The sequence below is a fragment of the Caballeronia zhejiangensis genome (assembly GCF_022879815.1).
Lineage (GTDB): Bacteria > Pseudomonadota > Gammaproteobacteria > Burkholderiales > Burkholderiaceae > Caballeronia > Caballeronia zhejiangensis.
On sequence record NZ_CP084288.1, the window covers coordinates 283,933 to 340,184 of the forward strand.

The following is a 56,252-nucleotide window of genomic DNA, read 5'->3' on the forward strand; positions in this document are numbered from 1 at the left end:
GATCACCAACATGGACAGCGACCTGTGGCGGCGCACGCAGCTCACCCGCTACTTCGAGCATGTGACGACGGCCGAGATGGCGCAGGCGTACAAGCCGTCCGAGGCGATCTTCAGGCTGGCGCTCGACCGCCTCGCGCTGCCGGCGCATGACGTGTTGCACTGCTCGCTCGCGAGCTGGGCCGACATCGACGGCGCGAAGCCGCTCGGCATGGCGGTCGCATGGATCAATCGCGGCGCGGACACGCTCGGCGCGTGGCAGCCGCGCCCGGATTTCGAGTTCGACACCTTGTCGCCGGTACGGGACCTTCTTGAGAATCTGACACTCACTGCGACGGGAGAATCACGATGAAACCGATGAAGACGGCAATCACGTTCATTGCATGCGCGGCGATGCTATGCGGCGCGGCGCATGCGCAGGAAGTCGTGAAGATCGGCGTGGCCGGCCCGCTGACCGGCAGTGCGGCGTCGAGCGGCAAGGACGACGAGCGGGGCGTGCGACTCGCCATCGACGAATTGAACGCGAAGGGCTTCGCGATCGCCGGCAAGCCGGTGAAATTCGAGCTGATTTCGATGGACGATCAGGGCGATCCGAAGGTCGGCGTGAACGTCGCTCAGAAGCTCGTCGACGATGGCGTGTCGGCGGTCATCGGCCATTACAACTCGGGCGTTAGCATTCCGGCGGCGCGCATTTACAACGACGCCAAAGTCGTGATGATGACGGGCGCCTCGTCGAACCCGGATCTCACGCATCTCGGCTATCCGTACGTGTTCCGCCTCGCCACCAACGACAACGTGATGGGCGGGCGCATGGCGGTCTATGCGTCGAAGGTGCTGGGCGCGCAACGCGCCGCCGTCATCGACGACCGCACCGCCTACGGCACGGGCGTCGCGGACGTGTTCATCAAGACCGCGCAGAAGGAAGGCTTGCAGATCGTCGCGCGCGAGTACAGCACCGACAAGGCGACCGACTTCAAGGCCATTCTCACGCAGATCAAATCGCGCAATCCGCAGGTCGTGTTCTACGGCGGCTATTACGCGCAGGCCGCGACGCTCGCGCGGCAAATGAGCGAGCTCGGCCTGAGCGCGACGCTCGTCGGCGGCGACGGCATCTGTTCGCCCGAATTCGACAAGCTCTCGGCGGGCGTCGCGGACAAGCGCATGTTCTGCGCGCAAGGCGGCGCGCCGCTCGACACGCTGCCCGAGGGCAAGACCTTCCGCGCGAAGTTCAGGAATGCGTTCAGCGCCGATGTCGATACCTACGCGCCCGCGTTCTATGCGGCGACGCTCGTCGTCGCGGATGCGATGCGCAAGGCGGGATCGGCGAAACCGGAGGTCTTCGTGAAGGCGCTGCGCGATCAGTCGTTCGACAGCATTCTGGGCCCCGTCAAGTTCGATTCCAACGGCGACTGGATCGATGCGCCTGTCACGGTGTACCGGCTGAACAGCGGGGCGCTCACGGCGATCGCACAGAAGGACTGAGCGCGCGATGCCGCGATGCGCGGGGCGGCGGGATTTTGTCCTGTTACATTCGAAGCCGTTGACCCACCGCATCGCAGGTAGATATGGCCACCGTCGCGCTCGATCCCAGCATCGCCACACTCGAGAGCGCGCTCGCGTCGCCCAGATGGCGCGATGCGCGCCGCCTGGCCGCGCGCGAGGCCGGCGCGTGCATCTTCACGCTCGATCGCAGTGGCCATGTGCTCGAACCGCTCGCGCACATTGGCGACGCCGCGCTCGATGCCTTCCTCGCGCGCTGTCCTTCGGCGGGGCTCGCCGCGCTCGCCGAAGCCGCCACCGTTTCATCGGACGGCCGCTGCGTGACGCTGGCGCTGCAGGACGCCGATGCATCGATCGCGCAGGCGTTCGCGCTGCGTGTCGATGCGCATGGTCGCCGGGTTTTTCTCGTCGCGTTGCGCTGGCGGAAGGCGGCGGATGAAGCGACGAATGAAGCGACGAATGAAGCGACCCCCGCGCCCTGGATCACGCTGCTCGGCGCGACGCTCGACGTGCTGCTGCAAAGCGCGTTCGACCTGGCCGCCTACGACACGCTCGTCGAGGAACAGCGCGCGATCATCGATCATATCGGCGATGGGCTGATGGTGATCGGACAGGGCCAAGTGTTGCGCCACGTCAATTCGGTCGCGGGACGCATTCTGGGCATCGATCCGCGGACGAGCATCGGCAAGACGCTGAACGAAGTGATCGATTTCGAGCCGATCGTCGGGCCGATCTATCGGACAGGTGTGGGTTACGTCGATCGCGAGCTCATCATCGATTCGCCCGCGCGCCACTTGCACCTGCTCGATACCGCTATCCCGATCAAGAATCGTTGCGGCGAAGTCGTGTCGGTGGTGAACACGTTTCGCGAGATGCGGCGCGTGCGCAAGATGGCGGGGCGCTACGCGGGCAATCACGCGCGCTTTACCTTCGACAACGTGATCGGCTCCAACGCGGGCCTCAAGCGCGCGGTCGATGCAGCGAAGAAGGCGGCGCGCGGCGCGTCGAACGTGTTGTTGTCCGGCGAAAGCGGCGTCGGCAAGGAAGTGTTCGCGCAGGCGATCCACAATGCGAGCGCGCGCGCCGCGCTGCCGTTCATCGCGATCAATTGCGCGGCGCTGCCCCATGCGCTGATCGAAAGCGAGCTCTTCGGCCACGCGCCCGGCAGCTTTACCGGGGCGGCGCGGGAAGGCCGTCCGGGCAAGTTCGAATCGGCGGACGGCGGCACGGTGTTCCTCGACGAAATCTCGGAGTTGCCCATCGACGTGCAGGCGAAACTCTTGCGCGTGCTGCAGGAGCGCGAAGTCACGCGCATCGGCGACACGCGCGGCATTCCCGTCGACGTGCGCATCATCTGCGCGAGCAATCGCGATCTCGCTTCGATGGTGCTCGCGAAGACGTTTCGCGAGGATCTGTACTATCGCTGCAATGTCATCGAGATCATGATCGCGCCGCTGCGCGAGCGTCGCGAGGACATTCGCGCGATGGCCGCGTTCTTCCTCGATCGATATTGCGCGCGCATGCACAAGCCGAGGCCCGAAATCGCGGAGCGGGCACTGCGGCAACTCGAAGCGCATGACTGGCCGGGCAATGTGCGCGAAATCGAGAATCTCGTCGAGAAGATCGTCAACTTCAACGAAGGCGAGCCTGTCGCGGATGTATCGGCGTTTTTGGGCGGCGCATCGGTTTCGCCGGCGCGCGATGGGTCGGCCGAGCATCATGGCGAGCCGGTGTCGCTGAAGGAGGCGGAGCGCCTCGCCATCGAAAGTGCGTTGAAGGCGTGCCACCTCAATGTGACGCATTGCGCCAAGCTCCTGCAGGTGTCGAAGCCCGCGCTCTACGCAAAGATGAAGCGGCACGGCATTCGCGTCGAACGGTCGATTCGTCAACTGGGTTGAGCGAGCGGGCTTTTCACGGCAATCAAATGGTGCGCTGCGATTGCCCCTCTGCCAGATCGGTGGCGAAGTCGCGATAGGCGTGCAGGGGACGGTCCAAAATGCCGACAAGGCGCTCGGCATCGCCGAGTTCGGGCACCATCCCGTCGCTGACGTAACGCTCGGCCATCAGGCGCATCTCGTACGCCATCCACTTTGGCATGAAGCTCGCCAGATTCTGCTCGAAGCCAGTCGGGTCGTCGCCACCGTAGCCAACGGGACGACCGAGCACGTCGGTCCAGATGGCGGCGAGTTGGGGGCCGGTCAGCGTGTCAGGCCCGACAAGGTTGATGACCTCCAGTGGAAGGTGAGCGGCCGCCTCGTCCCGACGGATCAGTTCGAGGGCCGCGACCTCCGCAATGTCGCGGGTGTTCACCATTGCGACGCCCTTCGTTCCGATAGGCATCGGGTAGACGCCGTGCTCGATGACCACGTCCTTGATCATGAGTTCGTTGTCCATGAAGTACGCGGGCCGCAGGATAGTGGCGCTGAAGCCCATCGCCTCGATCATATGCTCCGCACCGGACTTGACGGCGAAATGCGGCACATTGACGAAGCGCTCTGCGTGCATCACCGACAGATATACGACGCGTTCGACGCCGGACTCGCGGGCGATATTCAGCGCGATCAGCGCCTGCGTGAATTCATCGCCCGAGACCGCGTTGAGCAAGAACAATGTGCGCACGCCGGCGAACGCGCGGCGAAGTGAGTCGATGTCGAGCATTTCGCCCTGAACGACACTCACGGCGCTGGGAAAGTCGGCCTTCGACGGATCCCGCACGAGTACGCGCACGTCGGCATTGCGACGCACGAGCTGGTCGACGACCTGGCGGCCGACACGGCCGGTGGCGCCGGTAACGAGAATAGTCATGGTGTTGCTCCTTGAGCGTGGTTGGGATGGCTCAAAGGTACGTGATCCAAATCTGGTCCGGAAGATGCTATAAAGAGACGACGTGTCTCACCAATGGAACGCTGGAATAGCGCGAATGGATCTTCTTGCACTTGCTGATTTCAACCTCGTCGCTCGTTACGGAAGCTTCGGCGAGGCGGCTCGCGCCGCGGGTCGTCCGAAGGCGACGCTTTCGCGAAGGGTGAGCGAACTCGAAAGCGACCTTCAAATCCGGCTTCTCGAACGGGGACCGCGAGGCGTAAAGCTCACGCAGGAAGGACTGGCGCTCTATGAGCGCACCGGTGCGCTTCTCGCCGAGCTCAACGCCAGTGCCGCAGCGATAGCATCGAGCAGCGAGCAGCCTCGCGGCCGCTTGCGAATCAGCGCACCCGCGCTTTTCTCGCAAATCGCCATGGGAAAACTGGTCGCCTCGTTCGCGCTGAAGTGGCCGGAGGTTCGATTGGAAGTCACGACGGAAGATCGCCCGGTCGACATGATCGAAGAAGGTTATGACCTGGTTATACGGGTCAACCCGGCTCCCGACGAGAATCTGGTTGGACGGATCATCCTGCACGACCGGCTCGTCGTCGTGGCGAAGCCCGGACTGGAGCCGCCCGAGGGAAAAGCGCGCGTGCCGGCAGTCATCCGTGGAGCGGCCGATCAAACGTCGTTCTGGGATGTCACCGGCGCCGAGGGGAGAAAGCGCATATTCGTCGAGCCATTCGCCACACTGTCATCGCTCGTCATGGTGCGCGACACGGTCCGGCTTGGCGTTGGGATCGCGTGCCTGCCGCTGTCGCTCGTCAGCCGCGATATCGCCGCCGGTCGACTTTCACAGTGGGGCGAGCTGGACGGGTCCGACATCGCGCTGTGGGCGCTTTACCCTTCAAGGCGCTTTCTGAGCGCGCGCGTGTCCGCTTTCCTGAATCACCTCAAAGCATCGTTTCCCTCCGGCGCTCCGGAGGAATTGGCGGCGTTGATCGACGGGTAGGAGCGTCAGCCGATGCGCTGATACGAGGGTCTCGCCGTTGCGTTCGTCTTCGAGCCGGCCGCAACAAGCTGCGCTGCGGTGAATCGCGCTCGGACGCTTCGCCCTCAAGCCTTTGCCCACGCTGCCGATAACAAACGCATGGTGGCGTCAGCGACGCAAGTGGATGATTATCGGTGCCGGACGACGGCGCGGCAGGATAGGAGTATGTCGGGGTTGCCCAACACATCGCGGGAGATTACGGAAGGCGCAACGATCGGCGTGGCTATCGTGGGCCGCGATGCGCGCGGCGGTCTGATCGTCAGGACCTGCAACGACGCGTTCATGCGCATGACGGACGCCTCGCGAGCGGACACGCCCGCGCTTCCCCTCGCGGTCGATGCCATGATGCCGGCCGAGGCGCATCCGATCCTCATCGAAAAGTTGAAGGCGTGCTTCGACGGCCAGACGCACACGCATCGATTCATCGACGGCGCGCGTTCGTGGCGTCTCACGCTCGAACCGCTCAGGGGGCCGGGCGCGCTTGAAGCCGTGCACGAAGTCATGATTTCGTGCATCGACGATACGCCGAAGAAGCCGCTCACGCGCGAAGTCGAATTCGACGCGTCGCGCTTTCGCGCGGTCGTGGACTCGGCGTACGACGCGATCGTGAGCATCGACGAGCGGCACGAGATCACGCTGTTCAATCGGGCCGCCGAGAATCTGTTCGGCTATACATCGGCAGAAGCGCTCGGGAGGCGCATCGAGATGTTGCTGCCGGAGCGCGCGCGTGCGCATCACGCGGACAACGTGCGGCAGTTCGCGAATTCGCCGATGACGAACCTGCGCGCGATGACCGCGCCGCGCATGGACGAAAGCAACAGCGTTTTCGGGCGGCATCGCGACGGCACCATCATTCCGGTGGAAATCGCCATCTCCAAGATCGACGTGGGCGGCGTGGTCGAGTTCACCGCGGTCATTCGCGACATCACCGAGCGCGCGCGGCTCATGGAACTGCTGAAGCAACAGGCCGTCACCGATGCGCTCACCGGTCTGCCGAACCGACGCGAGTTCATCGACTTCGTCGAAAAGCTGCTCGCGACCGACGAGATCCTGTCCGTCTTCATTCTCGACATCGATTTCTTCAAGGCGATCAACGATAACTACGGCCACGATATCGGCGATGAAGTGCTGCGCGTGCTCGCGAATGTCGGAAAGTCGATCCCGCTCGAATCCATGCTGTTCGCGCGCTGGGGCGGCGAGGAGTTCGTCGCGGCGCTGCCGGGCGCGGACGCGAGTGCCGCGCCGCGGATCGCGGACGCCTTGCGCCAGCGTCTGGAGCGGCAGGATGTCGAGCATGTCTGGCGCGTCAAGGCGATTCCTTTCACCGTGAGCATCGGCGTGGTGACACGCGAGCCCGGCGAGCGCGACGTGGATGCGCTCATGCGGCGCGCGGACCGGGCGTTGTATCACGCGAAGGCGGCGGGGCGTAACCGTGTCGAGGTCAGATGAACGCGGGCAGAAGCCCGGCCTGCACGAAGCGCCGGACCGCGCTCAATCCGTGAACAGCGCCTTGCGGATGATCGCGTGCACGCCCCAGTTGCCATCGACGACTTGCGTGACGCCGAAGTCCACCGCCACCGACATCAGCGAGATGGCTTCGTCTTCGGTGAGTCCCTTGGTGGACATCAGAAACCGCCGCGTCTTGATGAAGGCATCGCGCATGGCCTGATCCAGCGTGGACTTCTGATAGACCTCGCTTTGCGCGCTGGTGCCGAACTCGGCCAGATAGTCGGGATGGCTGAAGCCGTGCAGCACCCATTCATCGGCGGTTTCGACGAGCGGATACGTGAGGTCCGCGAACGACTGCGAGGCAAGCGTGTGCTTCTTGTGCAGGATCAGTTCGAAGTCGCCGGTGAGCGAGCATTCGATGGCCGTGCCGCACAACTCGGAATCGCCCTGCGACGCGTGCGGGTCGCCGATCGACAAGAGCGCCCCGGCCACGCCGACCGGCAGAAACACGCTCGCACCGGGACCGACGCGCCAGTTGTCGAGATTGCCGCCGAAGGCCGAAGGCGGAATCGAATCGATCAGACCGTTCTGCTGCGGCGCCACGCCGATCACGCCGAAGTGCGGTCGCACGGGAATGGTCACGTTCTTCAGCACGTCGTGATTCTCGACGACGCTCGCGTGATCCACCGGCACGCCCGGATAATCGATGATCGGATGCAGCACGCCGAAAGGATCGCGCTGCGGCGTCCAGCGGTAGTTGTAGACGGCGCGCGCATAGGCGCTGTCGTCGCGCGCTTCGTCCGTGTGGATCTCGTAGATGGTCACGACTTCGCGCGGCTTCGGTTCGGTGAGCAGCTCGCGATAATGAAAGCCCCACCACGCCGCGACGTTGCTGCCGAACGCGCGGCCGTGGAACTTCGGGTTCCTGCAGCGGCGCGGATGAATATCGACGATGCGCACTTCCAGGACATCGCCCGGTTCCGCGCCTGTCACCGCAATCGGCCCGGTGCAGATATGCACGCCGAAGCCTTCGCCCGCGCCGCGTCCATAGATGGAGGCGTTCATCGGGCCCGCGCCGCGACGGTCCACGTTCTTGCGTTCGGCTGTCCAGTGGAACACGCTCTCCGCGCCGGGATCGCCCGCGATCATGCGGTCCCAGTCATCCGACGCATGCTGCGTGAGCGCTTCGACCGTCACCGTGTCGCCGCTCGCGACTTCGAGCACGGGCTTGAGATCGTGGCTGAAATAGCCCCAGTGCACCGTGTTCGCCGTTGCGCGCAGCAAATGATGCCGCGGCCTGCCGCCCGTCCGCGCAGGCCGCGCTTGCACGGCATCGCTTTCGTCGCGCACGGCGACGAGCGTGTCGCCCGTCTCTTCGCTGCGCGCCTGCGCGATCAGACTCGCGGCGTTCACCGGCAGCCCGCGCGATAGCGAATGCACGAGATGGCGCGCGAGTTCCAGGTTCGCTTCGTGCCGGAACGTGCGCGGCGATGCGCCATAACGCTCGCGGAATACGCGGCTGAAGTGCGCCGGATCGTTGAAGCCCCAGCGAAAGCAGATGTCGGATATGGAGACTTTCTCCGAGAGCGGATCGGCCAGTTCCGCGCGGCAGCGTTCGAGGCGGCGCGAGCGCACATACGTCGAGAAACTCTGTCCGGCGAGTTCGAACAGCTTCTGCACGTAACGCGGCGACACGCGTTCGTCTTTGGCGAGCGAGGCCACGCTCAGGGTCGAATCGGCGAGATGCGTTTCGATGAAGCGGCACAGTCGCGCGAACAACGCCGACTGCGGCGGCGTCAGCCCGTTGAACGAACCTTTGCGTTCCTGTCCGGCGAGACAGGCCACGAGCATTTCGGCGAGCGCGAGTTCGGTGGGACGCAACTCCTCCGCGCTCAGCGTTTCGAGGCTTTCCACGACCGAACGCAGAAAGCCCGAGAAGATGTGGCCGATGCCCGTCGCGCCCGGCAACAAGGCCACGCGCAGCGAGAGCGGCGAAATGAGACGCGCGTTGATGGCGCTCCTGGGCGCTCGCACGATGAACGCGCGAAAGCGTCCCGCGAAAACCAGCGACGCGCTCTGGCCCGGCGCGGCATAGACGATGTCATGCGGGCTCACGCGCTCGCGCAGACCATCGGCGACGAGCGTGGCGTCGCCATCGATCAGCAGCGCGAGCATGAGACTGTCCGCGTGATCCGCGCTCATCTGCAGCGTCTGCGCGGCCGAGGCGATGGTCGTGAACTCGATCCCGCCCGCCGATACGCGCGATGTCAGCGTGCCGTGCAAACCGCGTTCGCCGCCTTCGATCTTGCCGCGCCATCCGAGACGTGCGAGCGCCGCGTTCCATTCATGCCGGCGCTCGAACTCGGGATACGACTCGGTGGTGAAGCGCGACAGGTTCAACGAAAACTCCACGATAGGCGAAGCAGCAAGCGCTTTTCAAAAGCAACCTTCGCGCCATCGCGATGCTTACGGCGGCGGGTGCATCGCGTATCGAAGACAGTGCATACATGCGCCATCGCGGCGCACGTCTGCACTTGCGCGCATCACCCGACGCGCGGCCTCATGCGTTCTTGGACGAGCGTGCACGCCAATACCAGCAGTTGTGCGCAGCCAGTCAAGTTCGCGGGATTTCGGTCGCCTACGCTCTGGGCATCGCAAGTCAATCGTCATCAGCCGTCAGGAGCGTATCGATGCAAAGGAATCTCGTGGGCCGTTTATCTCGCGCAGGACTTGGCGCGCTGTGCGCGGTGTTGTTCGCCTTCGCGGGACAGGCGCACGCCGCCGCGCCCGCCGAATGCAGCGCGTTGCAGGCGAAGTACCCGCAGTTCAAGGGCAAGACACTCACCAATGCGATCAATCCGCATACGCCGGGCTATGAAGCGCTCGACCCGAACGATCCGAGCAAGTACATCGGCTTCGATATCGATCTGGGCGAGTTGATCGCGCAATGCCTCGGCTTCACGATGGCCTACAAGCCCGTGACCTTCGCCGCGCTGCTCACGACCTTGCAGAGCGGTCAGGCCGATATCGTCATCTCCGATATCTACGCGACCGAGGAGCGCGCCAAGGCCGCCGACTTCATCACGTACTCGAAGGTGTTCGACGGCGTACTCGTCGCCAAGGGCAATCCGAAGAAGATCACCGGCATCAACACGTCGATGTGCGGCACGACAGCCGCCGAAAACACGGGCTATGTGGAAGTGCCGCTGATTCAGGCACTGGCGCCGCAATGCAAGGCGGTCGGCAAGCCCGAAGCCACCGTGCAGCTCTACGACAACAACGCCAACTGCATCCAGGCCATTCTCGCGGGCCGCGCGGATACGTACATCAACGACGTGAACACGGTCGACCAGGCGGTGAAGGCGTATCCGGACAAGCTGGAGAAAGCGACCGCCGTGACCTTGCCGTACTTCGTGGGCATCGGCGTGCCGAAGGACAAGCCCGATTTCCGCGATGCCGTGATGGCCGCGCTCGTCGCCATTCAGAAGAGCGGCGCGCAGTCCGAACTGCTGAAGAAGTGGGGCCTCGGCGTCGAGAATCTCGCGACGCCGCAACTCGTCGTTGCCAAGTAAGCGCGGAAGCATCGGCATATGGACCTGTTCCTTCACTATCTCGGCCTGCCTTATCTGCTCGACGGCATCCGCTTCACGATCACCGTCACCTCGCTCGGACTCGCGGGCGGGCTCGTGCTGGGACTCGTCCTTGCCGCCATGCAACTGAGCCGAATCGGACCGCTCGCGGCCATCGCGCGCGGCTATACGGTGATTTTTCGCGGCACGCCGCTGATTCTGCAACTCGTGTTCGCCTACGACGCCCTGCCGCATATCGGCATCAAGCTGAGCGCCGTCGGCGCGGCGGGCCTCGCGCTCGCCGCGAACGAAGCGCCGTTCATCGCGGAGATATTACGCTCGGGCGTGCTCGGCGTGGATCGCGGACAGACGCTCGCGGGGCAGGCGCTCGGCATGACGCCTTCCGTGCTGATGCGCCGGATCATCGCGCCGCAGGCCCTTCGCTCGATGATTCCCGCGCTCGGCAACGAAACCGTCAGCGCGTTGAAGAACTCTTCGCTGGCTTCGGTCATCTCGGTGGGCGAGCTGACCTTGCGCAGCACGCAGCTTGCTTCGTCGACGTTCGACTTCTTTTCGATCTTCTTTGCGTCGGGTCTCTTGTATTTGTGTCTGACGGGCGCGATCGCCGCCATTCAGCTGATGATCGAACGCGCGCTCGATCTGGACCGCGCCAGCTCGCGCGGCGGCTTCTGGGGACGACGCCGGAGCACGCCCGTATCGACGAAGCCCGCAGGCCCGACCGATCTGCCGCCGGTCTTCGTCCCGGCTCGCGTCACACCCGACGACCGCGCACGCCGCTACGACGCGCTGTCTCGCAACGGCACCGCCGTGCAGATCAATGGCGTACACAAGCGCTACGGCGAGCAGCCGGTGCTCAATGGCTTCGATCTCGACATCCGCTCGGGCGAAGTCGTCGCGTTGCTCGGACCGAGCGGCTCGGGCAAGAGCACGCTGCTTCGCTGCATCAATCATCTGGAACAGTGGGAACAAGGCGAGATACGCGTGGGCGGACGGCGCCTGGGCTTTCGCGATGACGGGCGGCGCATGAATCCGCGCGAGCTTGCGAAGGAGCGCGCGAGTCTCGGCGTCGCCATGGTGTTCCAGCAGTTCAATCTTTTCGGCCATCTGACGGCGCGCGAGAACATTGCATTGCCGCTCGTCTGGGTGCACGGCGCGACGCTCGCCGATGCCAACCGACGCGCGGATGCCCTGCTCGAACGCGTGGGCCTCGCGCATCGCGCCGATGCGTTGCCGCGTCATCTGTCGGGCGGCCAGCAACAACGCGTGGCGATTGCGCGTGCGCTCGCGCCGAATCCGCGCGTGCTGCTGCTCGACGAGCCGACTTCCGCGCTCGATCCGGAACTCGTGGGCGAAGTGCTCGAAGTGATCCGCCGCCTCGCGCTCGACGATGGCCTGACGATGATCATTTCGACGCATCAGTTGCGCTTCGCCGATGAAGTGGCCGACCGCGTCGTGTTCCTGAGCGGCGGCAGCGTCGTGGAGGACGGACCCGCGCATCAGGTCTTGACGCGGCCGCATCATCCGTTGACGGCGCGCTTTCTCAACGTGATGGGCGCGGGCAGCACGCTCGAAACCGTGCACTGAATCGCATCGATAACACACCCACTCGCCGAGGACGAATCAATGAAGCATTACACGCTGCCCGTTTCATCATCCACCGTGCATTGGGGATACTTCAGCAAACGGGTAGAACCGCGCCTCACGCTCAAGTCGGGCGACCGCGCCACCATCGAAACGCTGACGCATCACGCGAACGACGACCACGAGCGCATGATCGCGGGCGATCCGGGCGCGCAGAGCGTGTTCGAATGGACGCGCGAGCACAAGGCCGTTTCGCGGCGCGGCGCGGGTCCGACCGAAGGACCGTTCCGCCTCGGCGCTGGCGAAGGCGTGGGCGTGCATCTGCTCACCGGTCCGGTGGCAATCGAAGGCGCCGAACCCGGGGACGTGCTCGAAGTGCGCATCCTCGACGTCAGGCCGCGGCCGAGTTGCAGCGCGTGTCATGCGGGCAAGTGCTTCGGCTCGAACGTGGCCGCGTCGTGGGGCTTTCAGTATCACGATCTGATCGAGGAGCCGAAGCCGCGCGAAGTGGTGACCATCTTCGAACTCGATACTTCCGGCGAGCCGTATGCGCGCGCGGTCTACAACTATGTGTGGACGCCGCAGACCGACCCGGATGGCATCGTGCACGCGACGATCGATTATCCCGGCGTGCAGGTGGATCACCGGCTCGTGACGAAGCGCGAAAACATCTTGCCGGATATCCGCGTGCCGGCGCGACTGCATTTCGGCACCATGGGCGTCGCGCCCGCCGAAGCGGACTATGTCAGTTCGATTCCGCCGAGCTACACGGGCGGCAACATCGACGACTGGCGCATCGGCCGGGGCGCGACCATGTATTACCCGGTGGCGGTCGAAGGCGCGCTTTTCTCGGTGGGCGACCCGCATGCCGCGCAGGGCGACAGCGAACTGGGCGGCACCGCTATCGAAACATCGTTGACGGGGGACTTCGAATTCATCCTGCACAAGAAAGCGGATCTCGAAGGCACGCTCCTCGAAGGGCTCACGCATCCGCTGCTCGAAACGGATCAGCAATGGTCGGTGTACGGCTTCACGTTCCCCAACTATCTGGCCGAACTCGGGACCAACGCGCAAGTGGAAGTGGCGCAGCATGCGAGCCTCGACAAAGCCATGCGCGATGCCTTTCGCAAGCTGCGCCGCTTGCTGATGACGGTGCACGGTTTGAGCGAAGACGAAGCCATTGCGCTGATGTCGGTAGCGGCGGACTTCGGCGTGACGCAGGTGGTCGACGCGAATTGGGGCGTACACGGTTCGATCCGCAAGGAAGTGTTCAAGAACTACAAGAAGCGTTGATCGACGCGAATCAAGACATCGATCCATAGCCTGTCAATCCGCGCGCACGCGCGCGTCGCTTGCCTGACTGAGGCGAGCGGCCTGTCCATCCATCCATAACGTTCACGAAACCCTCGCCAAGGGAATGCCGGGTCGCGTCCGTTCGTATCGGCGGGCGAGAAGAGGGCATCGCCTGCACTTCGGCGATGCGCGTCGCGCACCAATGTGTTTCGTCGCCTTACGTGCGTTTTTGTCCGTCCGTGTCGCTTCGGAACAGAACGGACATGCGCTCATGCACGCCGCGCCAAGTATCGCCCGATGGCGGCCAAGCGCGGGAAATCGGAACGGAAGCCGCTAAAGGGTAGGCGTTCCTAATCGACGCACGCGAAGGATAACCCTCATGCGACCCGCCAAAGTGCCTGCCACTGTCATTACCGGTTTCCTTGGAGCCGGCAAGACCACGCTTGTGAATCACCTGCTCGAATCCACGCGGCCGATGCAGATCGGCATCGTCGTGAACGAATTCGGCGAAGTCGGTATCGACGGCCAGTTGATCGTCGCCGATGAACGCGCCGTGATCGAGATCAACAACGGCTGCGTCTGCTGCACGGTCCGCACCGATCTCGTCGCCAGCGTGCGCGACATGTTGATGCGCTTCGGCGATCGGCTCGCGCGTCTCATCATCGAAACGTCGGGCCTCGCCGATCCCGCGCCGGTGCTGCAGACCTTTCTCGCCGATCCCGACGTGCGCGAGCGCGTGGAACTGGAATCGGTCGTCGCCGTGGTCGATGCAATGCACGCGCAGTCCCAGCTACATGACGACATCGCGCGGGAGCAAGTGGTGTTCGCGGACCGCATCGTCATCAACAAGACCGATCTCGTTTCGACCGATGCCGTCGATGCGCTCGTCGCCGGGATTCGCCGGCTCAATCCCACTGCACGCATCGAGTACGCGCAGCGTTCGAGGATCGACGCCCATGCGCTTTTCGGCACGCGGAGCTTTTCGGTCGACAACCTGCTCGCCATCGAGCCGAATCTGCTCGACGAAGACGGCCACGATCACGAACACGACGACAGCATCGCATCGTGCGCGATCGTGGTGCCCGGCGGCATCGATGCGACGCGTTTCAACCGCTGGATCAATCAGCTCGTGCAAACGCAAGGCACACAACTTCTGCGCATGAAAGGCGTGCTCAACATGCACGACGAACCGCGACGCCTGCATTTCCATAGCGTGCATATGTTGCTCGACACCACGTTCGGCCGTGCGTGGATGCGCGACGAAACACGAGAGAGCCGTTTCGTGATGATCGGCCGCAACATCGACGCTGCGCGAATGCGCGACGGCCTTCTGAGTTGCATGAACTGAAGCCTTCATTCATTTCTTCTTCAAGGAGCTACGCATGAAAAAGCCAGAGGCATACACGGTGAGCATCGGCGTATTGGCGGTCGTCGATACATGGCTCACCGGCACGATCTTTCCGGTTCCGGTTTGGGTGACGTTCATCGCGTGGGCGTCGTTCTTCGTGCTCGGCGGCGGGCGCGCGGGCTTCGTCAAGAGCGTGGCGTCGAATCTCACGGGACTCGTCATCGCTTCGCTTACCTTGCTCTGCATTGCGACGACGAGCGGCGGCGCGATCGCGGTGGCCGTGCTGGTTGGCATCGGCAGCGCGGCGATGGTTCAGGCGTCGAAGATCAAATTGCTCGATGTGTTGCCCGCGATCGTCTGGGGCTTCGCCTCGACGGTCGGCACGATGGTCGCAACGGGCAAGGCGATCACCACGGCGGGCATCGGCAATCCTGCGCTGGTCGCGGCCGCCGCGCTCGTTACCGGCGCAGTGTTCGGCTTCGTCTCGGAAGTGGTCGGCGAAGCCCTGCAATTCAGACGCGAGCATCGGCTCGGATAAGACCGTTTCCATTCAAGCGGAGCACAACATGAAGCTGCAACATCATCTCGGCGGCATCGAAAATTTGGGGCCGGTCAGCACTGAAAAGCGCGTATTCGTCGAGCCGTGGGAGAAGCGCATCTTCGGCATTCATACGGTGATGATGGCGGAGAGCGCGCATCTGTCGGACACGCCGCATCGCTATCCGGTCGATACGCTGCCCACCGCCTTCAAGAGCAACTGGACCTGGGCCTCGCTGCGCACCGGCGCCGAAGACATGCAGCCGTTCGAGTACTTCAAGTATCGCTACTACGAGAAATGGCTCGGCGGCATTGCGCAGTTTTTCGTCGATCAGGGGTATGTGTCGGCGGAGGAACTCGCTGAGAAAACCGCCCACTACAGCGCGCACCCGGACGCGCCTCTACCCGATCGCCCCAATGCCGAACTCGCGGCGCAGATCGACGCCTATCTGCAGCACGGCGACTCGGGCTATCACGCGCTCGACGGCGCGGCGCGCTTTCGAGCGGGCCATGCCGTGCGTATCGCCGATCCCGAAGCGGTGGACCACACGCGCTTGCCGGGGTATTTGCGCAACAAGACCGGCGTGGTGGATCTCGTCTATCCCGGCGCGTTCTCCTATTTCGTCTCGACGGGCGTGGACGGTATCGGCGCGCCGATGCCTGTGTATCGCGTTGCCTTCGACGCCGCGTCGATCTGGGGCGCCGGCAAAAGCGAGCCGAACACGACCATTTACGCCGACCTGTACGAAGCCTACGTGCAGGCCGCCGATTGAACTCGAACATAAGCCAACCCCGAGCGAATCCATGAGCCAACTCTTCGAATTTTCCGGCGACCGCGAAGCATCGAGCGCCGCCAAAGTGCGTGCGCTGGAAGCCTTGCTGATCGAAAAAGGCGTGATTGCCACCGACTCCGTCGATGTCGTGCTCAAGCACTTCGAGACGATGGCCGGCCCGTTCAACGGCGCGAAGATCGTCGCGCGCGCATGGGTCGATCCGGACTACGCGAGACGTCTCGTCGAAGACACGCCGAAGGCGATCGCCGAACTCTCGCTTCCGCTCGGCATGGCGGGCGCGGAAGGCGAGCATATGGCGGCGGTCGCAAACGACGCGAACGTGCATAACCTCATCATCTGCACGCTGTGTTCGTGTTATCCGTGGCCGGTGCTCGGCCTGCCGCCGTATTGGTACAAGGACCCTGTATTTCGCGCGCGCGGCGTGCGCGAACCGCGCGCCGTCCTGCAGGAATTCGGCGTACAGGTGCCCGCCACGAAGGAGGTGAAGGTGTGGGACAGCAGCGCGCAGATTCGCTGGTTCGTGGTGCCCGAGCGCCCCGCGAACACGGAGCATCTGAGTGAGGAAGAACTCGCCGCGCTCGTTACGCCCGAGTCGATGATGGGCGTCGCACTCGTCGAAGCGCCCGCAGCCTGAGGAGCGTGCCATGTTCACGCGTTTCGAAGAATACGCTGCCGCGTCGATGCTCGGCGCACCAGATTCTCCGCCGCGTCTCGACGGCAAGCTGCTGTTCACCAATCGCTGGGAGCGCGATGTGTTCGGCCTCGCGCTCTCGCTATCGAAGGCGGGATGTTTCGAGTGGGAGGACTTTCGCCAGAGCCTGATCGCGTCCATCGCGAAGTGGGAAGCAATCGAATGCGCGAATCAGCCGCGCTGGGACTACTACGAGCGTTTTCTCGAAGCGCTGCTGAACGTGGTCGAGACGAGCGGCGTGCTGTCGCGCCGCGAGATCGAAGCGATCGCCGCGGCGCGCAGCCGTTAACATTTTTCCGACTCTTTTGGAGGTACTTCATGAATCAAGCTGTCCTGCATTCCACTGACACGTTCGAACCGATTCCACTGCGCGAACTGCTGCCGTGGACGATCTTCGGCGGATTGCTGATGCTGCTGGCGCTGTATTTCGTCGGCGCGGAGCAGGGTGCTACCGCGGTCTTTCAGGGCACCGCCATTCACGAGTTCGTGCATGACGGACGCCATCTGTTGGGCTTCCCCTGCCACTGACGAGGAGACGACGATGGTCGGCAAACTGTTGATGCGCGGCATGCTCGCGGGCCTCATCGCGGGACTGCTGGCGTTCTGCTTCGCGCGGGTGGCGGGCGAGCCGCAAGTCGAACGCGCGATCGCTTTCGAGGCCCATGAAGCGCACGAGCACGCTCACGCCGGCGATGCGCCCGAGCCTGAAATCGTCAGTCGTGAAATGCAAGCGGGCGTGGGCTTGCTGACGGGGGTACTCGCGTACGGCGCTGCATTCGGTGGGCTCTTCGCGTTGTGCTTCGCCTATGCGTGGGGACGCGCGGGAAGCATGGGCGCGCGGCCGCTTGCAGCATGGCTTGCGCTCGCGGCTTTCGCCGCCCTGGTGGTGCTGCCGGCGCTGAAATATCCGGCGAATCCGCCTTCGGTGGGCGCGGCGGAAACCATCGGCGTGCGCACCGCGCTTTATTTTTTATGCATGGGGATTTCCGTCGCCATTACACTGCTGTCGATAGCTTTGCGCCAAGCCCTGTCGCGCAAATGGGGCGATGCCAACGCGACGCTCGCCGGTCTGCTGGCTTTCGCGATCATGGCCGCCGCGATGCTCGCGCTGTTGCCGGCTATCGACGAAGTGCCCGCCGAGTTTCCCGCCACGTTGCTGTGGCAATTCCGGGTGGCGTCGATCGGCATGCAGGCGATCATCTGGACGGTCATCGGCGCTGCGTTCGGCGTGGCGGCGGAGCGCATGGCGTTGCCCGGCGCTGCGCGCGTGCATCGAGGCATGCCCATGAGCAAGTCTGTTCTCAGAGGATCCGGATATCCGCGATGAAACGCATCAAGGTCGGAATGCTCGTCTTTCCTGGATTTCAGCTGCTCGACATCGCCGGGCCGAAGGATGCGTTCGCCGAAGTCAAGGTGCTGAGTTCAGGCGAGTGCGAGTACGAGATGATGATGGTCGGCACGACGCGGGGCACGGTGCAATCGTCGAGCGGCCTGACTACCGTGCCGGATCGTACGATCTTCGATCCGTGCCCGGAGTTCGACACAATCATCGTGCCGGGCGGGCTCGGCATCTTCGACGCCTTCGACGATCCGGCGCTGAGCAACTGGCTGCGCGCGCAGCATCGGCAGTGCCGCCGCGTGTCCGCTATCTGCAACGGGTTGTTCGCCCTCGGCTCGGCGGGGCTGCTCGACAACAAACTGGTGACGACTCACTGGATGGACGTGCCCCGGCTCGCCAGCACTTTTCCGAAGGCGCGCATCGAGCCGGATCATATCTTCGTTCGCGACGGCAGCATCTACACGACGGCCGGTGTCACGGCGGGCATCGACCTCTCGCTCGCGATGATCGAAGACGACTTCGGCCGGCAAATGGCGCTCGATGTCGCCAAGTATCTGATCGTCTATCTGCGGCGCTCGGGCGGGCAGTCGCAGTTCAGCCCGCTGCTGGAAACGCAGGCTTCGCCGGGTTCGCAGACTATCGAAGTCCAGCAATTCATGCTGGATAACCTGCATGTGGATCATACGGTCGCGTCGCTCGCGGAACGCGTGCATATGAGCGCGCGCAATCTCTCGCGCATCTTCGCCAAGGATTGCGGCATCACGCCGATGACTTACCTCGCCAATGCGCGCATCGATGCCGCGCGGCGCTACCTGGAAGCCACGGACTTGCCGCTGAGAGTCATCGCACACCGATGCGGCTTCGAGGACACCGACAAATTCCGCCGCACCTTCCTGCGCCGTCTGCAGATCAGTCCGGTCGATTATCGCAACCGGTTCAGATCGATGAACAAGCAAGAGTCGCTCAGTGCGGTCTGAAGAGACTCGCCACGCGGGGATGATGCGCTGAGCGTGACTTTTCCGGCACTAAACGCGTGCATGGCCATGCACTTCTTCGGGGCTAAAGCGGCGCACTAAGACTTTAATTAAAGGTTAATTTTGGCGAGCCGTAAGAGGCGTAATAGATAGGTGGGCGAACACGATCGCCGGCGGCCATTCGCTGCCCTGTGAGCGCCCGCCTGCATGACTCTTCTTGCACGTTTCCAAACGTCTCGCCCATGAAACGGAATCCTTTCTTCAAGCTGCTCGCGCGTTTGCGCGTGGGGCACAAGTTGCTGCTCATCTACCTGCTCGATCTCAGCGCGGTGATCTACATCAGCGGGATTCTGATTCACGAAAAGTATCTGGCGATCGATTTTTCGAACAAGGAGATTGTCGGCAACGCGTATGTTCACGAGGTCGAACATGGCATCACGTCCATCGCGATGGCGGGCGCGGGCAAACCGCCGACGGCGGCGCAGCTCGATGCCGAGATCGACAGGCTCGTTCGTGCCGAGCAGCAATACGGCGCGCAAATGGGAAGCGCGGAGCCGAGCAACGCGCTGCGGACCGCTCTGCAGACGATGGCGCACGAACGCGAGGTCGGGATCGCGTCGACGGACCAGGCGCTGACCGCCTCCCGCGATCTGATAACGCGCATCGGTAATCAGTCGAACCTGATTCTCGACCCGGATCTCGACAGCTACTACGCGATGTCGCTCTCGATCTTGCGCTATCCCGCGCTGCTGACCGCGGTGAACAGCATCGGGCGCCATCTGCACGACGGCGCTCACGCGCGCTCGCGAGAGGAAGTGCGTTCGCGCTATCTGGTCCTCGAAGGGCAACTCGACGGGGTCATGCAAGGTTTGCGGTCGGACTACGCCGAGGCGGGGGCGGCCAATCGTCAATTCGAGCGCACACTCAGCCCGTCGTTTGATCGAATGCGCATTGCCGTCGAGGCATTCAGGCATGCGGCGCGCGTGGTGGTGGACGACAACGTGGCGCCGGATGCAGCTGTGCTGATGATCGTCGACAGCGCGCAGCAAGCGCTCGTTCAAAGCGTAGACGGCCTCTGGCGCGATACCGGCGAGCAGCTAGACGGCCTGCTGCATGCACGCGTGCAAGCCCTGTTTTCGCGCATGTGGCTGCATTTGGGCACGGCGCTTTTCCTGCTCTGCGCCATCCTGACACTGGTTTATTGCGTCGCGCAGCAGATTTCGTCGCCGCTACGCAAACTCGCGCGCGTGATGGATGTGGTGCGCCGCACCGGCGATCACACGAAGCGCGCCGACTGGGACAGTCAGGACGAGATCGGCCAACTCGTGCGCGGCTTCAACGAAATGCTTGCGCAACTGGATCGCGAACGCGTCGTGCAGAAGGAATTGGCGGCGACCGCCCGCGCGTCGGCCGCGCAATCAGCGCTCGTGGAAGCCACGCCCGTGCCGATGGTCGTCACCGCCATTCCCGGCCACGAGGTATTGCACGCCAATGCGCCTGGACTCTTCTGGCTCAATGGGAGCAGCACCGACCCGTGGGCTCAGGGTCTCGACTCCGCGACCCGCGCGCGCTTCTTTCAGCAACTTTCCGACCGCGAAGCCATCGACGAATTCGAAGTTCACTGGAAAGCGACCTCGCAGCCGAGCTGGGCGATGCTGTCGGCGCGCCGTCTCGACTTCCAGGGACGCGACGCCATTCTCACCGCCTTCACGCCGATCAATCAGATCAAGCTCATGGAGCAGCGGCTGGAACTGTGGGGCAAGGTGTTCGAGGCATCGTCCGAGGCGATCGTCATCCTGAACGCCGAGGCGCGTCTGCTCACTGCGAATCCTTCGTTCTTTCGCGCAACCGGTTATCGGATGGACGACGTGGCGGGCAAGCCGCCGGCCTTCATCGACACGCAGGCGCAGGAAGACGAAAACGGTCCGCTGGGTAACCTCTTGCAACGCGTCGGGCGCAGCAGCACCTGGCACGGCGAAGCGCAAATAAGCCGCCGCGAGGGCGGTGATTATCCGGCGTGGCTCATGATCAGCGCGGTACACGACAAGCGCGGCACCGTATCGCATTACATCTGCACGCTGATCGACATCACGGACCGCAAGAAGAGCGAAGCGCGCATTCAGTTTCTCGCGCAGCATGACGTGCTCACCGAACTGCCCAACCGTGCACTCTTTGCCGCGAAGCTCGGCGTTGCCATCGCAGCAGCGCAGCGAACGCGGCAGCGCGTCGCGGTGCTGTTCATCGATCTGGACCGCTTCAAGAACATCAACGATTCGCTCGGACATCACATCGGTGATGGCCTGTTGCGGTCCGTGTCGCGACGCCTGCTCAATGCGGTCGGCACCCACGACACCGTGAGCCGCCTGGGCGGAGACGAGTTCACGGTGCTGCTCAACGGAGTCGGTCACGCGAGCGAAGTGGCGCGCAGCATCGAACAGCGGCTGCTCCCGCTGCTTCGCGAAGCGCATGAAGTGAGCGGGCTGACACTGCAGGTTGCGAGCAGCATCGGCGTCGCACTATACCCGGATGATGGCGAAGACATCGATACGTTGATGCAGAACGCCGACGCCGCGATGTATCAGGCCAAGTCTGCCGGACGAAATCAGGTCAAGTTTTTCTCGGCCGACATGGCCGAACAGGCGAGGCATCGGCTCACGCTGGAAACGTGTTTGCGCACGGCTATCGAGTTCGGCGAGTTGCGGCTCGAGTGGCAGCCGTGCCTCGAAGCGCGGTCCGGTGCGCTCGCGAGCGTCGAAGGACTGCTGCGCTGGAAGAGCGCGGTACTGGGTGAAATCGGTCCGGCTGTGTTTATCCCGGTGGCGGAGGACACGCGCCTCATCGTTTCCATTGGCGCGTGGGTGATCGAGGAAGCGTGCCGGCAGCTTGCCGCCTGGCGCGACGAAGAGGGCCTCGAAACACGCGCGTCCGTCAACATTTCGGCGCTCCAGCTACGCGAGCCGGAGCTCGTTGCGGCGCTTGGCACGAGTCTGCTCGCGCATGGCGTGCCGCCGCATTGCCTGGAACTCGAAATCACCGAGACGGTTCTCATGGATGGCGCCGAACACTACGCGCAAGCCATTCACGCCATTCGCGGGCTTGGCGTCAAGCTCTCGCTCGACGACTTCGGCACCGGCTACTCGAGTCTCAGCTATCTGAACCGGTTTCCGCTCGACCGTCTGAAGATCGACCGCGCGTTCGTGCGAGACATGCTCGACGCATCTGCCGATCTTGCCATCGTCAAGGCGATCGTCGATCTCGGGCATGAGCTTGGTTTGCGCGTGGTGGCCGAAGGGGTGGAAACCGGCCATCAAGCGCAAGTGTTGCGCAAGATCGGCTGCGATGAGTTGCAAGGTTTCCTGTTCGCACCGGCGATCCCAGCCGAGGAATTGGTGCTGTGGAACAGGGCGCGGCAGGACGAGGCGCTCGATGCTTCGCCGGCTTGAGGCGAAGCATCGAGGCCGGCGCCCGTGCAGCCGTCGAACTCTGCTGGAATGACGAGCGGGATTGAGCAAACGGCCGAATTTGGCCGATCCCGCTCGAGACAGCGCGCCCCCTTTACTTGCCTAATTTCTCAGCCTCGCTCGGCTCCTCTCTGGGGTTGTAGCGCGGCGTGGGCTGTGGCAGCAGAAAGAAGGCGATGGACAGCAGTGCAATGGCCACGCCGATGCGGCACGCCGCGATCGCGACGGGAACTGCAGCGATCTGAACCAGCGTCGCAGCGCCGTAGCGGCGCGTCATCTGCTGGAGGAAATCCGGCGCGAGCCGTTCGTCCATCAGCCGGCGGCCTGGCATTGCATAGAACCACTTCGCCATCCAGGTGCAGGCGGTCAGGGCAAGACCGGCAACGAGGGTTACTGATGCGACGGGCTCGAAGCCCGTGCCCAGGTGAAAGCACCACACGCGGATCGGATAAGGAATGACGACGATCGCCAGCAGGAACAGGAGGTTGATTACGCCGAACCAGTGATCGCTCTTTGCATAAATGCGACCCGAATAATGGTGTTGCAGCCAGTAGGCTCCGATCACGACATAGCAGAGAACGAGCGCGAGATATTCGCGCCACTGCTCCGCCATGGCGCTTGCCAGGTCGCTATAGTCATGCGTGCCCTCGGGGGATCCGGGAACCTTGATCTCGACGATCAGCAGGGTCAGCGCGATCGCGAACACCGCGTCGCTGAATCCCTCGAAGCGGTCGAGTCCGCGCTCGGCACCATGCGTTTCCGTGTCGGCAGATTTACGCCTGTTACGTAGCATCATCTGAGTCCTTTCGCGCTCGGCAAGATCAGAGTCACCGGCCGAAAAACGGCAACGCTTTTCCTTTGCGTGCCGCCTTCATTGGCAGCCGACGAAGCACGGCCCGGACGACTCGCGCGTTCGCAAGGCTGACTGACCGAGCGCCGAACCCGTCTGACGCGGCCCCGCTACGACGGCGTCGCGGCGGAAAGACTCGAAGCATTCGGTGTGCCGCCCACGCGTTCGCAAGCGGGGGTTGGGCATCACGATACCGGCCGACCAGACGTAGCTTTGCTTGAAAGGGGTCAAGTCGACCTTTGAACACGTCCGACGGGGGAACGCTCGGGTACCGCGGCAGCGTGTCCGCAGCGCGTCCCGCGGTCGGCCAGACGAAAACCGGATGTCCGCCGCGATCCTCGACTCAAGTGCTTGCGGTTAGTGCCGTTAGCAGGGAGGACGCCGCGAATTGCCGCGACCACAACCATGCACACGGAATCTGCAATGAAAGTTTCTACTCGGCTGACACTGTTAGCCGTCACAGCGCTTATCGCTTTGCTCGCAGTCGGAGGATACAGCGTCTATAGCGAGCGACGCGCAATGCTCGATGCGAAACAGGCGGAGATAGTCAACCTGTTGAAAATGGCCGAGCACCTCGCTGAGTATTATCACAATCAGGAAGTTGCCGGTGCGATGACTACGGAGCAAGCGCAGTCCGCAACGAAGACCGCTTTGAACAGGATGAATCATTCCGATCAGAGTTACTTCTGGGCCCGCCTCCCGGATGGGACCTCGCTCGTTCATCGCAAACAGGAGAACATCGGCAAAATCCTGCTGGGCAAGGCGCCGGACGGACGGCCAGACACAGAGTTCTATCGCGAGATGCTCGCCAAGGAGCACATCCCCGTGGTGATGGTGGTCACCGCCCACCCATCGACCGGCGTCATGACAGGCAAGATGAACGGCATTGTCGAGTTCAAGCCTTGGGGCTGGTGGATCGGCACCGGATTCTTCACCGACGATATCAGCGCCACCATCCTGCATACGACGCTTCAGACTGCCGGCTTGATAGGCGTAGCGCTCTTGGTCATTGCTGCGTTGGCGTGGAAAATCATACGCAGCGTCACCGGAGCCCTCGGCGGAGAACCGGAGTTTGCCGCGCGCGTTGTTCGGGAGATTGCAGGCGGCGACCTCGGTTCGCCAACGCCCTTGAAGGACGGTGATGACCGCAGCCTTCTCGCGGCAGTCGAAAGCATGCGCCGTGGTCTGCAAGACATGGTTATCACGATCCGCACAAGTTCGGAATCCGTATCATTTGGCGCTGTTGAGATTGCGGCTGGCAATACCGACCTCTCGAGTCGCACAGAGCAGCAAGCGGCATCGCTGCAAGAAACCGCCGCGAGCATGGAGGAACTGACGGCGACGGTTAAGCAAAACTCGGAGAACGCCCAGCAAGCGAGCGGACTGGCGGACAATGCGAATGCGGTCGCCAACGAAGGAAGCGCCATCATCGGTCAGGTGATTCAGACGATGGATGGCATCGAGCAGAGCTCCGAAAAGATCGCCGAAATCATCGGGATTATCGAAGGCATCGCATTCCAGACCAACATCCTAGCGCTCAACGCTGCAGTCGAAGCAGCACGCGCCGGCGAGCAGGGCCGCGGCTTTGCCGTCGTTGCGAGCGAAGTGCGCAACCTTGCGCAGCGGTCATCGACGGCCGCCAGGGAGATCAAGGATCTCATCGAAACGTCAGGCGGAAGAGTCCAAGAAGGGACCGTACTCGTCGCACAGGCAGGCGAGACGATGAAGCGTGTGGGCACGGCGATCCAGCGAGTCACCGACATCATGGGCGAGATCGCCTCCGCATCCAACGAGCAAAGCCGTGGCATCGAGCAAGTGAATCAAGCTATCTCGCAGATGGACGAGGTGACGCAGCAGAACGCCGCGCTCGTTGAAGAGGCAGCGGCCGCGGCAGGTTCGATGGAGGATCAGGCGAAGCAACTGACCGCCGCCGTAGGCGTGTTTCGCACCGGTCAGACGCTCGCCGTCAAGCCAATCAGTCATCGCGCTCCTCAGACGCCGCGATCCGCACTCGCCGAAAAAAGCGGGACGACGCCGCGCGTGCCGAAGCCTTCGAGCGGGCAGAAGCCGGTTGCAGTCGCGGCGGCGGCTGACGGCGACTGGTCGACGTTCTGAGCGTGGCGGGCGGCCGATGCCTTGGCCTGAGTCGGCGGCGAAGGCTTGCGTCGAATTCGACGCGTAGTCTCGATCGGACGTCCTTGGGCTCGCTCAACACCGTCGTCTCGAAAGGCGGCCGTTGTAGTGAATCAATAGTGCGAAGCATCTTGCAGGGGCGATAGCCAATACTTGCGAGCGCTTCTTTGAATGAAGGAGAAGGAAAGGGTGGTAAATGCTCACACGCGTTTGTTGGTGGTCGATGACATGGCCACCATGCGCAATCTGATCCGGAAAATGCTGAGAGCGATCGGTTATACGACCATCGACGAAGCAGAGGATGGAGTGTCAGCGCTCGAAAAGTTGCGCACGCAACAGTTCGATCTCGTCATAACTGATTGGAACATGCCCAATATGGACGGGCTGACTCTCCTGCAGGAGATCCGCAAGTCCGATCTGGCCGAACTGCCGGTATTGATGGTGACCGCCGAAAAGCGGCGCGAGAACGTGCTCGCCGCGATCAACGCCGGTGCGAGCGGCTATATCGTGAAGCCGTTTTCAGAAGCCGCGCTCGCAGACAAGCTGGCTCAAATTGCGCCGCCTTTAGCCAGCGCCGCGCCGACAGGTAAGGACACATCCGGATTCGGCGCGATCTTCGAGAGAACCCTATGATGGCGCGTGCGCTCTGCTTGGTCGCTCGCAAGCGACACAAGAGGATTTTTTCGGCGTCTGCGAGAAGCGCTCGAGCGTAGTTTCTACATAACCGGCGGCGTAGACGGCAGGGCGCTGAGCATGGAGCGCGACCGGTGGCCGGATGCTGACTCGCGTTTAATCGACTACGCGATGCGTCTGGCTGGCCGTCGCTGGGACTCACCATCCGCCTCGGTGCGCGCGTGAGGGCCGTGCCGATGCTGCGGATGTCGCGCTGAACCTGCATCGAGTGCGCCCACCCGAGCAGGTGCGCCCGCCGTTTGCATTCGACGATGGACCATGACCAGCCTCCGTGAGCCGGCCGTCAACGTTGTCCTTCATTCGCGCCAGTGGACGGCACGCCGGCCGGACTTGGAGGATCGCGTAATTCAGCGTCTTCGTTAGCGCGGTGGGGCGGGTTCTTGGGCTGTGCCGGACCGAGATCGGTGAGCCCGTCGAAATCGATCGGATTCTGAGGCGGCTTGCTGTTTTCCGTTCGTGCGGCGCACATGATCGGCTCCATCGTTGTCTTGATTTCTCAAGAACAGCAAACGGTGTTCCGGCCGTTTGGCATTCTTCGTGCTGCAGTCGATGTTGGGCGCCTCGAGGCGCTCACATTCACGTACCGATTGGAGCCGATCATGACCATTCCGCAGAACGAACCCGGCACTGACGTTGTCGATACCGACAAGACGAAGCAACCCGACACGAAGCCCGCTGAACCGAAACAGGATTTGCCTTTGACGGAGGCTGATGACGGCAACACTCGGACGCCGCCGAATCCATCGTGACCGGCAAGGGACCGGCCATAAGCAAGCGTCCAAAACGCCCTTTGCACGTCATTCCCGCACCAGGCGCGCTTCTCGATCAGCACCCAAAAACTCGATGCGGAAATCGTGATGGATGACCGCCCAATCGATCCGTTCGAGGTCGCATGACGCGATCGGCGCGGAGGCGCTACGGCGCATCACGCGTCTTCAAAACTCTCGCCGCGCTCGGCGATCAGCTTGCCCAGTTCGCGCGTCGATAAGACGCGTCGCATGGGATTGGTCGAGCCCGACTCATCATCCGCGAGATTCTCGATGATCGTGAGCAGCACCTTGCGCGCTGTCTTGATTTCGCGGTCAGTCAAACCCGTCACGCTGATCTCGTTAACTTCCTCGGCAAGCGGAACCAGTTGGTCTTTCAATGCGCGCCCTTCGGCGGTGAGGAACACATGCGTGTTCTTCTTGTTGTCCGGCCGCTGCTGACGCTCGACGAGTCCCAGCTTCTCCATCGCAGTGACGGCGGCGAAGGTCGTCGGCGCCATCACGCCGGCCTGTTCGCTCAATTCGCGCTGCGTCAGGCCGTCTTTCTCCCACAGAATGCGCAGGAAAGTCCAGTGCCCGAACGACACCGAGTGCTCGGCGAGCCGCATCTGCAGTGCGCGCACCATCGAGCGCGTGGCGTCCTTTACAAGGTGCGCGAGGCGATCGTTGGGCACCGATTCGTGCCAATGGCGCAGCATCTCCGCGGTCTCGCGGGGCGCGCCCTCCACAGCCTTCTTTCGTGTCATGGCGGTTCGTTCCCGAATGCAGTTGGTCTTCCCGACATCATAGCCGCGCAGCCGTCGCGCCCGCATCCGTTGCAAAGCGCGCAGAACTCCGTGCAAACCCGAACTTGTCCGCGCGCGCCTGTCTCCTTACCATAATGATTAGATATCGAATAAAAATAAGGTATGTCCGGGTCGCGGGAGGCATCTTTCTGCGCCAGGGCATCGTCCTCATGAGCATGGGAATCGGAGACGCTTTGTGGCCAAATCCACAGTCACGCAATTCATATCGGAATCGGACGCGGCGGCAGCGCGTGTAGAGGCCACGTATCACAAGGTCACCTGGCGGCTGATGTCGTTCATCTTCGTCTGCTGGGTGCTCAATTATCTGGATCGCGTGAACGTCAGCTTCGCGCAACTGCATCTGAAGCAGGATCTCGGTCTGTCCGACGCCGCTTACGGTCTCGGCGTGAGTCTGTTCTTCATCGGCTATATCCTGCTGGAAGTGCCGAGCACGCTGTGGCTCAAGAAGATCGGCGCACGCCTCACGATTTCCCGCATCATGATCCTGTGGGGCGGCATCTCGACCGCGATGGCCTTCATGACCACGCCGGCGCAGTTTTATATCGCGCGCATCCTGCTCGGCGCGGCGGAGGCCGGGTTCTGGCCCGGCATCATTCTCTATCTGACGTACTGGTACCCGGGCGCGCGGCGCGCGCGGATCACATCGCGCTTCCTGCTGGCGATTGCCGCGGCGGGCATCATCGGCGGGCCGCTCTCGGGCTGGATCCTGCATAACTTCGTCGACGTGCTCGGCTACAAGAACTGGCAGTGGCTCTTCTTTCTCGAAGGCCTGCCTGCGCTGCTGATGGGCATCGTCGCGTTCTTCTATCTCGTCGATCGCCCGCAAGACGCGCGCTGGCTCGACGAGGAACAGAAGAAGATCATCCTCGATGCGCTCGCCGCCGACCGCGCCGAGAAAAAGCCCGCCAAACATACGCGTCATCAGTTGCTGGCGGCGCTCAAGGATCCGCGCGTGTATATCCTCGCGGCGGGCTGGGGCACGGTGCCTTTGTGCGGCACGATCCTCAACTACTGGACGCCGACCATCATCCGTCAGGCGGGCGTGTCGGACGTGCTGAACGTCGGTTTGCTGTCCGCGCTGCCGTACATCATCGGCGCGCTCGGCATGTTCGCGGTCGCGCGCAGTTCCGACGTGACGCTGGAACGCCGCTGGCATTTCTTCCTGTGTACGGCGGTGGGCGCGCTGGGCGGCTTCCTGCTGCCCGTGCTGGCCGGCAATACGACAGCGGCCATCGTCTGTCTGGGCATGATCTCCATTTCGTACTTCGGCGCGGCCGCGATTATCTGGTCGATTCCGCCGGCCTATCTCTCCGATGACGCCGCCGCCGCGGGCATCGGCGCGATCAGTTGCCTGGGGCAAGTCGGCGCGTTCTGCGGACCCATCGCGCTCGGCTGGATCAAGACGATGACGGGCAGTCTGGCCATCGGGCTATCGGCGATCGCGGCCATCGTCATGCTGGGCGGACTCGCCGTGCTGATCGGCGTGCCGGCCAACACGCTGCGCGAGCACGCGGAAAAGCATTCGTAAGCATCGATTCTCGCAGCAGCGGCGGCGCCTTCGTCATGAAGGCGCCGTTTTTTCTTGTAACGAGGTGACGCGTTTCAGGGAAAACCCGCTTGCCGATAAATGATTAGATATCTAATATAAACGTCATGGTGATCGACGCTGGGAAGGCTCGATCGAATGAGGCGACAAGCAGGGGAGCCGGTGCAATGAACGACGAACTGTCATTCAGGACGCTCGTGGTGACGAAGAAGGATCAGGTGGCGGAAGGCATCTTCCGTTTCGAGTTGCGTGACGGCGCAGGCGGCGAGCTGCCTGCGTTCACGGCCGGCGCGCATCTGACGGTGCGCGTGCCGAACGGCGCGAATCGCAGCTATTCGCTGTGCAATGATCCGGCCGAGACCGACCGCTATGTGATCGCCGTGAAGCGCGACGCGGCGGGTCGCGGCGGCTCGGTCAGCATGGCGGACGACCTCGCGCAAGGCGATCGCATCGACGTCTCGGAGCCGCGCAACGAATTCGTGCTCAACGAGCGCGCGCGCAGTTTCGTATTCGTTGCGGGCGGCATCGGCATCACGCCGATTCTCTCGATGATGCGTTATCTGAAGGCCATCGACGGCCCGCGTTTCAAGCTCATCTACGTCTCGCGCAGCCCTGAGACCACCGCTTTCATCGACGAACTGTCGGGCCCGGAATGGAAGCCGCATGTGGTCATTCATCACGACCACGGCGACCTCGCGCAAGCGTTCGATTTCTGGCCCGTGTTCGAGAAGCCCGCGAGCGGCGCTCATGTGTATTGCTGCGGCCCGCGCGCGTTGATGGACGGCGTGCGCGACATGACCGGGCACTGGCCGACCGGCAGCGTGCACTTCGAGAGCTTCGGCGTGGATCAGTCGCGCGCAGCCGACAACGCGCCTTTCAGCGTGAAGCTGGAACGCTCGGGCCGCTCTTTCGAGATTCCGAAGGACCGCTCGATTCTCGAAATCTTGCGAGACAACGGCATCCGCGCGCCGAGCTCGTGCGAAAGCGGCACTTGCGGATCGTGCCGTACGACGCTGTGCGCGGGCGAAGCGGATCATCGCGACATGGTGCTCGGCGAGGACGAGAAGCGCGATCAGATCATGATCTGCGTATCGCGTGCGAAGAGCGAAGAACTGGTGCTGGATCTCTGAAGAACATTCCCCACTGCATAGGTTGGTCAGGAGAAGCGTAAATGCTCACGCATGAAGAAAATGAATTGCTGTGCCGCGTCGAAGGCGATGCGCCGATGGGTCAGTTGATGCGCCGTCACTGGACGCCGGTGTGTCTCATCGAAGAAGTCAGCGAACCTGACGGGGCGCCGGTGAAGGCGCGCCTGTTCGGCGAGGATCTGGTCGTCTTCCGCGATACCGACGGCAATGTCGGCGTGATGGACGAGTACTGTCCGCATCGCCGGGTGTCGCTCGTCTATGGACGCAACGAAGATTGCGGTCTGCGCTGTCTCTATCACGGCTGGAAGATGGACGTGAAGGGCAATGTGATCGAGATGGTCTCGGAGCCTTCGTGCAGCGACATGACGAAGAAGGTCAAGCACAAGGCCTATGAAACGAAAGAGTGGGGCGGCTTCGTATGGGCTTACATGGGCCCGCAGGACGCCATTCCCGAGTTCGTGCCGCCGGCATGGGCGCCGACCGAAGACACGCGCGTGAGCATCGCCAAGGCGATCCTGCCGTGCAACTGGGCGCAGATTCTCGAAGGCGCGATCGATTCGGCGCACAGCTCCAGTCTGCACTCGTCGGACTTCGTGCCGGCGCGTGTGGGCGGCGCGGAAGCGACCTCGAAGAACTGGCTGCGTCCATCGACGGACAAGGCGCCGCGCCTCCAGGTGCATCGCACCGAATACGGCTTTCGCTATGCCGCGCTGCGCCGCCCGATACAGAACGCGGCTACGCATGACTACGTGCGCTCGACCGTGTTCGTCGCGCCGGCAACCGCGCTGATCCCGCCGAACAACCTCTACAACGTCGCGAACATCAACGTGCCCTGCGACGACCACAGCACGGCGTTCTATTTCATGGCGTGGGGCCATCCGGACAAGACGCCGGAAACCGAGACGTGGCGCAAATTCCTGGGGCAGCAGGTCGGCATCGATCTCGACGAGAACTATCGGCCGCTGCGCAATCACGACAACCGTTTCTGGCAGGATCGCGAAGCCATGAAGGCCGGCAACTTCACCGGCATCAAGGGCTTCCCGAATCAGGACATCGCCATGTGGGTGACGATGGGCGCGATCGCGGATCGCACCGAAGAGCGCCTCGGCGCGAGCGATGTCGCCGTGGTCGAGTTCCGCCGCCGCATGCTCGATGCGCTCGAGGCGTTCAAGTCCGGCGAGGCGGCCATCGGGACCGGCGAGAAGGCCATTCCACGCAGCGTGTGCTCGTTCCAGGCGATGGTGCCGAAAGACACCGACTGGAAGCAATACGCGGCGCATCCGGTCTGGATGGAGTCCGTCGACAAGGAAGCGCCGGAACTCGAATCGAACTATCAGGTTCAGGTCTGATGACCACGATCAGACTCGGCATCGTCGGCCTCGGCCGCGCCTTTTCGCTGATGCTGCCGACGTTTCTCGGCGACGCGCGCGTGCGACTCGCCGGGGCGTGCGATCCGCGCGAGACGGCGCGCGCGCAGTTCGAAGCGGATTTCGACGCGCCCGCTTTCGACGACATCGAAGCGCTCGCGCGCCGCGCCGATATCGATGCGCTTTACATCGCGAGTCCGCATCAGTTTCATGCGGCGCATACGCGAATCGCGGCGGCGCACGGCAAGCATGTGCTCGTCGAGAAGCCGATGGCGCTGTCGCTCGCCGAGTGCGACGACATGATCGCCGCATGTCGCGAGGCGAACGTGCATCTCATCGTCGGTCACTGCCATAGCTTCGACACGCCGTATCTGCGAACCCGCGAGTTGATCGCATCGGGCGCGTTCGGCGACGTGAAGATGATCCAGGCGCTCAACTACACCGACTATCTCTACCGGCCGCGCCGTCCGGAGGAACTGAAAACGGAAGAGGGCGGCGGCGCGGTTTTCAGCCAGGCGGCGCATCAGGTGGATATCGTGCGAATGCTTGCCGGAAGCCGTGCTACGCGCATCCGGGCTGCCGTCGGCAACTGGGATACGGCGCGTCCGACCGAAGGCGCGTACACCGCGACGCTCTGGTTCGAGAACGGCGCATTCGCGACGCTTGCCTACAACGGCTATGGACATTTCGATTCCGACGAGTGGACCGGCTGGATCGGCGAAATGGGTCAGACGCGCAACGCCGACGAGTATGGCGCCGCGCGGCGCAAGCTCGCGAAAGTGGCGTCGCGCGAAGAAGAGGCGCGTCTCAAGGCTGCGGGCACGTACGGCGGCAACGCCTATGCGCCCGCCGCCAAGACAGCCCATACCCGCAGGCATCAGCACTTCGGGCCGCTGATCGTGTCGTGCGAGCGCGGCGATCTCCGGCCGATGCCCGATAGCATCGTCGTGTATGGAGACGAACGGCGCGAGCGCATCGAGCTCGATGCGCCCGAGGTGCCGCGCGCGGAAGTCATCGACGAACTCATGGCCGCCGTGCACGGCGAGACCGCTCCGCTGCACGACGGCGTCTGGGCGCGCGGCACGCTGGAGATCTGCCTCGCGATGCTGCGTTCGAGCGCCGAACAGCGCGACGTGCTCATCGGCGGCGAAACGTCAATCACAAAGGAAAGTTGAATATGGGCAAGCTCAATCTGTCGGTCGCGGTGGGGAACTACGATCGCATGCGGCCGCTGGTCGATGGGGAAGTGCAGATCGACGGCGTCGATCCGACCTTCATGCTGCAGGATCCGGAAGAGATCTTCTTTCGCGCGTTTCGCCACGCCGACTACGATATCTGCGAACTGTCGCTGTCGAGCTATAGCGTGAAGACGGCGGCGGGCACGAGCCCGTATATCGGCGTGCCGATTTTTCCGTCGCGCGCGTTCCGGCATACGTCGATCTATGTGCGCAACGATCGCGGCATCGAATCGCCTGCCGACTTGAAGGGCAAGCGCATCGGCGTGCCGGAATATCAGCTGACGGCGAACGTGTGGGCGCGGCTCTTTCTCGAGGAAGATCACGGTCTGAAGCCGTCGGACGTCACGTGGGTTCGCGGCGGCTATGAGGAAGCCGGCCGGCTCGAAAAGATCAGTCTCAAGCTGCCCGGCGACGTGAGGCTCGAAAACGCACCGGAGAACCAGACGATCTCGGGCATGCTCGCATCCGGCGAGATCGATGCGCTCATCGGCCCGCGCGCGCCGTCGTGCTTCGCGAACGGGCATCCGAACGTCAAATACCTTTTCGACGATCCGCAAAAGGCCGCCGCCGACTGGTACACGCGCACGAAGCTGTTCCCGATCATGCATCTGCTGGGCGTGCGGCGCACGCTCGCCGAGCAGCATCCGTGGCTGCCCGGCGCGGTGGCGAAGGCGTTCGAGAAGAGCAAGGCGCTGGCGCTCGCCAGACTCAGCGATACGTCCGCGACCAAGGTGACGCTGCCGTTCGTCGAAGAACAATTGCGCAATGCGCGGCGTCTCATGGGCCACGATTTCTGGTCGTATGGCTTCGAGCCGAACCGGCACGTGTTGTCGCGGTTCCTTGAGCGGCATCATCAGGAAGGCTTGTCCAGCCGGCTGCTGCAGCCCGAGGAACTCTTTCATCCCGCGACGCTGGAAAACTTCAAGATCTGAGCGTGACATGGCCGCGGCGACGCGGCCTCACATCTTCGATAGCGCCTCACATGCCGGTTCCGGCATCTTCCGTTCAGTCTGGACTCACCGGATGACGGCCGTCGCGCGACCGTCCATTGTCGCCACTCAGGCAACACGGTGTACGCACTCGCGACCCTACTGGCCTTCGCTACCGCTTCCTACAATCCGTCACACGCTCGGTCGAACGCGAGCGAAAGGAAGCGCAACGCGCGCTCACGCCATCAAATTTCCAGGACTATCGAAGATGAGCCAGACAACCCGCAATGTGCAGCCCGTTATCGCCAAGCTCGGCAAAGAAGGATCGGGCGAGCTCGTGTCTTCCCGATACGCAGTTCGCATAGGCGATATCGATGTCGTGCTGATCAGCGACGGCGTGCTGCCGCTGCCGACCTCCACCATGTCCACGAACGTGAGCGAAGCCGATCGCAACGAATGGTTCGATGGCCGTTTCCTGCAACGGGACACGTTCGACTGGGCGTTGAATATCGCGCTCGTGCGCAGCGGCGAACGCCTGATCCTGATCGACTCGGGCGTAGGCGATGGGTTCGAATACTTCTCGCGCGCCGGTCAGTCGGTAATGCGCCTGGAATCGGCCGGTATCGACCTGGCTGCCATCACCGATATCGTGATTACGCACATGCACATGGATCACGTCGGCGGGCTGAATGTCGATGGCGTCAAGGCGAAGCTGCGTCCCGACGTGCGCATTCATGTGTCCGCCGCTGAAATCGCGTTCTGGAAGAATCCGGACTTCAGCAAGACGGTGATGCCCGAAGCGGTTCCTCCGGCGCTCCGCGAGGCTGCTGCGAAGTTCGCCAAACGCTACAGCGAGAACATCGTGCAGTTCGATCAGACAGTTGAAGTCGCACAGGGCGTGTCGGCGCGGGTGACGGGTGGCCACACGCCGGGGCACTGCGTCGTGGATGTCGCATCGAACGGGGAGAAGCTGACGTTCGTCGGCGACGCCATTTTCGAAGTCAACTTCGACAACCCCGATTGGCAGAATGGCTTCGAACATGATCCCGAAGCCTGTGTGGACGTGCGTATTGCGCTGCTCGACGACGCCGCTGACACCGGCACGCTGCTCGCTGCTGCGCACGTCGCGTTTCCGTCGATCGGTCATGTTGCAAAGAGCGGTGAGCGTTACCGCTTCGTGCCGGTGCAGTGGGACTATTGATCGATACTTCGCGGCGCATTGCGAGTTGGATTCGAGGGACATCCGCGTCACTGGCAATGATAGTCAGTGAGCGGCCTTCTTCTACTGGTTCTATACAACGGACACGATATGGAACTCAACGGTCTCCTGCCAGCCGTGTGCTGCACGGCTTTGCTTGCAACAGTACCCGCCATTGCGGTTGCAGATCCCTTCACTGTCAAGGTCGATGGGCTGAATCGCGGTCGGTTCGAAAATGAACAGGTGTACGGTCAATTCGGCTGTCATGGCGAAAACGTCTCTCCGCGCATTTCGTGGTCGCATGTTCCGGCCGGCACGAAGAGCATCGTCATCACCATCTACGACCCGGATGCACCCACCGGCGGTTTGGGCTGGACGCACTGGCAAGTGGCAAACATTCCGCCGTCGCAAACATCGATTGAAAAAGGCGCGTCGGGCAATGCCCGAGTGCTGCCGATAGGTGCAATCGAGACGCTGACCGATTTCGGTGCTTCGGCGTATGGCGGACCGTGCCCGCCGCCGGGCAAAGCGCATCGATACATCGTGACGGCTTCGGCTTTGACCGTTTCGAGCCTCGATGTCAAAGCGGATTCAAGTCCCGCGCTTGTCGCCTATCAGATGCATGGGAAAGTCATCGGCCAGGCGCGCTACGTGGCGCGCTATCACCGTTCGGCGGACTGAGCAGACCTGCAAGGCGCGGCTCTCCGATGCGAACCGGCACGCGGGTTGCGGAAGATACGCGATCAACCCACGGAGAGCACCATGAGCCAACTGACTTTGCACGATCTCGCAACCAAGATGGCGGAGATCGACTTCGCGATGCTTTCGACGCGCTCGCTGAACGGCAAGATCGCCGCGCGGCCGATGAGCAATAACCGCGATGTCGAATACGACGGCGACAGCTACTTCTTCACACTCGAAGAAACGCATACGGTGCAGGAGATCAAGGCCGATGCGACCGTGGCGCTGACTTTCACGAGCAGCGCGAACCCGGACGGCGCGCCGCCGCTTTTCGTGGCCGTCGAGGGCCGCGCGGAGCTCATTCGCGAGAAACCGGCGATGAAGGATCACTGGAACGAAGACATCGAGAAATGGTTCTCGAAAGGCTTCGAAACGCCGGGGATCGTACTCATCAAGGTTCGCGCCGAGCGCATTCACTACTGGATGGGCGAGGAGGATGGCGAGATCACGCCTGACTGATTGCCGTAGCCGCTGACAGAATGATCTTGCCGACATTCGTCGACGATTCCATCCGCCGATGCGCGTCGGTTGCACGCGCGAGCGGATACGTCGAGTCCACGACGCGGATTGCAGCGAGCGAGGCTGCGCATTCAGCGGCGCTTCGACAGAAAGGGCACAACCAGTCCCGCGCCGAACGCCAAATAGACAGCGGCGATGTGCGCCGCGGGCAGGTGATATTCGAAGCCGGGCGTGAAGCGCTTGGGGACGACGATATAATCGCCGGCCGCTGCGGCAAGCGTCGTCGCTGCGGCGAGTGCGACGCGTTGTCCGTGAGACTGCGCGGCACCGCCGCGCAGTCTCGGCGATGTGCGCGCGGCCGCGACAGCCAGCGCATTGCAGGCGGCCCAGCCGATCGACATCGACTGGTGAATGGCGAGACCGGCAAGCAGATGGCGCCATTCCGGCCGCGCGGTCTGGTTTGCTTCTTGCGGCCATAACCAGTGGCTGACGGCGCTGATCGGCGCGCTTGCGCGTTTGCCGTGCAGACGCCCACAGATCGCAAGGGCCGCCGTCGATAACAGTCCGGCAACGGAGCCGGGAATCAGGATATCCGTCACAGGGTCGATGTCTTCAGTCATGGTCATTTTTCTGACAGGCGCCACGGGGCTCCTCGGCTCGCGCATCGCGGCGGCGCTGGTTGCGCAAGGACACGCGGTGAGGTGCGCCGCGCGCCATGCGCCTGGCGGCGAAGGCGCCGTGAGAGGCTGCCGTTTCGTGGCGCTCGATTTGAGCGATGAACTCGACCCAGCAAGCGTGATGCCGCTGCTCGAAGGCGTCGATGTGGTCATCAATGCCGCCGGCATCTTCGAGGACCGGACCGGACACGACTTCTCGCGCATCCATACGCGTTCGCCGATCGCGCTGTTCCAGGCGACCGTGATGGCGGGAGTCGGCCGCATCGTGCAGATATCGGCGCTTGGCGCGGATGGGGGCGCACAGACGCCTTATCACCGCTCCAAGAAAGCCGCCGACGACGCGTTGCGCGCGTTGCCCATCTCGTCGTTGATCGTGCAGCCTTCGCTCGTGTTCGCCGAAGACGGACGCAGCACGCAGTTCTTCGCCGCGTGGTCGACGTTGCCGGTCGTGCCGCTGCCGGGGTCGGGCGCGCAGGTCGTGCAGCCGGTTCATGTGGACGATGTGGTCGAACTCGTGACGCGCGGCGCGTTGACGCGCGCAAGCGCAGCCCCCGCGAGCGAGACGGTGGCGGCTGTCGGTCCGAGACCCGTGACGATGAAGGAATACTTGCGTCTGCTGAATCGGCTTTGCTCCGCCGGTGCCCCCTTGTTCATGCCGGTGCCGATGCCGCTCGTCAAGACGGCCGCCGCGTTATGCGCGCGCTTGCCCGGCGCGCTGATGAGCCCCGATGCACTCGCGATGCTGGAACGGGGCAACGCGGCATCGGCGGATGGCATGCAGCGATGGCTCGGCAGGCCGCCGCGATCGCTCGGCGATGAGCCGTCGAAACGCGCCACGCTTGGCCTGCGTGCGAAGCTCGCGTGGCTCGCGCCGCTGCTGGCGGGCGCCATCGGCGCGGTGTGGATATGGACCGCGATCGTGTCCGCCTGGCTTTATCCGCGAGCGGCGAGCCTCGACTTGCTGGCGCGAGTCGGCGCGCCCGAAGGCACGCGCCTCTTCCTGCTGTATTCGGCCGCGCTGCTGGACCTGCTATTGGGCGTGCTGTGCTTCGCGTGGCCCGCGCGGCTCGGACCGCGACGCCGTCTCTGGTGGGCGCAGATCGGGTTGATCGTCGTCTATTCGGTGCTGATTACCTGGCGCTTGCCGGAGTTCTGGCTGCATCCGTATGGCCCGCTGTCGAAGAATCTGCCGATGATCGCCGCACTCTTACTGCTGATGAACATTGATGGAAAGGGCTCGACGTGACTTATCTGACGATCAAGTGGATGCATGTGATTTCGTCGACGATCCTGTTCGGCACCGGAATCGGCTCCGCGTTCTATCTGCTCGCCGCGAGCATCGGACGCGATGCACGGACCGTCGCGCGCGTGTCGCGGCTCGTGGTGCTGGCCGACTGGCTTTTCACGACGCCGACCGCCATCGTTCAACCGCTCACCGGCTATCTGATGATGCGGCTCACGGGCTTTCCCGTTTCGAGTCCCTGGCTCGCCTGGTCGATCGGCCTCTACGTTGTCGCGATCGCGTGCTGGCTGCCCGTCGTGTGGCTGCAGATGCGCCTCGCCGCCGAGGCGCAAGCCTGCGCCGTATCCGACGCCGGGCTGTCGAGGCGCTACTGGCGCCTCATGTCCGCATGGATCGCGCTCGGCGTGATGGCGTTCGTCGCGTTCGTCGGCATCTTCTGGCTGATGGTCACGAAGACGCTCTAGGCACGCGGTTCAATCCGTCCGGCTGTAATAAACATACGAAGGTTGTCTCAGCTCGCCTTCCTTCGCGGCGACATCGCCGGAATTCGGAAACTGTGGAAGCTTGTCCCACAGCAGCGCGCGTCCGAGCATCTGTTCGCGATCCAGTTCGGGATGATCGTGCTTGAGCCGATTCAGAAACTGCTCGAAGTCCGACACATAGAGATCGGTCTTGACGGCGTGCTCGCGCCGATGAAAGAGACGCTGCAAGAAACTCATCGCTTGCTCCTCGTGGTGCGGCCCGGGCTATTCGCGCTCCAGCCTGAACACGTGCGATGCGCGTGAACCGTTGCGCTCTTCGGCGTACACCGTTTCCGTAACGACGACCCGATAGCCCGGCTTCGGCAAGATGGAAGGGAGATTGCCCGTCACGCGGCTATCGATGCCGCCCAGTCCTGCGGCCGGCGCCGGCACGTTGTTTTCGAGCGTCGCGTTCGATGTGATGACGTTGTCGTGCCAGCCCGACAGATCGCGGCGCGCCTCGATCGACTTCGCGTCCGCGTCCACGGTATCGTCCGTCGAGCCCATGCCTTGCGAATCCACGCCGACGATGCGGCTGTTCGCCCGCTGCACCGGATCGCCGGAATCCCGCGCGATCGAAGCATGGTCGATGTCGGGCAGCGGCGACGGGTCATTGCGCTGCCCGGGCTCGGCCGAGCCAGCATTGCGGTCGCGGCCGAACTCCGCTGCCTGCGTGGCGGCATCGGGCGATGCGGTGCCTGTCGCCGGTGTCTTGGCGGGGCTTTTTGCCGCCATCTCGTTCTGCTGGGCCTGGGTCGGGTTGCCTTCGGCGTTCTGCATGCTTGCTCCAAGTCGTCGTTTCTCGCTGCACGACTCGGTCTGCGCATGGCGCGTGCCTAGCGCATGACGGACTCGCTGGCGGCACCCGTCTTCCGCCGTTGCCGCTTGCGCGAAGCGCGGATAGACGCTGCGAGTTCCATCGCGTACGGCACGACGCCGAATATCGCGCAGAGCATCAGCACGGCTGTGACGGTCGTCGAGGACAACGGAGGATCGCGCCATGCGGGCGTGTAACCAGCGGCGTTATCGAACAGTCTGGCGAAGACATCGGGATGTGCGAGACAAATGATGGCTAGCCCGACGATCGGCGCCATCTCAAGAACGCTATGTACCATTTGCTCGACGGGTGTAATGACGCGCGTCGCCGATGCGTAGCGCAGATCCGCATACACGGTGAGATGGTGGACGACGATGAGCGCGGCCATCGCAACGATCGCGAACGCGTTGATTTGCAGGAACAACGCGCACAGCACGACACCGGCGCCTTCGGTTAGCTGGGCGATATGCATCAGCGATTCGCGCACGCCGGCAGTCTCGGGAAGATTCGCCCAGCGGTGACAAAGCGCGTCCGCGGTGCCGGCGGCGAGCCACAACGGAAGCACGCCGTAGAGCAGGAAGTGCTGCGCGAGCGCCGGATTCATGTTCCGCTGCCGCCGGGCGATGCCGCGGCCTGACACAGTTGAAGCGAGACGCCGCCGACGAAGGAAAGCGACGCGAGATGCTCGGCGCAGCGCCTGAGCGCGCCAATGTCGGCCTCGCAAACGAAGTTGATGCCATCGGGTGCGACGCGGGCATCGAGAACGGCGACGTGGCGCTGCATCAGTGCGGTTATCAGGTCGTGCTCGGGAAGCGGCTCCGCTGTCATGGTTCGAATAGTGATGTTGGCTTTAGGCATGTTCGACTGGTTTCACCACAGGTACGTGCTCATTGCCACGGGCACTGCCGCCCGTCACAACTCAGCGCGCATGTACGAAATGCGAGGAAGCGGAACGTCAACGCGGAAGTACAAACGCGGGCGTCCACAAACCGCGCGATCCGAACACCGAGGGTCTGCCTGGCAGCAGAGCGCTCGCGGATGACAAGGCGACCGGCGTCAGCCTGCCGCTGTTTCAAGAAGTGAACCCGGCCTCTTATATTCAAGACGCGTGCTGAAAGTTGCACGGCCACCGATCCACAGACGGTTGGCCGACCGGCTCGCGACACAATGTCCGAACATCGGTGCACCGTTCAGTGTGAAACACAGTCGGTCGGAACGCTGTGACAGGCGGACGGCGGGTTGCCTTTGGCCACCGAACCGCGCACCCGTTCTGATTGCTGGTTGATCTGGCGTCGCGATCATCCCACCCGCAAGCGGGCGGCGGCGCTGCCCGCGCGAACGTCGGTGTCCTTCCCACGAAGCGCGCTTTCGGTGCCTCGACCTGAGACTGAGACGAAAGACGAGATTCGCTTTTCGACGAAGTCGAAGGCTGCCTGGGCTGCCGCGCACGAGACCCGCTTGCTAACTCCGCGCATGTCGAATCGGCAGCGTGGCTCGACGGGTCGGGTGCTTGCGACCCGTACGCACTGTCGCGATCACTTTGATTGTCGGGTTCCAACATGGGACTTTTGGGAATCGGAATTGCTCAACCCTGCCACGAAGGCTTGTTAGTGAACCGCGCACCGTGTTGATTCGGCTATGTCGGTTGTGCAAGAAGGAATCGATGATGGATCAGGCTTTTGACTGTGTTGTTATCGGCGGCGGTCCGGCTGGGTTGACCGCCGCACTCTATCTTGCCCGGTTCAGGCGCTCCACCCTGGTTATCGATGCCGGTCAGAGCAGAGCGTCGCGGATCCCGATCGTGCGTAACCTTGCTGGTTTTGAAGGCGGCATCAGCGGCAAGGAACTCATCGTCAAGATGCGTCGACAGGTCGATTGCTACCCGGTGCCGATAATCGCCGGCCGAGTCGTCGCGATACGACAGGTGTCCGCCGGCTTCGTCGTGGACTACAGGAGCAGCGGCGATGCTGACAGGCAGAGCGCTCTGGCACATCGTGTCCTGCTCGCGTTCGGGATCCGCGATAGGCTACCGCCGATCGTCGGAGCCGAACGGCTTACCGAAAAAGGATTGCTCAGGTTGTGCGCGATATGCGATGGCTTCGAGGCGCAAGGCAAACGGGCGGCGATGCTGGGTTCCGCGTCACGAGCGCTGTCGCACGCTTTGTTCTTCCGAACGTTTTGCAGGCAGGTAGCTGTCGTCGCGCCCGACCTTTCGGCGCTGACGCAAGAGGAGCGCGCGTCGGCCGTAGAGAACGCCATAGAATTGGTGCCGTTGGGTGCGCTCGAAGCTTCGGCTAACGCTGACGGGCGCTTGAGCGTTGTCTGCCCGGATGGGCGGCGACAGAGGTTCGATATTGTCTATCCCGTGCTTGGCTCTCGCGAAGAAACTGAGCTATTGAGTGGCTTGAACGTCGAACGGGATGAGGACGGCATGATCGTGGCGGATAAGCGGCAGCGCACTAGCGTGGCCGGCATATTTGCCGCGGGCGATGCAGTCAATTCGTTGAATCAGATCTGCGTGGCAGTCGGCGAAGCCGCGATCGCGGCGACGGCTATCCATTGCAGCTTGCCAGGCAATCCGCTTTGAAGCGGCGGCAGGCCGCTGCGACATCAGCATCGGCGTGAGTAGGCTAGCTGCGCCGTATCTTGCTTCGCACTGTCGCGGCTCAGAGCGAGGGAATCTGTGAAAAGATGGTCTGGCCGGGCCGGGCCGGGACGCTCACGGCGCGGCTCACCCAGCTTCATGGTAGCCTGATCACTTGTCACGCAACGCGTTACGCTTGCCACCATGGCTTCCACGTCGATTCCCGGCACCACCCGCTATCAGGACGAGGCACACCATCCAGGGGATCTTCTCAAGATCTTTGTGCTGCCCCATTTGGGCCTCTCGGTGAGCCAGGCGGCCCGAGATCTGGGCGTGGCTCGTCAAACGCTTCACCGGATCTTCGACGGCAGCGCGAGCATCACGCCCGAAATGGCGGTGCGTCTCGAGGCCTTTTGTGGCGTGCCGGCGATGCACTGGTTGGAACTGCAATCCGCGCATGATGTCTGCGACGCTCGTACTTCGCTCGAGCAGGCGCTGACGAAAATTCCGAAACACAGGCTCTCCCGTGTTGCAATGAAGCAGCTTGGAGCAACAGATGAACGATAGTACCGTAATGCCCCAATACGCTCGCACGGGCGTCCCGGGGCTCGACGACATTCTCGTTGGCGGACTGAGCCGGGGCAACTTGTTCCTTCTCGAGGGAAGTCCGGGCACGGGCAAGACGACCATCGCGCTGAGTTTCCTGCAGGCTGGCGCCGAGCTGGGGGAGCCATGCCTTTACATCACGCTCTCCGAGACGATGGAGGAACTGCGCAACGGCGCTTTGTCGCACGGATGGCGGCTCGGTCCACAGATCAGCATCTTCGAAGTCAGCCCGTCCGAAAATCTGCTTGACGCCGATCAGCAGCAGACGCTGCTCTATTCCTCCGACCTCGAGCTGGGCGAGACGACGCGGCTCATCCTCGGCGAGTTCGAGCGCGTGAAACCGAAGCGCGTGGTCATCGATAGTCTTTCGGAGATTCGCTTGCTTGCGCAAAGCTCGCTGCGCTACCGCCGGCAGATCCTGGCATTCAAGCATTACTTCGCTGGCCGCGACGCCACGGTGCTCATGCTGGACGATCTCACCTCCGATGCGGCGGACAAGACCGTGCACAGCGTGGCGCACGGCGTCATCAAACTGGAGGAGTTATCGCCGCAATATGGCGCCGAGCGCCGGCGCCTAAGGGTGCTCAAATACCGCGGTCAGCATTTTCGTGGCGGCTATCACGATTTTGCTATCCGACACGGCGGGGTGGCGGTGTTCCCGCGACTTGTCGCCGGTGAGCACCGAACCAGTTACGCGCGCACGCAAATGACAAGCGACGTTGCGGAACTCGACGCTTTGCTCGGCGGGGGTGTCGAGCAAGGATCCAGCACGCTTATCCTTGGCCCCGCAGGGACCGGCAAGAGCCTCTTCGCGATCCAATTCGTCACGGCGGCCGTGCGGCGGGGCGAAAAGGCTGCGCTCTTCGTCTTCGATGAAGAGCTCGGCCTTCTGTTCGACCGTGTGCGCCCAATGGGCATCGACCTCGAAGCCATGAGAGATGCCGGTGACCTGCACGTCGAACAACTGGACGCGGCAGAGCTGTCGCCGGGCGAGTTCGCGCATCGCGTGCGTGCGAGCGTCGACCGCGCGCGTGTAAAGACGGTTGTCATCGATAGTCTGAACGGGTATCAGGCCGCCATGCCTGAGGAAAATGCGCTCGTACTGCACGTGCACGAGTTGTTGCAGTATCTGAATCGGCAGGGCGCGAACACCTTTTTGACTGTCGCCCAGCACGGCCTCGTCGGCGACATGAAGGCGCCGGTCGACGTGACCTATCTTGCTGACACGGTCATCCTGCTTCGTTACTTCGAAGCGATCGGGCGCGTTCGACGCGCGGTGTCGGTCATCAAGAAGCGCACCGGGGCTCATGAGGAATCGATCCGCGAGTTCCGTATCGGTTCGGAGGGGCTCACGCTCGGAGAGCCGCTGGAAGATTTCCAGGGGGTGCTTCGAGGCGTGCCGACGTTCGTCGGAAAGTCGGCGCCTCTGCTGACGCCGAAGACTGCAACCAAGGACTGACGATCGCATGGCCGAAACCGAGCGATGTCCCGTGCTGCTCCTCACCCCGTCGGGACGCGACTGCGTCGTTGCGCAGGCGCTGTTGGGGGCGGCCGGGATCGACGCAGAGCCGTGCAAGAACGTAGCGCAACTCGGCGAGACGTTGAGAGACGACGTCTGCTGCGTTATCGTCGCCGACGAAGCGTTGAACGGCGCCGACCTCGCCACGCTGGCGGGATGGGTGTCGTCGCAGCCGCCGTGGTCGGACCTTCCATTTGTCGTACTCACACAGCGCAGCGGTCCCGTTCGCAGACCGATGGCCGAGCGGTTGATTACGGCACTCGGCAACGTCACGTTCATCGAGCGTCCGTTTCATCCGACGACGTTCGTAAGCGTCGTCGAAACAGCGGTGCGGGGCCGGAATCGCCAGTTCGAGGCTCGGGCTCGAATCCGAGAACTCGATGAGGGCGAAGCGCATCTTCGCATAGCACTCACGGCCGGACACCTCGGCTCCTGGAGCCTCGATCTTTCCAGCAACACGCTGACAGCATCGACGACTTGCAAAGCGATATTCGGCCGCTTGGAGACCGACAACTTTACTTATGAAGAACTGATTGCAAGCACTCATCCCGAGGATCGCGAGCGGGTGCAGGCAGCCATCGCGGTCAGCGCGGAAACCGGCTGCGACTACGCGATCGAGTATCGCAACGTCTGGCGGAACGGGACCGTGCACTGGGTTGAAGTCAGGGCGCGTGTCGTGCGCGACGACCGGATCGTTCGGCTCGTCGGCGTTTGCTCCGACGTGACGCTGCGCAAAACGTCGGAAGATCAGCTGCGCCGGGTGAACGAATCGCTCGAAGTCAAGGTGCTGGAGCGCACCGCGCAACTGGAAGACGCGCATCGAACGGTGCTCGAGGAAATACGGCAGCGCGAGCACACAGAGAAGCTGCTGCGGCAGGTCCAGAAGCTCGAGATGATCGGCCAGTTGACGGGCGGCATCGCGCACGACTTCAACAATTTGCTGATGGCGATCATGGCGAATCTCGAACTCGTGCGAAAGGAAGTGCCGCCGGAAGAGCGAGTGGGTCGGTTGGTCGATGGCGCGCTGAAAGGCGCTCAACGCGGCGCCGCGCTCACTCAACGGCTGCTCGCGTTCGCGCGACAGCAGGTCCTTAAGGTCGAGCCTGTCCAGATGTCTGCGCTGGTTCACGGCATGGCCGACCTTCTGGACCGGTCGATTGGCTCTATGATCGAACTGGTCATCGATACGCCCGAAGAAGTGCCGTTCACTCGCGTCGATACAAATCAGATTGAACTGGCGATATTGAACCTGGTAGTCAATGCGCGCGATGCGATGCCCGACGGCGGCGCAATCCAAATCAGCGTCGATACCGCGCATTCTGCGGGCGATGGCGACCTGCGAGCCGGCGACTACGTGCGGGTGACAGTGAGGGACACAGGCACTGGCATGGACGCCGCGACACTCGCCAAAGCGACGGAACCCTTCTTCACGACCAAGGAAGTGGGGAAGGGCACGGGGCTTGGCCTTTCGATGATTCACGGTCTCGCGCGTCAGCTACAAGGCGCGCTTCGTCTAGAAAGCACGTATGGAAAGGGCACGCGTGCATCGCTCTGGCTTCCTGTCACGGGTCGCCCGGCTGCCGAGGAGCGTATCGCCGATGACCCGAAGGACGACGGTCCGGCCGACGCCAGCGAGCTGCGCGCCACCGTACTAGTCGTCGATGACGACCCACTTATTTTGTCAAGCACATCTTATCTCCTGCAGGACCTTGGACATGAGGTGATCGAGGCCGCATCAGGGGACGCCGCGCTCCAAGTCCTTCGCGCCGGCCAGAAAGTTGACGTTCTGCTAACTGATTTCTCAATGCCCAAGATGACCGGCGTTGAATTAGCCAATGCGGCGCGGGCACTCAGGCCCGTCCTGCCTGTCATACTCGCAACCGGCTACGCGGAACTGCCGGAGGGCACCGGAGCGGATCTACCGAGACTACGCAAGCCGTATCAACAAAGCCGGCTTCTGCAAGAGATCAGGAACGCCGTGAAAAGCTTGGAATCGCCGCAATCCGGGGCGCAGTAAGCTGTCCATCGCACGAGCCAGCGAACGGGCCGCCTTCCGGACACGTTACAGCCTTGACGGACGAACGACGTCTGCAGAGATGGTTGCCGCTTAACGCATATGGCTGCACGGATTTACTTCCTCACCCTTTCGTTAGCTGGTTGGCCGTTGTGCTAAATTCCGCAACCGGCCGGTTTCTGCCGTTCGACCAAGTCGCAGTGTGACCGCTCCAGCGGCCGGTTCAGGTCGAGACCGGACCGACGCCGGACCGGTGTACATTGGGTTGCATCAACCGGTTGAAACGGCCCCGAACGCGTTCGTTGACAGACGACTGCCAGCTAATCAGCGGATCGGCACGCCAAGATCCTCCTCCAGGAAGCGCAGAATCGCCTCTGCCAGCGCCTCGCGAGGATACGCATTCTGTGTAACGAAGAGCGCCCCGATCGTAGGGTGGGTCCGCGCAACAGGCACCGCGAGCGCCCAGTGATCCGCATTGACGTAGGCGAGAAGCGTGCTGCCGGGGACAACCTGATCGTAAAAGATGACCTGACTGTCGTTCCGCGAGTCGACGCGCGCGAGCTTGTCATAGCTCGACTTCAGGATCGAGGAGATTCGCTCGGGCTGCGGGAACGTCACGACCGAGTAGTAATGCAGATCAGCCGGAAGCGGATGCTGCGCGAGCCACGCTTTGCGAGTCGCAGGTCTCAAACTCTCTACGGCACCACCATCGCCCGATGTGCAGGTTGCGCCCGGAACATATCGCAACAAGTCGGCCTGATATTGGTCGGCGTCGTTGGCGAGCGGGGAGCCGCCGATCGCACCGGCGGCACTCACCACCGCCGCCACCCGGCTTCGTATCTCAGGATAGGCGACCAGTGCTTCCAAAATGTCGGGCGCCCCCTTCGAATAACCAATCAACACGAGCCGCGGCGCGTCCTCCGATGCCGGCATAGCCATGATCGCGTCGCGAATTTGCCGTGCATTGTTAGTGGAACTCGACAGCGCGTCGACGTTGATGAGCGCTGCATCGAAGCCATACTCGCGAAGATGCGTCACGACGGTATCCGGCGTATCCAGCCAGGGATCGAAGCAATCGTAGCCGACGCCATGCACCACCGCCCCAATCAGGTGCCGCCTAGACTGGCCAAGTTCGACGGGCTCGCCGGTGCCAGGGGACTCTGCGCCGACCCGCGTCAGCGCTTGCTCGCACGGGCGGTAGTCGGGTAGCGCTGCACCGCGTGCTTCGAGGACCGCGCAATAAATTTCCCGAAAGCGCCCTCGCTTATCCATGACGCCAGCCTGAGACGCGGGCATGAGAACCATCGGGGGTGTATCGGCCGAGTACGGGATAAGCGGCTTCGCCGCGCATGCGCCGAAGAGAACGCACGACGTGATCGTCGCTAACCAAGCGCTGATCTGGCGGCACGCATCGAAGGCAGCGGCAACCTGACGCTTGAATTGAATGAGCGCCCATCTCGATCTCGAGTCACTGACTCGCATTGCCGGTTGCTCCAGTTTGACGAGTATCTGGCTCTTCCAGATAGGGGACCCACTCAAGAAAATCGACATCCGACAGACTCCGCGGCCGGGTGGCGAAGAACACGACCGCGCGCAATCCGTCCGTATAGTAAGTCGCACCGTCAAGGGTTATACGAGGACGAGTCGGCGGTGCGGGGCCAACACCGTTCACAAATCCGAGCTTTTCGAGGCCGCTCGAATACATCAGGTCCTGCATCAGAAAGTTGCGTGCCTCGTCGACGTTCTCGTGGAGAGTGAGGCGTTTTTTATCGCGGGGTGCAAAGCGCCCGCCGACAGGGCGGCCGACCTGCGCGACGTAGACCAGTTGTCCCTGAAAGCGGATCGGAGCGAGCCATCCCCGGATCCAGTTTGCGGGCGCCCCGGCCTGCGCCTGCTTGCGCATGACAAAGTCCGGTTCCCGACCGAAGACGCGCTGCGCGAGGTCAAACTCCCGCGCATCGCGCCGATAGTCGCGCCGCACCAGCGCTGCCCCGATGTCGGTGAGCTGGCCAATGCCAATGGCATTTAGCGGATCGGCCTGAATAGTCCCGCTCGGGTCGGTGGCACAGCATGGTAGGCGCTCGAGCGCCGCGCGCAGCGACGCCAGGTCCTGGTAGTCCATGATTCCAGTGGCAGAGGGTGGCAGAGGGATCTGCGACAGCCGTGGATCCATCGTGCCGCCTGGCACACGCAGAAAGATCGAGAAGGGCATCAGCGTCTGGTTTCCCAGCAGATCGACATTGACGAGCTTGATGCCTTGATCGGGGTTGGTGAACAAAATGCCCGATCGTGTCTCCCCCGACGGGATGGGGTTGTTGAACCTGAGATCACGGAAATAGTCGTCCATGCGCTTGTTGCTTGCGCCGCCAAACAGCGTATGCATTGACCATGCGACTTCATGAGGTGAGAAGTAGTCCGGGTCCGTGCCCGAGCGTAAAAGCCACAGCGCCTGCGACGTCCCATTCTGCACTTCGAGCCAAAGCGGCTGCACTCCCGTTCTGTTGACGTCGGCACCATACATCCGCTTGCTGTCTTCTTCGCTAAGCACCGTTGCGCTCACGCGTACGCCGCGACTGGAGGCGCTGACCTCGCGCTGACGCAACGGCTCAGCGTCCGCCTCGGGCGGAATTTGCCATGTCGAGCAGCCGGCCAGCGCGAGCGCCAGGCATAGCGCGAGTCCTGCATTAGACCGTCGCCTGCGCAAGGTCTGCTGGATGGTCATGGCCTCGCTCCTGGCGTCACCCGCAGTACCTTGTACGGAGTGATCCACGGGAAGATTTCGATCTGCGATAACGGCCTCGGCGTGCGATCGAACACCAGCACGACGCGGAAGCCGTCGGTGTAATACGGGTCGGTCGTCAAATTCCTTCGCGGCGCAGCTTCCAACACGGCACCCACCCCCGTCACTAGTCCCATCTTGAACAGGTTCTGGGAATACGCCATGTCTTCGGTCAGCGCAGTGCGTGCCTCATCCACCTCCGGGTCGATCTTGTGTGTCGTGAACGTTGACGAGTGCCACGTCAGGCGAATCCCGATATCGCGGCTGATCTGTCCAACCCACACAGGCTTGTCGTGATAGCGCATCGTGCTGAGCCAGAGCCGCATATGGTTGCGCTGGTGAATGTCGCCCCGCGCCTTTTGAAGCGCGAGGTCTTGGGCGCGTCCGAACAGGTAAAGGTCGCTCACCGGCGCGTTGACGTACGCTTGGCCCGACAACGCGGCGCTGATCATCCGCTCGATTGCCCCCGACCACTTTCGTTCCGTGAGGCTCCAGCCCCGCCGCACGAGTGCGGGAAAGGCGTCGTCGAGGCTGCCGACGATCACCAGGTTGAGCGGGTCGCCCTTCTTTGAGCCGTCCTCGTCAGTTGCGCAACAGGGCAGTGCTTCGAGCGCTTCTCGAAAGCTCGCGTCGTCCGTGTAATTTACAGTGGGCTCCTGCGGATCGGTCGCCCGTCTGAAGACCTGACTACGCTTGTAGTCGGCTTCAAACCCAGGTACGGATACAAAAACGGAGAACGTCCGAGCGTGTCCGCTCGCGACGAGATCCAGTTGCACCAGCTTCGCGCCCGCGTTGAAATTCGTCAGCACAAACCCCGCGACCGTCTCTCCGGGACGCACGGGGTTATGAAAAGCGAGACTACGGAAGCGGCGCGCGAGCTCGGAACGCTGGTCGGGCGAAGCATCGCTGCTGAAAGCCTCTGCCGCCTCCGATGCGGGAAAGAAGTTTGGATCCAGGCCGGGTGACAGGAGAAAGTAGTTGTGGTCCTCGCGATTGCGGACCTCGATCCAGACGGGCTGAATTCTTCTTTCGGCAAGCGGGACACCGTACACCGCCGCGCTTTCCTCTGAGGACAGCACGGCTGTTGAAACCTCGATGCCGGCCTCGTCGCGTGTCACGGCCCGGTTTTGGTAAGCCGGTATTGCGGCTTCTGGCGGAACCGCAGCGCAACCGACCACTAGATAGCCGACGGAAATCGCAATCAGCATCCTGGTAACGACGCTGTTCATCAAGTCAACTCCGGGGTTGACACCGTGGCGTTCGGTCGCGCGGATCAGCTAGCTAACTGCGCGCCGCCCTCACTGAGCTTGCAGGAGTACGCTACCCAGTTTAGTAGAGGTTGGGGCGCCGATGGGGTAGCGACCGTGGATCGCATCCGTGCAGCACGGAGTTGATGATCGCAAAGTCTTGATTGCTTTCCGGCCGCATCCCTAAGCGGCTTGCACGGATCGGCGCCGGCCAAATCAAAGCAGATGGCCCGCCGCGATTTCCGGGGGCGGAAGCACCGCAAAAAGATCGATCTGACAAATTCACTCACTAAGCACTGGCAAAACGCCGCCGACGCGACAGGCGTCGGTTGTCGTGGCTATGCGACAGACCGTCTGCGGATAGCAAAGCGTTGAGAGGGCGAGTGCAGGACGGCGAGTTCGCCGGCTTCCCGTCCCGACTCTGCTACAAGCATTCCTGCGCTTGCTCAGGTAACGCGCACGAACTACCCTTCGGCGAAGAACCACTCCGACATCGTCCGCGCTAGTTCGCGCACGACCTCCGCGTCGGTCCGGCCGGAGGATGCGCGCACGTGAAACGAATGATCTGCGTCGTCCACCACATGCAGCGTGGCGCGCGGCCCGAGCGTCTCGACGACCGACCTCAGCAGGTGAAGCTCGGCCAGCTTGTCGCGCGTGCCCTGCAGGAAGAGAATCGGCACCGTGACGTCCGCCAAGTGCCGCGCCCGCTCGACGCCGGGCGCCCCAGCCGGGTGCAGCGGGAACGCGACGAAAGCGAGGCCACGCACGCCATCGAGCGCGGAGATGGCTTGGGCCTGGGACGTCATGCGGCCGCCGAACGACCTGCCGCCCGCGAAGAGCGGCAGGGCTGGCAGCCGCCGGCGGGCCTCTGCGACGGCTGCCTGCACGGCAGCATGTGCCACGGCCGGCGAGTCCACCCGCCTGGAGCCCCGCTCCATGTACGGAAACTGGTAGCGCAATGTGGCGACGTTCGCCGCGGCAAGCGCGTCGGCCAAAGACGACATGCCGGCGTGCTGCATGCCCGCCCCAGCGCCGTGCGCGAAGACATATAGCGCTCGCGCGTGCTCTGGCACTTGAAGGAGCGCAGAGACCTTAGAGCCGTCGGGTAGTGCGAGGGAAAGCGATTCTGCGTCGTCCATGGTATTCAGGTCGTGTCGGTGTGGTCTTTGCGCCGATTCTGCATCAATGAGGCATCGGGAGACGCTTGTGGCAGCTTCCGGCAAGGCATTGCTCGGGCGGACTTTGCCGGCCGATCCATGGAGCGCGCCCATTGCGAAGGGCGCCGCAGTCGCGATGTGTCGGTTGACGACCGAAAGCCCGACAGCAATGTGATCTGCGCTTCGAGACATTCGCGTAATAGCACGCCTGCATCATTGTTAGCGAGCTGTTACGACACTGCAAGCAGCGTCAAAGGAAGTTCTCGGAGGGCGGTTCATCTATCGGGCTCCCTGAAAGAGCAGGTCCGGCAGCAAGAAGCTCTTAGTCGACGCATAGTTGGCCGCGTATGGCCGCGACGCGGGTACGTCGCTCGCTAACGCCGGGACCATCGAGCGGCAGCCCGTTCGACGCTGCGCTAGCGTCGGCTCGATCCCGCCTGATGTGCCGCGAACAGACACAGCATCTCGTACATCATCGTTGCGGCGACGAGCGCGGTGTTGCCGCTCGGATCATACGGCGGCGACACTTCAACCACATCGCCGCCGACCCAGTTCAACCCGTCGAGTCCGCGCAGCAACGCAAGCGTTTCGCGCGTCGTCAATCCGCCGATTTCCGGCGTGCCGGTGCCAGGTGTGAACACCGGATCGAGCCCATCGACATCGAGCGAAAGATACACGGGCGCATCGCCGACCACGCGCCGCGCTTCTTCGACGATCGCCGCCGGGCCGCGTTCCTCGAACTCTTCGATGAACACCACGCGCATGCCGTGATCCAACGAATAACGCCAGCCTTCGTCGGTATTCTGCGCGCCGCGTATGCCGATCTGAATCGTGCGCGTGGGATCGAGAAGACCCGCTTCGACCGCGCGTCTGAACGGCGCGCCGTGCGTGAATTTCGAGCCCTTGAACGCATCCCACGTGTCCGTGTGCGCGTCGATATGCACGAGCGCGAGCGGTTGCTTCGGCGCGATCGCCTGAAAGACCGGATAGGTGATCGAGTGATCGCCGCCCGCGATCAGCGCTATCTTCCCCGCGCGGAATACTGGCTCGAAAAAGCGGCGGATATCGGCGTGCGCGGCTTCTAGATCGTAGAGATGCTCAAAGGGCACATCGCCGATATCGGCGACGCGGCACGCTTCGAACGGATTGAATCGCGTGACGTGATGAATCGCGCGCATCATCGTGGACATGTTGCGGATCTCGCGCGGCCCGAAGCGTGCGCCAGGACGCGCGGTGACACCGCCATCGAAGGGCACGCCCGCCAGCGCGATATCGAGCGCCGCGAGGTCGCGCTCGAACGGCACGCGCATGAAAGTGGGAATGCCGGCGAAGCGCGGCAACTGCATCTGCGAAAGATCGGTGCTGGCCATGATGAGTTCCCGCTGATCAGAACGTGGGCGGCGTGTTGACCCAGAGTATGCGCGTCACCGCATCGCCCGGATTGCGATAGCTGTGCGGCTCGGTGCTCGGAAAATAGAACGAATCGCCCGCCTTGAGCGAATAGCTCTGATCGCCGAGCGTGAGTTCCAGTTCGCCTTCGAGCACATAACCCAACTCTTCGCCGACGTGATGAATCTGCTCGTCGCTGCGCGCGAGCGGCTCCAGTACGTGGATGTCGCCCTGAAGCAACTGGCCCGGACTCGGCACGACAAGGCGTTCGAGCATGATGGAGCCCTCGGCACGTCTGCGTTTGCCGGCCGCCGGAGCGGCCCGCGCGCCCGGAAAGCGCACCGAGGGCCGCTCGCTCGCACGCTGAACCGGCGAAGCCGTGAGGGTCGGCGCGGACAGCAGTGCCGCGATGTTGGTGTCGAGCGCAATGGCGAGCTTGTGCAGCATGGCGAGCGAAGGCGTCGCGTGGCCGCCTTCGACCTTCGACAGAAGACTTTCCGAGCAACCCGCCGCTCCCGCGAGCACCTTGAGCGTCATCTGTCGCACCATGCGCGCATGACGCAGACGCGTGCCGAGGCCATCGGCGGCGGACGCCGGCGCGGCGTTGGCTTTAGGTGAAGTACGCGCTGCAGTTGAGGAAGGTCGTTTGCTGGCCACGAATGAACACCATCGAAAAGAAGAAGGGCGCGCTTATGCGAGCACCGTGAACTCGACTTCGAGCGGGTTGAGCGCGTTGATCGGAATGATATCCTGCGGGCACGCCGACATGACCACGACGCAGTCCATCGCGGCCCTGATATCCACGTAATCGCCGGACTTCGACACGGGCGGCAGCCAGTCAATCGAATAATCCGGCTTGACGGGAATGTTCATCCAAAGATTGAACGGCTGGGGCACTTCCTTCGTGCGCAAGCCAATAGCCTTCAGCGCAAGCCGCAGGTTGTCCGCGCAGTTGTCGTGATAGTGCTCGACGCCGAGATTGCGATAGCGGTACAGATCGCACGCGGCGATGAGCGTATCGTGCACGCCCGGCGACGTATCCGTGACGAGTTCGGCAATCGGGCGGCGCTGGTTGGTCACGAGCGGATCGCCCGGCTGCGGAATGATCTTGTCGATGAACGCGCGCGTATGTTCGAACGACAGAAACTCGTTCAGATGCTGCGCGTTGAAGATCCACGTATCGCACACTTGCGTGCCGTGCGGATTGGCGATGCGGATGGTCTGCCCGGCCTTCACGCGCACCGCGCGGCCGCAGCGCGCGGGCACCGTATACGTCATGCCGATTTCAGGCGTGCCGTCCGGCGAGATGGGTTCGTTGAGCGTGGCGTTGACGCCGGTTTCCTGGCCGTTGTCTTCGGTGCTTGCAAGAGTCGTTGCGGATGCGTTCATGTGGGCTCCTTCAGTCGTTGCAGAGTGTGGTGAGGCAATGAGCGAGCGCGCGTGCGCCGAGCACGAGATGTCCGGCGTCCGTCGCTTCGGCGGGGTTGTGGCTGATGCCGTCTATGCTGGGCACAAAGATCATTCCGCTCGGGCAATGTTTCGCGAGATACATGGCGTCGTGGAATGCGCCCGAGGTCAGATGCAGCGCGCGGGTATCGAGCGCGCGGCAGGCTTCGTCGATGCGCGACAACACGGACGGATTGAACGCGACGGGCGCATGGGCGAACAGCGCTTCGATGCGCGCGCCATGAGATTGCGCGATGGCCTGCGCGTGTTCATCGAACGCGCCGAGCACGCGCGCGTCCGGATGGCGGAAGTCGACGGTGAAACTCACCGCCGACGGAATCGTGTTGATCGAATTCGGCGCGATGTTCCAGCGGCCGAACGTGACGCGCGTATCGGCGCGGCCGAGTTCATGGGCGATGGCATCGAGTTCCCGATGCAGCGCGATGGCGAGCGTCATCGCGTCGCGGCGCAGTGGCATCGGCGTGGTGCCCGCGTGGGCGGCGATGCCCTGCACATGGAACGCGTACCAGCGCACGCCCTGAATGCCGCTGACGACAGCGAGCGGCACCTCGGCCTTTTCGAGTTGCGGACCCTGTTCGATATGCAGTTCGACGAAGGCATGCGCGGCGTCTTGCTGCGCGCGCGGCGGCAGTTCGGGGAACGCGCTGACGTGGCGTTGCAGCGCCGCGCTCAGGGTTGTGCCTTCGGCGTCCTGCACGTGCGCATAACGCGCCATCCGCGACGGCTCCACGAAGGCGCTCGATCCCATCGCGCCCGGCGAGAAGCGCGTGCCTTCCTCGTTGGTCCAGATCGCGACTTCGAGCGGGCGGCGCGTGGGCACGTTCGCATCGTTCAACGCGGCGAGCACTTCGAAGCCCGCAAGCACGCCGTAACATCCGTCGAGCTTGCCGCCGGCAGGTTGCGTGTCGATGTGGCTGCCGGTCATCACCGGCGCAAGTGCTGCGTCGCCCTCGCGGCAGAAAAACAGATTCGCGCACGCATCCACATGCACGCTGCAGCCGAGCGCACGCGCGCGGTCGATCAGAAAGCGCCGCGCTTCGATATCGCGTTCGCCGAGCGCGGGGCGGTCCACGCCGCCGTCATCGCGCGCGCCGAATGCAGCGAGGGCTTCGATCGATTCGAGCAGGCGCGCCGCGTTCACGGCATCCGCCACTTGTCTTGCGCTCACGATGTCACTCCTTCGCTCACGAAATCGAGGCTGCGTTCCAGCCACGGTTTAAGGAACTGCTGCAAGCGCGGTGTGCGCGTATTGCCGAACAGTTGCGCGGGCGGTCCGGCTTCGACGATTTTCCCGGCTTCCATGAACACGACCTTGTCGGAGATCTTCGCGGCGAAGCTCATCTCGTGCGTGACCATCACCATCGTCATGCCTTCCTGCGCGAGCGAACGGATCACGTTGAGTACTTCCTCGACGAGTTCGGGATCGAGCGCGGATGTGGGTTCGTCGAGCAGAATCACTTCCGGTTCGATGGCCAGCGCCCGCGCGATGCCCACGCGCTGCTGCTGCCCGCCGCTCAGCCGCGCGGGATACGCGTCCGCCTTGTGCTCGAGACCGACACGCGTGAGCGCGGCCAACGCTTTCGTGCGCGCGTCGCGCCTGCTCATCTTCTTGGCGAGCACGAGCGGCGTCGCGACGTTGTCCAGCGCGTTCATGTGCGGCCAGAGATTGAATTGCTGGAAGACCATCGAAATGGGACGGCGCACGTCGGCGATGCTGGCTTCGCTGTCACGATCCTTCGCCGTGCGTCCTGTCGATCGATAGCCCAGCAACTGGCCTTTGATCCACACTTCGCCTTCGTCATAGGCTTCGAGAAAATTCATGCAGCGCAGCGCGGTGGTCTTGCCCGAACCGGACGGCCCGATCAGCGTGACGATCTCGCCGCGCATCACATCCAGGTCGATGCCCTTGAGCACGCGGTTCTCGCCGTAGGACTTGCCGACGGCGCGCAG

The 56,252-nt window shown here is 63.1% G+C and carries 52 protein-coding genes and 1 pseudogene (2 of these 53 only partly in view); 34 read left to right on the top strand and 19 right to left on the bottom strand.

Features of this window, described 5'->3' with window-relative positions:
- The 3 genes from LDZ23_RS34165 to LDZ23_RS34175 all read left to right on the top strand — a co-directional run.
- On the top strand, window positions 1-349 hold the 3' end of the coding sequence (locus LDZ23_RS34165; RefSeq protein WP_008345631.1) for an HAD family hydrolase. 371 nt of this gene lie to the left of the window's left edge; the window shows 349 of its 720 coding nt (coding positions 372-720); its start codon lies beyond the left edge, outside the window; its stop codon occupies window positions 347-349.
- Window positions 346-1,479, top strand: a complete 1,134-nt coding sequence (locus tag LDZ23_RS34170) for a branched-chain amino acid ABC transporter substrate-binding protein (RefSeq protein WP_008345630.1) — start codon at window positions 346-348, stop codon at window positions 1,477-1,479. Before LDZ23_RS34165 ends, LDZ23_RS34170 begins: the two co-directional genes overlap by 4 nt.
- An 83-nt stretch (window positions 1,480-1,562) precedes the next feature.
- Complete coding sequence (locus tag LDZ23_RS34175; protein ID WP_008345628.1) at window positions 1,563-3,395, top strand: sigma-54 interaction domain-containing protein; 1,833 nt, start codon at window positions 1,563-1,565, stop codon at window positions 3,393-3,395.
- Between the two features lie 22 nt (window positions 3,396-3,417).
- On the opposite strand, the gene LDZ23_RS34180 is transcribed toward LDZ23_RS34175, so the two are convergent.
- Window positions 3,418-4,302, bottom strand: a complete 885-nt coding sequence (locus LDZ23_RS34180; RefSeq protein ID WP_008345627.1) for an SDR family oxidoreductase — start codon at window positions 4,300-4,302, stop codon at window positions 3,418-3,420.
- 115 nt (window positions 4,303-4,417) lie between these two features.
- On the opposite strand from LDZ23_RS34180, the gene LDZ23_RS34185 reads away from it, so the two are divergent.
- Together LDZ23_RS34185 and LDZ23_RS34190 are read left to right on the top strand one after the other, a co-directional pair.
- Window positions 4,418-5,311 (top strand): LysR family transcriptional regulator, encoded by an 894-nt coding sequence (locus LDZ23_RS34185; protein WP_008345625.1) that lies wholly within the window; start codon window positions 4,418-4,420, stop codon window positions 5,309-5,311.
- A 204-nt stretch (window positions 5,312-5,515) separates the two neighbouring features.
- Window positions 5,516-6,799, top strand: coding sequence for a sensor domain-containing diguanylate cyclase (locus LDZ23_RS34190; RefSeq protein WP_034471102.1), 1,284 nt, complete (start codon window positions 5,516-5,518; stop codon window positions 6,797-6,799).
- A gap of 42 nt (window positions 6,800-6,841) precedes the next feature.
- On the opposite strand, the gene LDZ23_RS34195 is transcribed toward LDZ23_RS34190, so the two are convergent.
- Entirely contained in the window at window positions 6,842-9,199 is a 2,358-nt protein-coding gene (locus LDZ23_RS34195; RefSeq protein ID WP_008345621.1) for an acetamidase/formamidase family protein, read from the bottom strand.
- Between the two features lie 290 nt (window positions 9,200-9,489).
- Here LDZ23_RS34195 and LDZ23_RS34200 point away from each other — a divergent pair, with 290 nt between their 5' ends.
- From LDZ23_RS34200 to LDZ23_RS34255, 12 genes are all read left to right on the top strand, one after another.
- Window positions 9,490-10,371 carry an ABC transporter substrate-binding protein gene (locus tag LDZ23_RS34200; protein WP_008345619.1) on the top strand — a complete coding sequence of 294 codons (882 nt, stop codon included), beginning with the start codon at window positions 9,490-9,492 and terminating at the stop codon, window positions 10,369-10,371.
- 18 nt (window positions 10,372-10,389) lie between these two features.
- Window positions 10,390-11,973: an amino acid ABC transporter permease/ATP-binding protein gene (locus LDZ23_RS34205; protein ID WP_244808884.1), complete on the top strand. Its 1,584-nt coding sequence runs from the start codon at window positions 10,390-10,392 to the stop codon at window positions 11,971-11,973.
- 39 nt (window positions 11,974-12,012) lie between these two features.
- Window positions 12,013-13,263: an acetamidase/formamidase family protein gene (locus LDZ23_RS34210; RefSeq protein WP_008345615.1), complete on the top strand. Its 1,251-nt coding sequence runs from the start codon at window positions 12,013-12,015 to the stop codon at window positions 13,261-13,263.
- A gap of 379 nt (window positions 13,264-13,642) precedes the next feature.
- Complete coding sequence (locus tag LDZ23_RS34215) at window positions 13,643-14,611, top strand: CobW family GTP-binding protein (protein WP_008345613.1); 969 nt, start codon at window positions 13,643-13,645, stop codon at window positions 14,609-14,611.
- 34 nt (window positions 14,612-14,645) lie between these two features.
- Window positions 14,646-15,149, top strand: coding sequence for a DUF1097 domain-containing protein (locus LDZ23_RS34220; RefSeq protein ID WP_008345611.1), 504 nt, complete (start codon window positions 14,646-14,648; stop codon window positions 15,147-15,149).
- 28 nt (window positions 15,150-15,177) lie between these two features.
- Entirely contained in the window at window positions 15,178-15,921 is a 744-nt protein-coding gene (gene nthB / locus LDZ23_RS34225) for a nitrile hydratase subunit beta (RefSeq protein ID WP_008345609.1), read from the top strand.
- A 31-nt stretch (window positions 15,922-15,952) separates the two neighbouring features.
- Window positions 15,953-16,576, top strand: coding sequence for a nitrile hydratase subunit alpha (gene nthA / locus LDZ23_RS34230; protein ID WP_008345607.1), 624 nt, complete (start codon window positions 15,953-15,955; stop codon window positions 16,574-16,576).
- 10 nt (window positions 16,577-16,586) lie between these two features.
- Window positions 16,587-16,922: a nitrile hydratase accessory protein gene (locus LDZ23_RS34235; RefSeq protein WP_008345605.1), complete on the top strand. Its 336-nt coding sequence runs from the start codon at window positions 16,587-16,589 to the stop codon at window positions 16,920-16,922.
- A gap of 29 nt (window positions 16,923-16,951) precedes the next feature.
- Window positions 16,952-17,161 (top strand): CbtB domain-containing protein, encoded by a 210-nt coding sequence (locus LDZ23_RS34240; RefSeq protein WP_008345603.1) that lies wholly within the window; start codon window positions 16,952-16,954, stop codon window positions 17,159-17,161.
- Between the two features lie 13 nt (window positions 17,162-17,174).
- Window positions 17,175-17,960 carry a CbtA family protein gene (locus tag LDZ23_RS34245; protein WP_008345601.1) on the top strand — a complete coding sequence of 262 codons (786 nt, stop codon included), beginning with the start codon at window positions 17,175-17,177 and terminating at the stop codon, window positions 17,958-17,960.
- Complete coding sequence (locus tag LDZ23_RS34250; RefSeq protein ID WP_008345598.1) at window positions 17,957-18,949, top strand: GlxA family transcriptional regulator; 993 nt, start codon at window positions 17,957-17,959, stop codon at window positions 18,947-18,949. Before LDZ23_RS34245 ends, LDZ23_RS34250 begins: the two co-directional genes overlap by 4 nt.
- Window positions 18,950-19,188: 239 nt before the next feature.
- Window positions 19,189-22,389: a bifunctional diguanylate cyclase/phosphodiesterase gene (locus LDZ23_RS34255; RefSeq protein WP_244808885.1), complete on the top strand. Its 3,201-nt coding sequence runs from the start codon at window positions 19,189-19,191 to the stop codon at window positions 22,387-22,389.
- Between the two features lie 112 nt (window positions 22,390-22,501).
- Here the strand turns inward: LDZ23_RS34255 and LDZ23_RS34260 are convergent, their stop codons facing one another.
- Window positions 22,502-23,203, bottom strand: coding sequence for a TMEM175 family protein (locus LDZ23_RS34260; protein ID WP_008345595.1), 702 nt, complete (start codon window positions 23,201-23,203; stop codon window positions 22,502-22,504).
- A gap of 477 nt (window positions 23,204-23,680) precedes the next feature.
- On the opposite strand from LDZ23_RS34260, the gene LDZ23_RS34265 reads away from it, so the two are divergent.
- The 3 genes from LDZ23_RS34265 to LDZ23_RS34275 all read left to right on the top strand — a co-directional run bounded on the left by LDZ23_RS34265 (window position 23,681) and on the right by LDZ23_RS34275 (window position 26,832).
- Complete coding sequence (locus LDZ23_RS34265) at window positions 23,681-25,372, top strand: methyl-accepting chemotaxis protein (protein WP_008345593.1); 1,692 nt, start codon at window positions 23,681-23,683, stop codon at window positions 25,370-25,372.
- A 207-nt stretch (window positions 25,373-25,579) separates the two neighbouring features.
- Complete coding sequence (locus LDZ23_RS34270; protein ID WP_144403563.1) at window positions 25,580-26,023, top strand: response regulator; 444 nt, start codon at window positions 25,580-25,582, stop codon at window positions 26,021-26,023.
- A gap of 527 nt (window positions 26,024-26,550) precedes the next feature.
- Window positions 26,551-26,832: a hypothetical protein gene (locus tag LDZ23_RS34275; protein WP_034471106.1), complete on the top strand. Its 282-nt coding sequence runs from the start codon at window positions 26,551-26,553 to the stop codon at window positions 26,830-26,832.
- A gap of 176 nt (window positions 26,833-27,008) precedes the next feature.
- Here LDZ23_RS34275 and LDZ23_RS34280 read toward each other — a convergent pair whose 3' ends face one another.
- Window positions 27,009-27,596 (bottom strand): MarR family winged helix-turn-helix transcriptional regulator, encoded by a 588-nt coding sequence (locus LDZ23_RS34280; RefSeq protein WP_033535651.1) that lies wholly within the window; start codon window positions 27,594-27,596, stop codon window positions 27,009-27,011.
- Window positions 27,597-27,831: 235 nt separating this feature from the next.
- Between LDZ23_RS34280 and LDZ23_RS34285 the strand changes: the two genes are divergently transcribed.
- From LDZ23_RS34285 to LDZ23_RS34320, 8 genes are all read left to right on the top strand, one after another.
- The gene (locus LDZ23_RS34285; protein ID WP_008345585.1) at window positions 27,832-29,184 is read left to right on the top strand and encodes an MFS transporter; all 1,353 of its coding nucleotides are present in this window, start codon (window positions 27,832-27,834) and stop codon (window positions 29,182-29,184) included.
- Window positions 29,185-29,369: 185 nt separating this feature from the next.
- Window positions 29,370-30,332 carry a PDR/VanB family oxidoreductase gene (locus LDZ23_RS34290; RefSeq protein ID WP_008345583.1) on the top strand — a complete coding sequence of 321 codons (963 nt, stop codon included), beginning with the start codon at window positions 29,370-29,372 and terminating at the stop codon, window positions 30,330-30,332.
- Between the two features lie 41 nt (window positions 30,333-30,373).
- Entirely contained in the window at window positions 30,374-31,699 is a 1,326-nt protein-coding gene (locus LDZ23_RS34295) for a Rieske 2Fe-2S domain-containing protein (RefSeq protein ID WP_008345581.1), read from the top strand.
- A complete protein-coding gene (locus LDZ23_RS34300) occupies window positions 31,699-32,892 on the top strand; it encodes a Gfo/Idh/MocA family protein (protein ID WP_008345579.1) in 1,194 nt (397 codons plus the stop codon). Before LDZ23_RS34295 ends, LDZ23_RS34300 begins: the two co-directional genes overlap by 1 nt.
- Window positions 32,893-32,894: 2 nt before the next feature.
- Window positions 32,895-33,887 carry an ABC transporter substrate-binding protein gene (locus LDZ23_RS34305; protein ID WP_008343726.1) on the top strand — a complete coding sequence of 331 codons (993 nt, stop codon included), beginning with the start codon at window positions 32,895-32,897 and terminating at the stop codon, window positions 33,885-33,887.
- Between the two features lie 265 nt (window positions 33,888-34,152).
- On the top strand, window positions 34,153-35,085 hold the full coding sequence (locus tag LDZ23_RS34310) for an MBL fold metallo-hydrolase (RefSeq protein ID WP_008345578.1): 933 nt from the start codon (window positions 34,153-34,155) through the stop codon (window positions 35,083-35,085).
- A gap of 108 nt (window positions 35,086-35,193) precedes the next feature.
- The gene (locus LDZ23_RS34315) at window positions 35,194-35,763 is read left to right on the top strand and encodes a YbhB/YbcL family Raf kinase inhibitor-like protein (RefSeq protein WP_244808898.1); all 570 of its coding nucleotides are present in this window, start codon (window positions 35,194-35,196) and stop codon (window positions 35,761-35,763) included.
- An 81-nt stretch (window positions 35,764-35,844) separates the two neighbouring features.
- A complete protein-coding gene (locus tag LDZ23_RS34320; protein ID WP_008345574.1) occupies window positions 35,845-36,282 on the top strand; it encodes a pyridoxamine 5'-phosphate oxidase family protein in 438 nt (145 codons plus the stop codon).
- Here LDZ23_RS34320 and LDZ23_RS34325 read toward each other — a convergent pair.
- Window positions 36,269-36,385 (bottom strand): annotated as a pseudogene (locus LDZ23_RS34325) (zinc-binding dehydrogenase); the annotation flags it as partial. The gene LDZ23_RS34320 and the pseudogene LDZ23_RS34325 overlap by 14 nt on opposite strands.
- 28 nt (window positions 36,386-36,413) lie before the next feature.
- The gene (locus LDZ23_RS34330) at window positions 36,414-36,902 is read right to left on the bottom strand and encodes a hypothetical protein (RefSeq protein WP_008345563.1); all 489 of its coding nucleotides are present in this window, start codon (window positions 36,900-36,902) and stop codon (window positions 36,414-36,416) included.
- On the opposite strand from LDZ23_RS34330, the gene LDZ23_RS34335 reads away from it, so the two are divergent.
- Window positions 36,901-38,205 (top strand): SDR family oxidoreductase, encoded by a 1,305-nt coding sequence (locus tag LDZ23_RS34335; RefSeq protein WP_008345562.1) that lies wholly within the window; start codon window positions 36,901-36,903, stop codon window positions 38,203-38,205. The genes LDZ23_RS34330 and LDZ23_RS34335 overlap by 2 nt on opposite strands.
- On the top strand, window positions 38,202-38,666 hold the full coding sequence (locus LDZ23_RS34340; protein WP_008345559.1) for a DUF2269 family protein: 465 nt from the start codon (window positions 38,202-38,204) through the stop codon (window positions 38,664-38,666). Before LDZ23_RS34335 ends, LDZ23_RS34340 begins: the two co-directional genes overlap by 4 nt.
- 9 nt (window positions 38,667-38,675) lie before the next feature.
- On the opposite strand, the gene LDZ23_RS34345 is transcribed toward LDZ23_RS34340, so the two are convergent.
- Genes LDZ23_RS34345 through LDZ23_RS34360 form a run of 4 tightly spaced genes read right to left on the bottom strand, consistent with a single transcriptional unit; the run spans window position 38,676 to window position 40,398 of the window.
- On the bottom strand, window positions 38,676-38,921 hold the full coding sequence (locus LDZ23_RS34345; RefSeq protein ID WP_008345557.1) for a DUF3460 family protein: 246 nt from the start codon (window positions 38,919-38,921) through the stop codon (window positions 38,676-38,678).
- Window positions 38,922-38,948: 27 nt separating this feature from the next.
- Window positions 38,949-39,503, bottom strand: coding sequence for a DUF3005 domain-containing protein (locus LDZ23_RS34350; RefSeq protein WP_008345556.1), 555 nt, complete (start codon window positions 39,501-39,503; stop codon window positions 38,949-38,951).
- Between the two features lie 56 nt (window positions 39,504-39,559).
- Window positions 39,560-40,144, bottom strand: coding sequence for a hypothetical protein (locus tag LDZ23_RS34355; RefSeq protein WP_008345549.1), 585 nt, complete (start codon window positions 40,142-40,144; stop codon window positions 39,560-39,562).
- Window positions 40,141-40,398, bottom strand: coding sequence for a hypothetical protein (locus tag LDZ23_RS34360; protein ID WP_144403552.1), 258 nt, complete (start codon window positions 40,396-40,398; stop codon window positions 40,141-40,143). Before LDZ23_RS34360 ends, LDZ23_RS34355 begins: the two co-directional genes overlap by 4 nt.
- Window positions 40,399-41,203: 805 nt before the next feature.
- Here LDZ23_RS34360 and LDZ23_RS34365 point away from each other — a divergent pair.
- The 4 genes from LDZ23_RS34365 (at window position 41,204) to LDZ23_RS34380 (ending at window position 46,266) form a co-directional block, all read left to right on the top strand.
- A complete protein-coding gene (locus LDZ23_RS34365) occupies window positions 41,204-42,127 on the top strand; it encodes an NAD(P)/FAD-dependent oxidoreductase (RefSeq protein ID WP_034471109.1) in 924 nt (307 codons plus the stop codon).
- Between the two features lie 201 nt (window positions 42,128-42,328).
- The gene (locus LDZ23_RS34370; RefSeq protein ID WP_008345543.1) at window positions 42,329-42,691 is read left to right on the top strand and encodes a HigA family addiction module antitoxin; all 363 of its coding nucleotides are present in this window, start codon (window positions 42,329-42,331) and stop codon (window positions 42,689-42,691) included.
- Complete coding sequence (locus LDZ23_RS34375) at window positions 42,681-44,189, top strand: ATPase domain-containing protein (protein WP_033535654.1); 1,509 nt, start codon at window positions 42,681-42,683, stop codon at window positions 44,187-44,189. Before LDZ23_RS34370 ends, LDZ23_RS34375 begins: the two co-directional genes overlap by 11 nt.
- A 7-nt stretch (window positions 44,190-44,196) precedes the next feature.
- Window positions 44,197-46,266 (top strand): hybrid sensor histidine kinase/response regulator, encoded by a 2,070-nt coding sequence (locus tag LDZ23_RS34380; protein WP_008345540.1) that lies wholly within the window; start codon window positions 44,197-44,199, stop codon window positions 46,264-46,266.
- A 321-nt stretch (window positions 46,267-46,587) separates the two neighbouring features.
- On the opposite strand, the gene LDZ23_RS34385 is transcribed toward LDZ23_RS34380, so the two are convergent.
- The 9 genes from LDZ23_RS34385 to LDZ23_RS34425 all read right to left on the bottom strand — a co-directional run.
- Window positions 46,588-47,745: a lipase family protein gene (locus LDZ23_RS34385; RefSeq protein ID WP_008345539.1), complete on the bottom strand. Its 1,158-nt coding sequence runs from the start codon at window positions 47,743-47,745 to the stop codon at window positions 46,588-46,590.
- A complete protein-coding gene (locus tag LDZ23_RS34390) occupies window positions 47,732-48,985 on the bottom strand; it encodes an LssY C-terminal domain-containing protein (protein ID WP_008345538.1) in 1,254 nt (417 codons plus the stop codon). The genes LDZ23_RS34385 and LDZ23_RS34390 overlap by 14 nt, the downstream gene beginning before the upstream one ends.
- A complete protein-coding gene (locus LDZ23_RS34395; RefSeq protein WP_008345537.1) occupies window positions 48,982-50,271 on the bottom strand; it encodes an LssY C-terminal domain-containing protein in 1,290 nt (429 codons plus the stop codon). The genes LDZ23_RS34390 and LDZ23_RS34395 overlap by 4 nt, the downstream gene beginning before the upstream one ends.
- A gap of 482 nt (window positions 50,272-50,753) precedes the next feature.
- Entirely contained in the window at window positions 50,754-51,428 is a 675-nt protein-coding gene (locus LDZ23_RS34400) for an alpha/beta hydrolase family protein (RefSeq protein WP_008345536.1), read from the bottom strand.
- 434 nt (window positions 51,429-51,862) lie between these two features.
- The gene (gene speB / locus LDZ23_RS34405; protein WP_008345535.1) at window positions 51,863-52,816 is read right to left on the bottom strand and encodes an agmatinase; all 954 of its coding nucleotides are present in this window, start codon (window positions 52,814-52,816) and stop codon (window positions 51,863-51,865) included.
- 16 nt (window positions 52,817-52,832) lie between these two features.
- Window positions 52,833-53,384, bottom strand: coding sequence for a cupin domain-containing protein (locus tag LDZ23_RS34410; RefSeq protein WP_008345534.1), 552 nt, complete (start codon window positions 53,382-53,384; stop codon window positions 52,833-52,835).
- Between the two features lie 141 nt (window positions 53,385-53,525).
- Window positions 53,526-54,224: a DUF1989 domain-containing protein gene (locus LDZ23_RS34415; RefSeq protein WP_008345533.1), complete on the bottom strand. Its 699-nt coding sequence runs from the start codon at window positions 54,222-54,224 to the stop codon at window positions 53,526-53,528.
- A gap of 10 nt (window positions 54,225-54,234) precedes the next feature.
- Entirely contained in the window at window positions 54,235-55,470 is a 1,236-nt protein-coding gene (locus tag LDZ23_RS34420) for a M20 family metallo-hydrolase (RefSeq protein ID WP_008345532.1), read from the bottom strand.
- Window positions 55,467-56,252, bottom strand: the 3' portion of a protein-coding gene (locus LDZ23_RS34425) for an amino acid ABC transporter ATP-binding protein (RefSeq protein ID WP_008345531.1). It continues 24 nt past the right edge of the window; the window shows 786 of its 810 coding nt (coding positions 25-810); its start codon lies beyond the right edge, outside the window; its stop codon occupies window positions 55,467-55,469. The genes LDZ23_RS34420 and LDZ23_RS34425 overlap by 4 nt, the downstream gene beginning before the upstream one ends.

What these genes read in the sequence shown, in the direction of transcription:
- LDZ23_RS34170 (WP_008345630.1), top strand. Translation starts at nt 346, where the DNA reads ATGAAACCGATGAAGACGGCAATCACGTTCATTGCATGCGCGGCGATG.
- LDZ23_RS34175 (WP_008345628.1), top strand. Translation starts at nt 1,563, where the DNA reads ATGGCCACCGTCGCGCTCGATCCCAGCATCGCCACACTCGAGAGCGCG.
- LDZ23_RS34180 (WP_008345627.1), bottom strand. Translation starts at nt 4,302, where the DNA reads ATGACTATTCTCGTTACCGGCGCCACCGGCCGTGTCGGCCGCCAGGTC.
- LDZ23_RS34185 (WP_008345625.1), top strand. Translation starts at nt 4,418, where the DNA reads ATGGATCTTCTTGCACTTGCTGATTTCAACCTCGTCGCTCGTTACGGA.
- LDZ23_RS34190 (WP_034471102.1), top strand. Translation starts at nt 5,516, where the DNA reads ATGTCGGGGTTGCCCAACACATCGCGGGAGATTACGGAAGGCGCAACG.
- LDZ23_RS34200 (WP_008345619.1), top strand. Translation starts at nt 9,490, where the DNA reads ATGCAAAGGAATCTCGTGGGCCGTTTATCTCGCGCAGGACTTGGCGCG.
- LDZ23_RS34205 (WP_244808884.1), top strand. Translation starts at nt 10,390, where the DNA reads ATGGACCTGTTCCTTCACTATCTCGGCCTGCCTTATCTGCTCGACGGC.
- LDZ23_RS34210 (WP_008345615.1), top strand. Translation starts at nt 12,013, where the DNA reads ATGAAGCATTACACGCTGCCCGTTTCATCATCCACCGTGCATTGGGGA.
- LDZ23_RS34215 (WP_008345613.1), top strand. Translation starts at nt 13,643, where the DNA reads ATGCGACCCGCCAAAGTGCCTGCCACTGTCATTACCGGTTTCCTTGGA.
- LDZ23_RS34220 (WP_008345611.1), top strand. Translation starts at nt 14,646, where the DNA reads ATGAAAAAGCCAGAGGCATACACGGTGAGCATCGGCGTATTGGCGGTC.
- nthB (WP_008345609.1), top strand. Translation starts at nt 15,178, where the DNA reads ATGAAGCTGCAACATCATCTCGGCGGCATCGAAAATTTGGGGCCGGTC.
- nthA (WP_008345607.1), top strand. Translation starts at nt 15,953, where the DNA reads ATGAGCCAACTCTTCGAATTTTCCGGCGACCGCGAAGCATCGAGCGCC.
- LDZ23_RS34235 (WP_008345605.1), top strand. Translation starts at nt 16,587, where the DNA reads ATGTTCACGCGTTTCGAAGAATACGCTGCCGCGTCGATGCTCGGCGCA.
- LDZ23_RS34240 (WP_008345603.1), top strand. Translation starts at nt 16,952, where the DNA reads ATGAATCAAGCTGTCCTGCATTCCACTGACACGTTCGAACCGATTCCA.
- LDZ23_RS34245 (WP_008345601.1), top strand. Translation starts at nt 17,175, where the DNA reads ATGGTCGGCAAACTGTTGATGCGCGGCATGCTCGCGGGCCTCATCGCG.
- LDZ23_RS34250 (WP_008345598.1), top strand. Translation starts at nt 17,957, where the DNA reads ATGAAACGCATCAAGGTCGGAATGCTCGTCTTTCCTGGATTTCAGCTG.
- LDZ23_RS34255 (WP_244808885.1), top strand. Translation starts at nt 19,189, where the DNA reads ATGAAACGGAATCCTTTCTTCAAGCTGCTCGCGCGTTTGCGCGTGGGG.
- LDZ23_RS34260 (WP_008345595.1), bottom strand. Translation starts at nt 23,203, where the DNA reads ATGATGCTACGTAACAGGCGTAAATCTGCCGACACGGAAACGCATGGT.
- LDZ23_RS34265 (WP_008345593.1), top strand. Translation starts at nt 23,681, where the DNA reads ATGAAAGTTTCTACTCGGCTGACACTGTTAGCCGTCACAGCGCTTATC.
- LDZ23_RS34275 (WP_034471106.1), top strand. Translation starts at nt 26,551, where the DNA reads ATGATCGGCTCCATCGTTGTCTTGATTTCTCAAGAACAGCAAACGGTG.
- LDZ23_RS34280 (WP_033535651.1), bottom strand. Translation starts at nt 27,596, where the DNA reads ATGACACGAAAGAAGGCTGTGGAGGGCGCGCCCCGCGAGACCGCGGAG.
- LDZ23_RS34290 (WP_008345583.1), top strand. Translation starts at nt 29,370, where the DNA reads ATGAACGACGAACTGTCATTCAGGACGCTCGTGGTGACGAAGAAGGAT.
- LDZ23_RS34295 (WP_008345581.1), top strand. Translation starts at nt 30,374, where the DNA reads ATGCTCACGCATGAAGAAAATGAATTGCTGTGCCGCGTCGAAGGCGAT.
- LDZ23_RS34300 (WP_008345579.1), top strand. Translation starts at nt 31,699, where the DNA reads ATGACCACGATCAGACTCGGCATCGTCGGCCTCGGCCGCGCCTTTTCG.
- LDZ23_RS34305 (WP_008343726.1), top strand. Translation starts at nt 32,895, where the DNA reads ATGGGCAAGCTCAATCTGTCGGTCGCGGTGGGGAACTACGATCGCATG.
- LDZ23_RS34310 (WP_008345578.1), top strand. Translation starts at nt 34,153, where the DNA reads ATGAGCCAGACAACCCGCAATGTGCAGCCCGTTATCGCCAAGCTCGGC.
- LDZ23_RS34315 (WP_244808898.1), top strand. Translation starts at nt 35,194, where the DNA reads ATGGAACTCAACGGTCTCCTGCCAGCCGTGTGCTGCACGGCTTTGCTT.
- LDZ23_RS34320 (WP_008345574.1), top strand. Translation starts at nt 35,845, where the DNA reads ATGAGCCAACTGACTTTGCACGATCTCGCAACCAAGATGGCGGAGATC.
- LDZ23_RS34335 (WP_008345562.1), top strand. Translation starts at nt 36,901, where the DNA reads ATGGTCATTTTTCTGACAGGCGCCACGGGGCTCCTCGGCTCGCGCATC.
- LDZ23_RS34330 (WP_008345563.1), bottom strand. Translation starts at nt 36,902, where the DNA reads ATGACTGAAGACATCGACCCTGTGACGGATATCCTGATTCCCGGCTCC.
- LDZ23_RS34345 (WP_008345557.1), bottom strand. Translation starts at nt 38,921, where the DNA reads ATGAGTTTCTTGCAGCGTCTCTTTCATCGGCGCGAGCACGCCGTCAAG.
- LDZ23_RS34350 (WP_008345556.1), bottom strand. Translation starts at nt 39,503, where the DNA reads ATGCAGAACGCCGAAGGCAACCCGACCCAGGCCCAGCAGAACGAGATG.
- LDZ23_RS34355 (WP_008345549.1), bottom strand. Translation starts at nt 40,144, where the DNA reads ATGAATCCGGCGCTCGCGCAGCACTTCCTGCTCTACGGCGTGCTTCCG.
- LDZ23_RS34360 (WP_144403552.1), bottom strand. Translation starts at nt 40,398, where the DNA reads ATGCCTAAAGCCAACATCACTATTCGAACCATGACAGCGGAGCCGCTT.
- LDZ23_RS34365 (WP_034471109.1), top strand. Translation starts at nt 41,204, where the DNA reads ATGATGGATCAGGCTTTTGACTGTGTTGTTATCGGCGGCGGTCCGGCT.
- LDZ23_RS34370 (WP_008345543.1), top strand. Translation starts at nt 42,329, where the DNA reads ATGGCTTCCACGTCGATTCCCGGCACCACCCGCTATCAGGACGAGGCA.
- LDZ23_RS34375 (WP_033535654.1), top strand. Translation starts at nt 42,681, where the DNA reads ATGAACGATAGTACCGTAATGCCCCAATACGCTCGCACGGGCGTCCCG.
- LDZ23_RS34380 (WP_008345540.1), top strand. Translation starts at nt 44,197, where the DNA reads ATGGCCGAAACCGAGCGATGTCCCGTGCTGCTCCTCACCCCGTCGGGA.
- LDZ23_RS34385 (WP_008345539.1), bottom strand. Translation starts at nt 47,745, where the DNA reads ATGCGAGTCAGTGACTCGAGATCGAGATGGGCGCTCATTCAATTCAAG.
- LDZ23_RS34390 (WP_008345538.1), bottom strand. Translation starts at nt 48,985, where the DNA reads ATGACCATCCAGCAGACCTTGCGCAGGCGACGGTCTAATGCAGGACTC.
- LDZ23_RS34395 (WP_008345537.1), bottom strand. Translation starts at nt 50,271, where the DNA reads ATGAACAGCGTCGTTACCAGGATGCTGATTGCGATTTCCGTCGGCTAT.
- LDZ23_RS34400 (WP_008345536.1), bottom strand. Translation starts at nt 51,428, where the DNA reads ATGGACGACGCAGAATCGCTTTCCCTCGCACTACCCGACGGCTCTAAG.
- speB (WP_008345535.1), bottom strand. Translation starts at nt 52,816, where the DNA reads ATGGCCAGCACCGATCTTTCGCAGATGCAGTTGCCGCGCTTCGCCGGC.
- LDZ23_RS34410 (WP_008345534.1), bottom strand. Translation starts at nt 53,384, where the DNA reads ATGGTGCGACAGATGACGCTCAAGGTGCTCGCGGGAGCGGCGGGTTGC.
- LDZ23_RS34415 (WP_008345533.1), bottom strand. Translation starts at nt 54,224, where the DNA reads ATGAACGCATCCGCAACGACTCTTGCAAGCACCGAAGACAACGGCCAG.